The 45883-nt window shown below is 75.8% G+C and carries 37 protein-coding genes, 1 pseudogene and 1 riboswitch; of the genes and pseudogenes, 15 read left to right on the forward strand and 23 right to left on the reverse strand.

Features of this window, described 5'->3' with window-relative positions; genetic code table 11:
* Positions 1-85: 85 nt before the first annotated feature.
* Positions 86-2143 carry a prolyl oligopeptidase family serine peptidase gene (locus ABTZ17_RS17105; RefSeq protein ID WP_352196435.1) on the reverse strand — a complete coding sequence of 686 codons (2058 nt, stop codon included), beginning with the start codon at positions 2141-2143 and terminating at the stop codon, positions 86-88.
* Between the two features lie 223 nt (positions 2144-2366).
* On the opposite strand from ABTZ17_RS17105, the gene ABTZ17_RS17110 reads away from it, so the two are divergent.
* Both ABTZ17_RS17110 and ABTZ17_RS17115 read left to right on the forward strand, forming a co-directional pair.
* The gene (locus tag ABTZ17_RS17110) at positions 2367-3446 is read left to right on the forward strand and encodes a S66 family peptidase (RefSeq protein WP_352196436.1); all 1080 of its coding nucleotides are present in this window, start codon (positions 2367-2369) and stop codon (positions 3444-3446) included.
* Positions 3447-3609: 163 nt separating this feature from the next.
* Entirely contained in the window at positions 3610-4143 is a 534-nt protein-coding gene (locus ABTZ17_RS17115) for a pyridoxamine 5'-phosphate oxidase family protein (protein ID WP_352196437.1), read from the forward strand.
* A 150-nt stretch (positions 4144-4293) separates the two neighbouring features.
* Here ABTZ17_RS17115 and ABTZ17_RS17120 read toward each other — a convergent pair whose 3' ends face one another.
* A complete protein-coding gene (locus tag ABTZ17_RS17120; RefSeq protein WP_352196438.1) occupies positions 4294-5799 on the reverse strand; it encodes an SH3 domain-containing protein in 1506 nt (501 codons plus the stop codon).
* A 315-nt stretch (positions 5800-6114) separates the two neighbouring features.
* Between ABTZ17_RS17120 and ABTZ17_RS17125 the strand changes: the two genes are divergently transcribed.
* Positions 6115-6474, forward strand: coding sequence for a hypothetical protein (locus tag ABTZ17_RS17125; protein ID WP_352196439.1), 360 nt, complete (start codon positions 6115-6117; stop codon positions 6472-6474).
* Between the two features lie 73 nt (positions 6475-6547).
* On the opposite strand, the gene ABTZ17_RS17130 is transcribed toward ABTZ17_RS17125, so the two are convergent.
* From ABTZ17_RS17130 to ABTZ17_RS17140, 3 genes are all read right to left on the reverse strand, one after another.
* On the reverse strand, positions 6548-7102 hold the full coding sequence (locus ABTZ17_RS17130) for a flavoprotein (protein ID WP_352196440.1): 555 nt from the start codon (positions 7100-7102) through the stop codon (positions 6548-6550).
* A gap of 73 nt (positions 7103-7175) precedes the next feature.
* A complete protein-coding gene (locus ABTZ17_RS17135) occupies positions 7176-8360 on the reverse strand; it encodes an aromatic amino acid transaminase (protein WP_352196441.1) in 1185 nt (394 codons plus the stop codon).
* Complete coding sequence (locus ABTZ17_RS17140) at positions 8353-9504, reverse strand: DMT family transporter (RefSeq protein ID WP_352196442.1); 1152 nt, start codon at positions 9502-9504, stop codon at positions 8353-8355. Before ABTZ17_RS17140 ends, ABTZ17_RS17135 begins: the two co-directional genes overlap by 8 nt.
* Positions 9505-9938: 434 nt before the next feature.
* Here ABTZ17_RS17140 and ABTZ17_RS17145 point away from each other — a divergent pair, with 434 nt between their 5' ends.
* On the forward strand, positions 9939-10424 hold the full coding sequence (locus tag ABTZ17_RS17145; RefSeq protein ID WP_352196443.1) for an Lrp/AsnC family transcriptional regulator: 486 nt from the start codon (positions 9939-9941) through the stop codon (positions 10422-10424).
* Here the strand turns inward: ABTZ17_RS17145 and ABTZ17_RS17150 are convergent.
* Positions 10363-11925 carry an FAD-binding oxidoreductase gene (locus ABTZ17_RS17150; RefSeq protein ID WP_352196444.1) on the reverse strand — a complete coding sequence of 521 codons (1563 nt, stop codon included), beginning with the start codon at positions 11923-11925 and terminating at the stop codon, positions 10363-10365. The two genes, ABTZ17_RS17145 and ABTZ17_RS17150, sit on opposite strands and share 62 nt — an antisense overlap.
* Positions 11926-12043: 118 nt before the next feature.
* Between ABTZ17_RS17150 and ABTZ17_RS17155 the strand changes: the two genes are divergently transcribed.
* A complete protein-coding gene (locus ABTZ17_RS17155) occupies positions 12044-12415 on the forward strand; it encodes a VOC family protein (RefSeq protein WP_352196445.1) in 372 nt (123 codons plus the stop codon).
* Positions 12416-12509: 94 nt separating this feature from the next.
* Here ABTZ17_RS17155 and ABTZ17_RS17160 read toward each other — a convergent pair whose 3' ends face one another.
* The gene (locus ABTZ17_RS17160; RefSeq protein WP_352196446.1) at positions 12510-13364 is read right to left on the reverse strand and encodes a crotonase/enoyl-CoA hydratase family protein; all 855 of its coding nucleotides are present in this window, start codon (positions 13362-13364) and stop codon (positions 12510-12512) included.
* Positions 13365-13758: 394 nt separating this feature from the next.
* Positions 13759-13909, forward strand: a riboswitch (cyclic di-AMP (ydaO/yuaA leader).
* Between the two features lie 3 nt (positions 13910-13912).
* On the opposite strand from ABTZ17_RS17160, the gene ABTZ17_RS17165 reads away from it, so the two are divergent.
* Positions 13913-14698: a transglycosylase SLT domain-containing protein gene (locus ABTZ17_RS17165; RefSeq protein ID WP_352196447.1), complete on the forward strand. Its 786-nt coding sequence runs from the start codon at positions 13913-13915 to the stop codon at positions 14696-14698.
* Between the two features lie 109 nt (positions 14699-14807).
* Here the strand turns inward: ABTZ17_RS17165 and ABTZ17_RS17170 are convergent, their stop codons facing one another.
* The 3 genes from ABTZ17_RS17170 to ABTZ17_RS17180 all read right to left on the reverse strand — a co-directional run bounded on the left by ABTZ17_RS17170 (position 14808) and on the right by ABTZ17_RS17180 (position 17765).
* Positions 14808-15383 (reverse strand): cupin domain-containing protein, encoded by a 576-nt coding sequence (locus tag ABTZ17_RS17170; protein WP_352196448.1) that lies wholly within the window; start codon positions 15381-15383, stop codon positions 14808-14810.
* Complete coding sequence (locus tag ABTZ17_RS17175; protein WP_352196471.1) at positions 15380-16567, reverse strand: cytochrome P450; 1188 nt, start codon at positions 16565-16567, stop codon at positions 15380-15382. Before ABTZ17_RS17175 ends, ABTZ17_RS17170 begins: the two co-directional genes overlap by 4 nt.
* A 94-nt stretch (positions 16568-16661) precedes the next feature.
* Positions 16662-17765 carry a type III polyketide synthase gene (locus tag ABTZ17_RS17180; protein ID WP_352196449.1) on the reverse strand — a complete coding sequence of 368 codons (1104 nt, stop codon included), beginning with the start codon at positions 17763-17765 and terminating at the stop codon, positions 16662-16664.
* A 203-nt stretch (positions 17766-17968) separates the two neighbouring features.
* Between ABTZ17_RS17180 and ABTZ17_RS17185 the strand changes: the two genes are divergently transcribed.
* Positions 17969-19231 carry a cytochrome P450 gene (locus tag ABTZ17_RS17185; protein WP_352196450.1) on the forward strand — a complete coding sequence of 421 codons (1263 nt, stop codon included), beginning with the start codon at positions 17969-17971 and terminating at the stop codon, positions 19229-19231.
* Positions 19228-19458, forward strand: coding sequence for a hypothetical protein (locus ABTZ17_RS17190; RefSeq protein ID WP_352196451.1), 231 nt, complete (start codon positions 19228-19230; stop codon positions 19456-19458). Before ABTZ17_RS17185 ends, ABTZ17_RS17190 begins: the two co-directional genes overlap by 4 nt.
* 56 nt (positions 19459-19514) lie before the next feature.
* Here ABTZ17_RS17190 and ABTZ17_RS17195 read toward each other — a convergent pair whose 3' ends face one another.
* From ABTZ17_RS17195 to ABTZ17_RS17210, 4 genes are all read right to left on the reverse strand, one after another.
* Positions 19515-20309, reverse strand: coding sequence for a hypothetical protein (locus ABTZ17_RS17195; protein WP_352196452.1), 795 nt, complete (start codon positions 20307-20309; stop codon positions 19515-19517).
* An 88-nt stretch (positions 20310-20397) separates the two neighbouring features.
* Positions 20398-20634, reverse strand: coding sequence for a chaplin (locus ABTZ17_RS17200; RefSeq protein WP_352196453.1), 237 nt, complete (start codon positions 20632-20634; stop codon positions 20398-20400).
* A gap of 160 nt (positions 20635-20794) precedes the next feature.
* Positions 20795-22351 carry a L,D-transpeptidase gene (locus ABTZ17_RS17205; protein ID WP_352196454.1) on the reverse strand — a complete coding sequence of 519 codons (1557 nt, stop codon included), beginning with the start codon at positions 22349-22351 and terminating at the stop codon, positions 20795-20797.
* A 161-nt stretch (positions 22352-22512) separates the two neighbouring features.
* On the reverse strand, positions 22513-22932 hold the full coding sequence (locus ABTZ17_RS17210; RefSeq protein ID WP_352196455.1) for a YjbQ family protein: 420 nt from the start codon (positions 22930-22932) through the stop codon (positions 22513-22515).
* A 210-nt stretch (positions 22933-23142) separates the two neighbouring features.
* Between ABTZ17_RS17210 and ABTZ17_RS17215 the strand changes: the two genes are divergently transcribed.
* Positions 23143-24645: an NHL repeat-containing protein gene (locus tag ABTZ17_RS17215; RefSeq protein WP_352196456.1), complete on the forward strand. Its 1503-nt coding sequence runs from the start codon at positions 23143-23145 to the stop codon at positions 24643-24645.
* Between the two features lie 37 nt (positions 24646-24682).
* Here ABTZ17_RS17215 and ABTZ17_RS17220 read toward each other — a convergent pair whose 3' ends face one another.
* From ABTZ17_RS17220 to ABTZ17_RS17230, 3 genes are read right to left on the reverse strand one after another with little or no spacing between them, the layout of a single operon-like run.
* Complete coding sequence (locus tag ABTZ17_RS17220; protein WP_352196457.1) at positions 24683-25660, reverse strand: ABC transporter ATP-binding protein; 978 nt, start codon at positions 25658-25660, stop codon at positions 24683-24685.
* Complete coding sequence (locus ABTZ17_RS17225; RefSeq protein WP_352196458.1) at positions 25657-28422, reverse strand: FtsX-like permease family protein; 2766 nt, start codon at positions 28420-28422, stop codon at positions 25657-25659. Before ABTZ17_RS17225 ends, ABTZ17_RS17220 begins: the two co-directional genes overlap by 4 nt.
* Before the next feature lie 2 nt (positions 28423-28424).
* Positions 28425-31760 carry an FtsX-like permease family protein gene (locus ABTZ17_RS17230; protein ID WP_352196459.1) on the reverse strand — a complete coding sequence of 1112 codons (3336 nt, stop codon included), beginning with the start codon at positions 31758-31760 and terminating at the stop codon, positions 28425-28427.
* Between the two features lie 214 nt (positions 31761-31974).
* Here ABTZ17_RS17230 and ABTZ17_RS17235 point away from each other — a divergent pair, with 214 nt between their 5' ends.
* On the forward strand, positions 31975-32700 hold the full coding sequence (locus ABTZ17_RS17235; RefSeq protein WP_352196460.1) for an ABC transporter ATP-binding protein: 726 nt from the start codon (positions 31975-31977) through the stop codon (positions 32698-32700).
* Positions 32701-32862: 162 nt separating this feature from the next.
* On the opposite strand, the gene ABTZ17_RS17240 is transcribed toward ABTZ17_RS17235, so the two are convergent.
* Entirely contained in the window at positions 32863-34932 is a 2070-nt protein-coding gene (locus ABTZ17_RS17240) for a glycoside hydrolase family 15 protein (protein ID WP_352196461.1), read from the reverse strand.
* Between the two features lie 324 nt (positions 34933-35256).
* Positions 35257-36084 (reverse strand): DeoR/GlpR family DNA-binding transcription regulator, encoded by an 828-nt coding sequence (locus tag ABTZ17_RS17245; protein ID WP_352196462.1) that lies wholly within the window; start codon positions 36082-36084, stop codon positions 35257-35259.
* 125 nt (positions 36085-36209) lie between these two features.
* On the opposite strand from ABTZ17_RS17245, the gene galT reads away from it, so the two are divergent.
* The 4 genes from galT (at position 36210) to ABTZ17_RS17265 (ending at position 40028) form a co-directional block, all read left to right on the forward strand.
* On the forward strand, positions 36210-37259 hold the full coding sequence (galT, locus tag ABTZ17_RS17250; protein WP_352196463.1) for a galactose-1-phosphate uridylyltransferase: 1050 nt from the start codon (positions 36210-36212) through the stop codon (positions 37257-37259).
* Positions 37256-38515, forward strand: a complete 1260-nt coding sequence (gene galK / locus ABTZ17_RS17255; protein ID WP_352196464.1) for a galactokinase — start codon at positions 37256-37258, stop codon at positions 38513-38515. Before galT ends, galK begins: the two co-directional genes overlap by 4 nt.
* A 121-nt stretch (positions 38516-38636) precedes the next feature.
* Positions 38637-39611 (forward strand): universal stress protein, encoded by a 975-nt coding sequence (locus ABTZ17_RS17260; RefSeq protein WP_352196465.1) that lies wholly within the window; start codon positions 38637-38639, stop codon positions 39609-39611.
* Between the two features lie 93 nt (positions 39612-39704).
* Positions 39705-40028, forward strand: coding sequence for a hypothetical protein (locus ABTZ17_RS17265; RefSeq protein ID WP_352196466.1), 324 nt, complete (start codon positions 39705-39707; stop codon positions 40026-40028).
* Between the two features lie 158 nt (positions 40029-40186).
* On the opposite strand, the gene ABTZ17_RS17270 is transcribed toward ABTZ17_RS17265, so the two are convergent.
* Together ABTZ17_RS17270 and ABTZ17_RS17275 are read right to left on the reverse strand one after the other, a co-directional pair.
* On the reverse strand, positions 40187-40957 hold the full coding sequence (locus ABTZ17_RS17270; RefSeq protein WP_352196467.1) for a GntR family transcriptional regulator: 771 nt from the start codon (positions 40955-40957) through the stop codon (positions 40187-40189).
* 548 nt (positions 40958-41505) lie between these two features.
* Positions 41506-42669, reverse strand: coding sequence for an alpha/beta hydrolase family protein (locus tag ABTZ17_RS17275; RefSeq protein ID WP_352196468.1), 1164 nt, complete (start codon positions 42667-42669; stop codon positions 41506-41508).
* A gap of 303 nt (positions 42670-42972) precedes the next feature.
* Here ABTZ17_RS17275 and ABTZ17_RS17280 point away from each other — a divergent pair, with 303 nt between their 5' ends.
* Positions 42973-43773, forward strand: coding sequence for a glycerophosphodiester phosphodiesterase (locus ABTZ17_RS17280; protein ID WP_352196469.1), 801 nt, complete (start codon positions 42973-42975; stop codon positions 43771-43773).
* Between the two features lie 9 nt (positions 43774-43782).
* Here the strand turns inward: ABTZ17_RS17280 and ABTZ17_RS17285 are convergent.
* Together ABTZ17_RS17285 and ABTZ17_RS17290 are read right to left on the reverse strand one after the other, a co-directional pair.
* A pseudogene (locus tag ABTZ17_RS17285) lies at positions 43783-45081 on the reverse strand (MFS transporter); the annotation flags it as partial.
* The gene (locus tag ABTZ17_RS17290) at positions 45078-45698 is read right to left on the reverse strand and encodes a helix-turn-helix domain-containing protein (RefSeq protein WP_352196470.1); all 621 of its coding nucleotides are present in this window, start codon (positions 45696-45698) and stop codon (positions 45078-45080) included. The gene ABTZ17_RS17290 and the pseudogene ABTZ17_RS17285, both read right to left, overlap by 4 nt.
* Positions 45699-45883: the final 185 nt, after the last annotated feature.

Raw genomic sequence — 45883 nt, forward strand, 5'->3', positions numbered from 1 at the left:
GGGGGGGGGGGGGGGGGGGTGGGGGGGGGGGGGGGCGGGCGGGGCGGGGGCGCGCCGTGCCCGGCCCCGCCGGCCCCCCCGCGCCTCACACGCCGGCGGGACGTGACTCTGCTCCTGCCCCGCTGGTCTCGGCCCCGCCCAGGCTCCGCCACATGAAGGTGTGGACCAGGGCCTGGTTGAAGGCGATGTGGTCGTGGTCGGCCGCCCCGCTGTGGCCGCCGGACGTGTTCTCGTGGAAGAGGACGCGGTGGCCCAGCTCCCGCAGCCGGGCGGCCGTCTTGCGGGCGTGGCCGGGGTGGACGCGGTCGTCACGCGTGGAGGTCGTCAGCAGGACCGGCGGGTACGCGGCGTCCGCCCGCAGGCGGTGGTAGGGGGACAGGCCCTCCAGGTACGGGCGTTCCGTCGGGTCCTCCGGGTCGCCGTACTCCGCCACCCAGCTCGCCCCGGCCAGCAGACGGTGGAAGCGCAGCATGTCGAGGAGCGGGACCGCGGCCGCGATCGCGCCGAAGAGCTCCGGGCGGCGCGTCAGCATCGCCCCCATCAGCAGGCCGCCGTTGCTGCCGCCCGTGATCCCCAGCCGCGCGGGCGTGGTGATGCCGCGCGCCACCAGGTCCTCGGCCACCGCCGCGAAGTCCTCGTACGAGCGGTCCCGGCCCGACTTCAGGGCACTGCGGTGCCAGGCCGGTCCGTACTCGCCGCCGCCGCGGATGTTCGCCACCACGTACGTGCCGCCGCGCGCCAGCCACGCCCGGCCGCGGACCGCGCTGTACGCGGGCGTCAGCGACACCTCGAAGCCGCCGTAGCCGTTCAGGATCGTGGGGGACGGGCCGCGCCGTTCCCGGTCCGCCGGGCCGATCACGAAGTACGGCACCCGGGTGCCGTCGGCGGACACCGCGAAGTGCTGGGCCACCGCCAGCCCCTCCGCGTCGAAGCGGACCGTCGCCTGCCGCAGCACCTCGCTCGTGCCGCCGATCTCGCCGCGGTAGAGGGTGGACGGCTTCAGGTGCCCGGTGATGTCGAGGAAGTACTCCTCCCCGGTGTACGGGTCGGTGTCGGTCAGGGAGGCCGTGCTCAGCGGCGGTACGTCCGCCAGGGGCTGCCGCGCCCAGCCCTCCGGCCCGGGGGTCAGCACCTCGATCCGCGTGGACACGTCCGACAGGAGCTCCAGCACCAGGTGGCTGCGGGTCCAGGACCAGCCCGTCAGCGCGGTCCGCTCGTCGGGGGTGAACAGCACCTCCGGCTCCCGCTCGCCCGCCAGGAAGGCGTCCAGCCGGAAGGCCAGCAGGCTGCCGGCGGGCCGGTCCAGCCACGGGGTCTTCACGGACACCAGCAGCCGGTCCCGGTGCACGGAGGTGTCCGCGTCCTCGGGGACCTCGATCCGGCGCAGCACGTCGCCGGGCTCCAGCAGGTAGAGGTCGCTGCGCCAGAAGTCCCGGTGCACCGACAGCAGGTCCCGTTCGAAGCCCCCCGTCGGGTCGTGCCAGGCCGCCACCGACAGGTCCTCGTGGGCGCCCTCGTGCACCGGCTCCGCCGACTCCAGCGGCGTACCGCGCTTCCAGCGGCGCACCGTCCGGGGGTACCCGGACTCCGTCATGGAGCCCGGACCCCAGTCCGTCCCCACGAACACGTGGTCGCGGTCGATCCACGAGATCCGCGTCTTCGCCTCCGGCACCCGGAAGCCGTCGGGTACGAAGGAGCGCGTGGTCAGGTCGAACTCGCGCACCACCACCGCGTCCGCGCCCTCGCGGGACAGCAGCACCAGTGCGTGCCGGTACTCCGGGTACAGGACCCGGCTGCCGGCCCACACCCAGTCCTCGCCCTCGTCCGCGGCCAGGGCGTCCAGGTCGAGCAGCACTTCCCAGGCCGGGTCCTCGGTGCGGTACTCCTCCAGCGTGGTGCGCCGCCACAGCCCGCGCACGTGCCGGGCGTCCTGCCAGAAGTTGTACAGGTGGGCGCCGCGCCGGGTGGTGTACGGGATCCGGTCCGCCGCGTCCAGCACCTCGCGCAGGTCGGCGCGGAGCGGGTCGAAACCGGGATCGGAGGCCAGTTCCGCGACGGTCTCGGCGTTCCGCTCGCGCACCCAGTCCAGGGCGGCGTCGCCGGTCACGTCTTCCAGCCAGAGGTAGGGGTCTGCGTCGTTCATCAGGCGATTGTGCCCATTCCGCGGCCCGCCCGCAGCCCCCTTCCCGGGCGCGGCGCCGGGCGGGCCCCGCGCCCCCGGACAGCGCGGCGTGCCCGGCGTGCCCGGTGTCCTCCCCGCACCCTCCCGTGCCGCCCCCGCCCCCGCCCGCGCTCGCGCGGTCCTGGCCCCGGGCCCGCCCGATATCCGGATGAAGGGTTCGTGGCCCGGCGCCTACCCTGACCGCATGATCGAACCCGCGCCCGTCGCCGGCGGCACCGCCCCCGCCCCCGTCGCCCCGCCCAAGCCCGTACCGGGGGACCGCGTCGCCGTGGTCTCGCCCTCCTCCGGACTCCCCGGGATCCTCCCGCTCCCCTTCGAGCTGGGACTGGAGCGGCTGCGCACCGAGTTCGGGCTGGAACCGGTGGAGTACCCCGCCACCCGCCGCATGGGCGCCACCCCGCAGGAGCGCGCCGACGACCTGCACGCCGCTTTCGCCGACCCGGAGATCAAGGCCGTCATCGCGAGCATCGGCGGCGACGACCAGATCACCGTGCTGCCGCTGCTCGACCGCGACCTGATCCGCGCCCACCCCAAGCCCTTCTTCGGCTACAGCGACAACACGAACCTGCTCCTCTTCCTGAACAACCTCGGCATCGTCGGCTACCACGGCGGCGCGGTGATGACCGAGTTCGGGCGCCCGCACGCCCTCCACCCGCTGACCGCCGACTCGTTGCGGGCCGCCCTCTTCACCTCCGGCCCCCACGAACTGCGGCCCGCCGAGCGGTACCGCGACACTGACCGGGACTGGGGCGACCCCGCCACCTTCGCGCAGGAGCCGGCCTCCGAACCCGCCGCCGGCTGGACCTGGCACCGGCCGGACCGGGTGGTCGAAGGCCGCGCCTGGGGCGGCAACCTGGAGATCCTGGCCTGGCTGCTGATGGCCGACCGCGAGATCGAGCCCGATCCGGCCGCCTACGAGGGACGCGTCCTCTTCCTGGAGACCTCCGAGGAACTGCCCCGCGCCGAAGAGGTCTTCCGGATCCTCCGCAACATGGGGGAGCGCGGCCTGCTGGAACGATTCCCCGCCCTGCTCATGGCCCGACCCAAGTGCTGGTCCTTCGAACGACCGCTCACCGGCCCGGCCAAACGGCAGTACGCCGAAGAGCAGCGGGAGGCGGTCCTGCGGGCCCTGGGGACGTACGCGCCCGACGCGATGGCCGTCTTCGACGTGGACTTCGGGCACACCGACCCGCAACAGGTCATCCCCTACGGCGGCCCCGTCCGGGTGGACGGCCCGGCCCGCCGCATCACGGTCACCTACTGATGCTCACGGTGGGGGGAGGAGGGGCGGGGGCGGGAGCGGGCCTCGAAGGCCGGTCCGAGGCCCCGGCAGGGGCCTCCGCCCCGGGACGGACCCGCACCTCGGACCCGCGCCGTAGGGCCGCGGCCCGATGCGCCCCGGAGCCCCTCCGCCTAGGTTTCCGATCATGAACGACACCACGGAGACAGCGGCCGACGCCACGGCGGGGACAGGGGCGGGGACGGCGGCGGAGACGGGCCGGGCGCGGCGGGTGCGGACCCGGGCCGAGCGTCGGAGCGACACCTTGGAACGGCTCGGCACGGAACGGGACCTGTGGCTGGCCACCTCCCACCCCGAACACGGCCCGCACCTGCTGCCGCTGTGGTTCCGCTGGGACGGCACGGCCGTCTGGGCCTGCACCCGCGCGGACTCGCCGACCGTCCGCAACGCCCGTGCCGAGCCCCGGGTACGACTCTCCCTGCCGCACAGCTACGACGTCGTCCTCATGGAGGGCGAGGCCGCATGCTTCGGCCCCGAGGAGGCCGGCGCGGTACCCGAGGAGGGGGCCGACGCGTACGCGGCCCTGTTCGGTTGGGACCCGCGACGGGCCGCCGCCCCCTACACCTACCTGCGCATCGCGCCCCGGACGGTCCGCGCCTGGCACGGCGAGCCGGAACTCCGCGGTCGCCTCCTCATGCGTGACGGCCTCTGGCTGGACTGAGCCCTCGGCGACCACTCCGGTCGGCGTGGAGCTAGAGCCGGAGCCGGAGTCAGAGTCAGAGCTGTCGTCGTTGCCGCCGTGCGCGGAAACGGGTCCGTCCCGGCCGCCGGAGCGGCCGGGACGGACCCGGTCAGGAGCAGCCGCGCCCCATCAGGAACAGAACGGGACCTTGTTCAGGTTCTCCGCGTAGCGGGCCGCGATCCAGCCACGGCCGTCGGCGAGCTTGTACCAGAGGGCGTTGCCGTCGACCTTCTCGCCCGTGGCCTTGCACTGGACGCCGACCACGGCGCCGTCCGCCAGCTTGCCCTGCTTGGCGTGACCGGTGCTCGGGCCGGAGCGGATCTTCAGCTCCCCGTGCGAGGTCGTCACCCGCGCCTGCGGGTGCTTGTGCGCGGGCTTCTCCGGCTTGTTGGGCTCGTGCGGCTTACCGGGCTTCTGCGGCTTGCCCGGCTTCGCGTCGCACTTGCAGTGGCCCTTGTCGCCCTGGTGCCCCTTGTCACCCTTCTCGCCCTTCGGGCCGCGGTCGCCCTTCGGGCCCTGCGGACCGGCGGGGCCGCGGTCGCCCGGGTGACCCTTCGGGCCGCGCTCGCCCGGGTGTCCCTGGTGCCCCTTGTCGCCCTTCGGCCCGCGCTCGCCGGGGTGGCCCTTGTCACCCTTGGGGCCCGGGTGTCCCTTGTCGCCCTTCGGCCCCTGCGGACCGGCCGGACCGCGGTCACCCCGGTCGCCCTTGTCGCCCTTCGGCCCACCGGCCGGACCCCGGTCGCCCTTCTCGCCACGGGGACCCTCCGGGCCCTCGGGGCCCTGGTGACCCTGCGGACCACGGGTGCCGGGCTCGCCCTTGGGGCCACGGTCACCGCGGTCGCCCTTGTCACCCTTGTCGCCCTTGGGGCCGCCGGCCGGGCCGGTGTCGCCCTTCTCGCCGCGCGGGCCCTGCGGGCCCTCGGGACCGGTGTCGCCGCGGTCGCCCTTGGGGCCCTTGTGCCCCTGGTGACCCTTGTCGCCCTTGTCGCCCTTCTCGCCCTTCTCGCCGGGGGCGCCCTGGTCCCCGCGGTCGCCCTTGTCGCCGCGGTCGCCCTTCTCGCCCTTGGGGCCGGGCTTGCCGTGCTGACCGTGCTTGCCCGGCTTGCCGGGTTCACCGTGGTCGCCCTTCTCGCCCTTCTCGCCCTTCGGGCCCGTGAGCGGGGTGGCCACCGCGAACAGGACCGTGTCACCCGTGCCCGTGGACCACTCGCCCTCGCCGAGGGTGGTCCCCTTCGGCGCCGCCGGGTCCACCTTGACCGTGACCCCGAGCCGGGTCTGCGCCTGGGCCGCGAAGGCGAACCCGGCACGGGTCCCCGCCTCGCAGGTCAGGGAGCGCGCGTCCGCGGACCGCGTACATGGCTCGGCGGAACGGCGCCCGTCCCAGTAGAACCGGGCCTCGGGGAAGGTGGTCCACTCCGGAGCCGAGATCCGGAAGGTCGAACTGACCTCCGGTTCGGCGCCGTTGTCGGCCACGATCACCACGCGCCCGGACTGGCCGGGCGCGATCGAGGGGACGTACGGCTGCGAGAAGCGGATGCCCTGCGCGTCGGCCAGAGCCGGCACGGCGGGGACGAGACAGGAAGCGGTGACGGCCACGACGACGAGGGCCGAGGACGTGCTGCGCAAAGACGGCAAGAGGGTTCCTCCGCAGAGAAGCGCGAGTTGACCCCACCAGTTAGAACCGATCGCGGCACGCCGTGGTGGGCACCACACGTGGACCGTCACCCAACTGCCACCCGGGGCTCCGGCCTTCGGCCCACACACTGCGCCCACGGGGTGAAGGCCGTCCGGGTCTCGAACGGACAACTCGAACGGAACGCTCGAACGGAAGGTCTCGAACGGGGAGTGCGAGGCGGTGGACCCGGAGGGTGACGGTTCGGCCGTGCCACCGGCGCGGGCCGGTGGGCCCGTCCCCGCACCAGGAGGGCCGGGCTCTGGCAGGATGCCCCCATGAACGGACCGAACGCGTCAGCGAATCCGTGGTGCGGGGACGGCGCCTCCGCCTACTCCCTCTGGTCGAAGGACTCCGTGCTCTCCATCGGATCGGTGGGCTCGGTCCTGTCGGTGGGCTCCGTGGGTTCCGTGCTCTCCGTCGGGTCGGTGGGCTCGGTCCTGTCGGCCGGATCCATCGGATCGGCCCTGTCCGCGCTCTCCACCGCCTCCTGGATGAGCGTGGGCTCCCTGCTGTCCGCGCAGTCCCGCTGGTCGGTGCTGTCGTGGCGGTCCCGCGGGGCCTTCATGGCCGCGGGCGTCACCGTCGTCGCGGCCGGTGCCCTCACGCTGCGGGCCCGGGACGGCCGCCCGCGCTGACCGGGACGGCCGCCCGCGCCGGCCGGGACCGACCGGGACGGCGTCCCGAACGGCCCGGAGCGGGCCGCACGGCTCAGCCCGCCGGGACCTTCGCGTCCACGGCGTCCAGGGCCGCCTCCCACGGGAAGACCTGCGGGGAGCCCGCCGGCGGTTCCGCCGCGCCCTGAGCGGCGCGCGGCACCTCCTCCCCGTACAGCAACTGGGCCCCCGCCGTGCGCAGCAGGGCCACGCTGCGGTCGAACTGCGGATGCCGGGCCAGGGCCTCGTTCAGGCAGGGCACCGCCACCATCGGCAGGCCCGCGCCGAGCCCCTCGGCCACCACCCCGACCACGTACCGGTCGGTGAGGCCCTGCGCCCAGGCGTTCACCGTGTGGAAGGTCGCCGGGGCCAGCAGCACGGCGTCCGCGCGCGGCCAGGTGTCCGCCTCGGCCGGGTGCGGGTACTGCCAGCGCACCGGGTGCCCGGTGAGCACGGCGAGACCGTCCAGGCTCTGCGCCAGCCAGCCCGCGGCCGTGGGGGTGAGCCCGAGGCACACGTCCCAGCCGCGGGACTGGGCCGCCTCGATGACCCGGGCCACGTCGAACACGGGCGGGGCGGCGGAGCAGAACAGGTAGAGGGTCCTCGTCATGCCCCCATCCGATCACACGACCGGAAGCCCGCCGCCGGGGGGTCACCGCCCGCGCCCGGTGCGCCGTCGCTGGTCAGCCGCCCAGGACCGCTCCGACGGCGTGCGCCAGGTACGGGACCCGGTGCCCGGGCAGCCCCGCGATGTTGATCCGGCCCGCGTCCGTGCCGTAGACCGCGAACTCCGTGCGCAGGCGCGTCATCTGAGGGGCGGTCAACGGCAGCATCGAGAACATGCCCTTCTGGAGGGCCACTGTGCCCGCCTGCTCCCCGTGGCCCAGCGAGGCCAACAGGGCGGCGAGTTCGGCCCGGTTGTCCGTCACTCGAGCGCGCATCGCGTCGAGTTCGGCCCGCCAGGTGCGACGCAGCGCCGCGTCCTCCAGCACGGTCGTCACCACCGCCGCGCCGTGCTCGGGGGGCATCGAGTAGAGGGTGCGGGCCGCGTTCTGGAGGGCGGTCTCCGCGTGGCCGAGGGCCCGGGTGGAGGAGCCGAGCACGATCGCGCAGCCCGTGCGGTCGCTGTACAGGCCGAAGTTCTTGGAGCAGCTGACGGCGATCAGCATCTCCGGCAGCCGTCGGGCCAGCATCCGGGTGGGTGCCAGATCCGCTTCGAGGCCGTCGCCGAGCCCGTGGTAGGCGAGGTCCACCAGCGGCACCCAGCCGTCGCGCTCGGCGAGGGCGGCCAGCGCGTCCCAGGCGCGCGGGGTGGGGTCCACCCCGGTGGGGTTGTGGCAGCAGCCCTGCAGCAGCACCACGTCCCCGCGCCCCGCGTCCGCCAGGTCCCGCAGCAGGGCCTCCTCGTCGAAGCGCCCGGCGGGGTCCGCCCAGCCGTAGGTGCGCACGGTCAGCCCGGCGGCCTCCATGATCGGCCGGTGGTTGACGTACGCCGGATCGCTGATCCACACCGTGGTGCCCGGCCGGGTGCGGCAGATGAGGTCCGCGAGCAGCCGGAGGGCACCGGTGCCCGCGACGGTCTGCACGGCCGCGGCCCGGCCGGTCAGCCCCGGGGTGCCCAGCACGGTCGCGAGCATCGCCCGGTTGAAGGCGAGGTTCCCCGACAGTCCCCGGTACTCCTTGGAGGCGGATCGTTCCGCCAGCCGTGCCTCGGCCTCCCGGACGGCGGCCATCACCGGGGTGGTGCCCTCGGCGTCGCGGTACACCCCGAGGACCAGGTTCAGGCGTTCGGGCCGCGGGTCGGCGGCGTAGGCGGCGGCGAGGTCCCACAGCGGGTCGACGGGCGGGGGAGTGAGCAGCTCAAGCATCGGCGGACACCTCGGAACGCGGGACGGCGGCGGGGACGGGAACGGCGGCCGGAACGGACGCGGGGGACGCGGCAACGGACGCGGGAGACGCGGAGGACGCCGGGACGGGCGAGGGGATGGTGGGATCGGGGGCCGCGGCGGGTGGGGGCGTGGGCGCGGTGCCCGCGGCGGGTCGGCCTGCGGTGGGTCGGTCGGCGGAGGGGGCGGTCCGGGTCCCGGGGCGCCGGTTGGCCAGGAACACCCCGGCCGTGATCAGGAGCACCCCGACCAGTACCGCCGGGGTGGGGGTCTCGCCGAGCAGCGGCACCGCGAGGAGGACCACCAGGACCGGGCTGAGGCTGCCCACCACGGAGCTCCGCTCGGCACCGACCGTGCGGATCGCGAAGGCGTACAGCAGCCCGGCGCACAGACCGACGCCCAGCCCCTGCACGACCAGGAAGAGCAGGACGTCGGATCCGGCGGCCCGGTCCAGGGCCGTGGGCAGCACGCCGGTGAGGGCCAGCAGGCCGATCACCACGAAGGAGGGCAGGCACAGCAGCCCGATGGAGCCCACCGGATCCAGCCCGACCTCCCGCAGCCCGACCGTGTACAGGGCCCACAGGCCGCTCGCCACCAGCAGGAGCCCCGAGCCCGCCAGCATCCCGCCGTCCACCGGCAGCAGGTACCGCCACACCAGGGCGACCGCGCCGGTGGCGATCAGGGCCAGGCCGACGCCCTGCGCGCGGTGGGGCAGGCCCCGACCGCCGGCGACCGCGAGCGCGGCCACGAACAGCGGCACCAGCCCCGGGACCAGCGAGCCGACGAAGGCCGCCGAGGTGAGGGAGCCGCCCTGCATGGCGGCGAGGAAGAAGGGCACCCCGGCCCCGCAGGCCACCTTGAGGGCCGCGGCCGGGCGGACCGCGGCGATCAGGCGCCGCCGGCGCCACAGCGCGGGCGCCAGGACCAGCAGTGGGACGCCGTACCGCAGCAGGGCCGCGTCGGCGGGCAGCAGCGTGGAGGAGCCCAGGGCGCGGGCGCTGAGCGCGAAGCCGGCCCAGATCACGACGGTGAGGGCCAGGGCGACCAGGCCCGCCGCCCGCGCGGAGCGTCCGGCGGTGCCGTCCGGCCCGTGCGGGCCCGAGCGGGCGTCGGCGGTACGGGTCACGGTGGTTCCTCCCGGGTGGGGACGGGCCGCCCCGACGCCACCCGGGCCGGGTCCGAACCGGCGCGGCCCCGGGCGGGCCGGGGCAGCGCGGAGCGGACCGGACCGGTCGAAGGCAGGGCGGCGGTGCGGGTGTGGGTACGCGCGAGGGTGCGGCGGGGAGCGGAGGCGCGGCGCCGGGTACGGCGTGGATGCGATGCGATGCGATGCGATGGGGAGCGGGGACGGCGGGCGCGGGAGGGCTCCGGTCCGATGACACGGGCGGCGACCGCTCCTTCGGCAACGCTAGACCCTCGGCCAGGGCAGCCGATTGCCAGTTCTGCCCCTCAGCGGCCTCCGTGGGGCAGAATCTGCCAATAATCGGCCGTGACCGGAACCGGAGACGGACGGAACCGCCGGAAAAGGGCAGCAACGATCACGAACGGGCAGGTATCCCCATGGACGGGGTCGATTTCCGGATCATCCACGAACTCCAGGCCGACGGGCGGCTCTCCAACCAGGACCTGGCCGACCGGGTCCAACTCTCGCCCTCGCCCTGCCTGCGCCGCGTCCGCCGCCTGGAGGAGGCCGGTCTGATCCGCGGCTACACGGCGATGGTGGACCAGTCGGCCTTCGGCCTGCCGATCACCGTCTTCGTGCGGATCCGCCTGGAGCGCCACACCGGAGACGCCGTCCGCGTCTTCGAGGAGGAGGTGGGCCGCATCGAGCACATCCAGGACTGCTACCTGATGGCGGGCAGCAGCGACTACCTGCTCCGCATCGTGATCGAGAGCCTGGAGGCGTACGAGGTCCTGGTGCGCACCCGGATCCACGCCATCCCCGGCATCGCCTCCATCGAGTCGAGCTTCGCCTTCGGCAGCGTCAAGCAGACCCGGACCTACCCGCGCCCGGGGAAGCTGCTGCGATCGACTGGGGCGAGCTGAACAGGCCCTCAGGGTCGTACCGTCGGCGCACCGCCACGAGGCGGGGGAGGTTCGCCCCGTAGTAGGAGCGCGCCCAGTCGGACAGCTCGGGGTCCAGGTAGTTCTGGTAGGCCGTCCCGCTCGCCCACGGCCGCAGGTCCCGCCACAGTCCGTCCAGCCAGGCCCGGTGCGCGGCCCGCTCGGCGGGGCCGGCCTCCTGGGTCCAGTGGACGAGGTACTGGCCCAGGAACCCGCTGTCGCGGTGCGCGAAGGCGGTGTCCCCGGGCGCGGGCCGGTTCACGGCCCCGCCGCACACCCCGTCGAACTGCACCACGCCCGTCCCGCCCGCCGGGACCGTCCCGGCGTACCCGCTCACCGCCCGCAGCACCGCCTCCACGGCGTCCGGGCCCAGACCGCCGGGCCGCCAGAAGTCGGAGCGGGCCGCGTGGTCGGACCGCGTCAGCAGGCCCCCGGGGTCCCGGCCCGGCAGGTCGCCCGGCAGACGGCACTCCCGCGGGGCGCGGTCCGCGCAACCCGCCAACAGCCGCACGGTGTCCGCGTAGCCGCGGCTCGTCACCCACCGATCCCGGGGGTCCGTACCCACCAGGTCCGTCAGCCGGGACAGCGCCCCCTCCGCCTCCCGCCGGCCGTCCAGGCACACCACCCGGACCGCGGGGGCGCCCGGAGCTCCCGGACCCGACACCGTGAACTCCACCTGCGACCAGTACGGGTCGGGCAGCTCCGCAAGCCACCGCTGCCACCCCCGCAGCACCGCCGCCGTGTCCCGCCACGACCAGTGCAGCTCGGCGAAGGCGCAGTCCGCGGCCGGGGTCGGGGCCGTGCGGAACCGGAACTCCGTCACCACCCCGAAGTTCCCGCCGCCCCCGCCGCGCAGCGCCCAGAACAGCTCCGCGTCGTCCTCCGCACCGACCTCCCGCACGATCCCGTCCGCGGTCACCACCCGGGCGCCGGTGAGCCGGTCACTGGTCGTGCCGTGCGCCCGGGAGGCCATCCCCAGCCCACCGCCCAGCGCCAGCCCGGCGATGCCCACCGACGGGCACGACCCCGCGGGCAGCACCGCCCCGCTCGCCGCCAGCCGGGCGTGCAGCTCCCCGAGCCGGACCCCGGCCCCCACCCGCGCCGTGCCCGTGCCGGTGTCGATCGCGGCCAGCGCGCCGAGGTCCAGCACCAGGCCGGGGCCGGTGGACCTGCCCGCGTACGAGTGCCCGCCGCCCCGGGCCGTCACCGGGACCCCGTACCTGCGGGCGAAGCCCAGGCACTCGGCCACGTCGCGCTCGTGCGCGGGATAGACCACCGCGCCCGGGGCGGCCCCGTCGAACCGAGGCTGGAAGGACTGCCGGGCCTCGCCGTACTCCGCGTCCCCGGGCAGGACGGTCCGCCCGTCCAGCCCGGCGGCGAGGGCGGGGTACGGGGGCCCGGGGGCGGCGCGCCGGCGGGGCGCGGCCCCGGCGAGGACGGCGCCCGCGGCGCCCAGCAGCAGGCCGCGGCGGGGGAGGTGCATCCCGCCACCCCACCGCCCGGGTGCGACGGGGCGGGGGAGCGGGGCCGGGGGCGGAGGTTCCGCTCACGCGGACGGCCCAACGCGACCCGGCCGCGGGGCCGTCTGATTGACTCGCCCCATGGTGAGCATCGGATCCTTCGTCATGGGCGTCTCCGACCTGCCGCGCGCGGTGGCCTTCTGGGGGGCGGCCCTCGACTACGTGCCGCGGGACGAGGTGGAGGACGGCTGGGCGGTGCTGGTGCCCGCCCGCGGGCAGGGGCCCCAGCTCGCCCTCGGGGTGAGCGAGACCCCGGTCCGGGAGCACCCGCGGTCGCACCTGGACCTGTACGCGGCCGACGCCGCGGAGCAGGCCGCCGAGATCGAGCGCCTGATCGCCCTGGGGGCGGTGCGGGTGGACTGGGACCTGTACCCGGAGGACCCGGACTTCGTGGTCCTCGCCGACCCCGAGGGCAACCGCTTCTGCGTGATCGACACGGCGCACGGCGGCTGACGGGCGGCCTCCCCCGCGGTGAGCCCCGCCCCGCGCCTCAGCACCCCCGCCTCCCTCGGGCGCCGTTCCGCGGCCGGCCGTTCGCCGGCGGGCCTCAGTCCCCGAAGGTGCCGTGCCGGCCCGCGCCCTCGGCGAAGCGGCGGGCCCCCGCGCCGGTCTCGCCCGCCTCCAGCGGCACCAGGCCGTGCGCGTACTCCCGGCGCAGGGCCTCTGCCTCGGGGAGCCCGTGCTGCCCCCGGGCGGAGAGCCGGTCCTGGCGCAGGCAGGTCTGCGGGAAGGCGGCGATCTCTCGCGCCAGGGCCTCGGCGGCCTCCCGGGCCCGGCCCGGCGGGACGAGCCGGTTGACCAGGCCGATGGCGTGGGCCTCGGTCGCCGGCACGGGGCGGCCGGTCAGGATCAGGTCCATGGCGCGGCTCTCGCCGATCAGCCGGGGCAGCCGGACCGTGCCGCCGTCGATGAGCGGGACGCCCCAGCGACGGCAGTACACCCCGAACACGGAATCCTCCTCGGCCACTCGCAGGTCGCACCAGAGGGCCAGTTCCAGGCCCCCCGCGACGGCGTGCCCCGAGATCGCGGCGATCACGGGCTTGCCGAGCTCCATCCGGGTCGGCCCCATCGGACCGTCGCCGTCCGCCGTGACCCGGTTGCCGCGGGAGGTGCCCACCGCCTTGAGGTCGGCACCGGAGCAGAAGGTGCCGCCCGCGCCCCAGAGCACCGCGACCGCCGCGTCCTCGTCGGCCTCGAAGGCGCGGAAGGCCGCGGCCAGCAGCTCCGCGGTGGGCCCGTCCACGGCGTTGCGGCGGTCCGGCCGGTCGAGGACCACCGTGAACACCGGCCCCTCCTGTTCCACCCGGACGGCGGGTCGCCCGCCGTCCGTCCCGGGGCCGCCCGCTCCGTCCGCGCCCGGCTCCCGCCCCGCCGCCGTCCCGGCCCGTTCGCGCTCCGTCATCCCGCACCCCTCCGTCGATCCGCCGGTCCGTCGATCCGCCGGTCCGTGCGCGCGGCCGGACCCGGCGGCGCGCTCTCCGGGGCCAGCATCCCCGAAGCGCGCGCCGCGGGGGCACGATGGGTCGAATGGGCGTTTTGGCAGTTCATGTAAGGAATCGTTCCGGCTCGTGATGTCGGTCACGGGACATCCCCGCCCCGGTCGATCGCCGCGCCCCGATTCCGTTCCCGCGCGCCGCAGTTGGCCGACAGAAATGGCAAGCGGAATTGATCGAATTCATTCTCGAAGATCATTGTCGGAGAATTCGAGAATTCAAGTCTTGTTCCGTTCCCGAGCTTTCCCTTAGCGTCACCGTCACTCACTCCGGACGGAACGCCGAGTCCTGCCGCCGCCCGGAGTCCGACCACCACCCGACCACGGCAGGAGCGGGGGACCCAGGTACGCCGCCGTCCCGCATCCGGGGCGGCTCGGGGTGAAGCCGCGTCCGCGCGGCCGGGCAGCTCCTGCCCGAACCCGACAGCTCACCTCGTAGGCGCAGGAGAGGAACACCCATGCCCGCACGTGGCAAGCACCGTCGTGTCCAGCGCACCCTCCTCGCCCGGCGCGTGGCCGCCGTCGGCACCGGGGGCGCCGCCCTGGCCCTCCCGCTGTTCGGAGCGGCCCCCGCGGGCGCGGTGGTACCGCAGGCCGTCCCCGCCGCCGTCACGGCCCTGCCCGCCGCCGCGCCCGCCGCCGTGCAGGCCGTGAAGGGGGTCACCACCCATTCCGTGGCCGCCGGGGAATCCCTTTCCGGAATCGCCGGAAAGCATGATCTGGAAGGCGGCTGGAAGCGCCTCTACAAGGACAACCGGAACGTGATCGGCAATGACCCGGCGGCGATCCGCCCCGGTCTCAAGCTGACGATCGGAAGCACCAACCCGGCGAAGTCCGCGGCCGTGGCCGTCCAGGACCGGGCCGAAGCGGGCGCCCGCGCCGACCGCTCCGCCGTCCGCACCGCCCCCGCCGCCGCGTCCTACCCCGACACCCTCGACGGCTGGATCCGCGAATCCCTGTCGGTCATGGCCCGCCACGGCATCCCCGGCACCTACGAGGGCATCCACCGCAACGTCATGCGCGAGTCCTCCGGCAACCCCCTCGCCATCAACGGTTGGGACTCCAACGCCGTCGCGGGCACCCCCTCTAAGGGCCTGCTCCAGGTCATCGACCCGACCTTCCGGGCCTACCACGTGCCGGGCACGTCCACGGACTCCTTCGACCCGGTCGCCAACATCACGGCCGCCTGCAACTACGCGGCGGACCGCTACGGCTCCATCGACAACGTCTTCGGCGCCTACTGACCGGCGGCCCCACCCGCCGGCGGCGCATCCCACCCCCCACGCGCGCCCGTGGCCGGTCCTCGGGGGACCGGCCACAGGAACCGCGCATCGGCTTCCGCCACGGGCGGGGTCAGGGACCCGGCACCCCGCCCGTCCGCAGCTCCCGGTCCGACGGGCCGTGCCGCAGCGGCGTCAACTGCTCGATGTCGTAGCGGTCGCGGAGCGCCACCACGGCCGCCTCGTCCACCGGTCCGTCCGCGCCCAGGATCGCGAACAGCTCCTCGAAGTACCGCTCGTGGTCCGGCGGCGGCGAGGACTGGAAGAACATCCGCGCCGGTTCGCCCGACCGGTTCGCGAAGGCGTGCGGACAACCCGGCGGCACCACGATCACCGTGCCCGGACCGGCCCGCACCGGCCCCCGCCCCGTGGGCGACCGCCAGCCGTGCCAGTCGTCCCGGGTCCGGATCCGCGGCTCGAAGGCCAGCACCTCCAGCTCGCCCTCCAGCACGTAGAACAGCTCCTCGCTGTGCGCGTGCACGTGCGCGCCCACGTCGAACCCGGGCGGCACCACCACCTCGAAACTGGAGGCCACCCGCGAATGCTCGCCGGTGACCTTGAACGTCACCTCCTGCGCCGGGGTCGTCAGGGTCCGACCGTGCCCGGCGGGCACCAGCAGGCCGTCGGGGGAGCGCGCGAACACCGTCACCAGGTCACCGGCAATCCCTCGGGCCCCCGGATCAACGCCCCCGGCCGCCACCGCAGTTCCGCCTCCGGAACGGCGAGGGCCAGCCCGGGGAACCGGTCCAGCAGGGCGTCCACCATCAGCTCCGACTCCAGCCGGGCCAGCATCCCGCCCAGGCAGTAGTGCGGCCCGTACCCGAAGGACACGTGCGGATTGGGGTTCCGGTCCAGCCGGATCTCCTCCGGATCGGGGAAGACCTCCGGATCCCGGTTCGCCGCCAGGTAGGAGACGTACACCGCCTCGCCCGCCAGGATCGTGTGCCCGGCCACCGTCACGTCCTCCATCGCGATCCGCGACAGACCCACCGCCGAGCGGTGCGGGATGTACCGCAGCAACTCGTCCAGCGCGGACGGCCGCAGCCCCGGATCCGCCCGCAGCGCGTCCGCCAGCTCCGGCCGGCTCAACAGCAGGTACAGCATGTTCCCGGTGTTGTTGGTGACGGCCTCCCCGCCGATCTGGATCAGCAGGGCCAGACCCACCGCCTCCGAGGCGGTCACCTCCCCGGCCGCGATCGCCGTGCTCAGCAGACCGAGGACGTCCTCGCCGCCCTCGGCGCCGCGCTCCCGCAACTGCTCCGCGAAGTAGGCGCACATCTCGTCCTTCGCGGCCTCGCTGCGCCCCGCGCCCGCGCTGGAGGACAGGATCAGCGTGGTCCACTCGTGCAACCGGGGCCGGTCCGCGGCGGGCACGCCCATCAGCTCGCACACCACCGCCAGCGGGAACGGCGCCAGCAACCGCTCCGTCAGGTCCGCGGGAGGACCGTCCCGCAGGATGCCGTCCACCAGCTCGTCCAGCATCTCCCGGGCCCGGGACCGCAGTTGCTCCACCCCCTTGGTCGTGAAGGCGGGCGCCACCGCCCGCCGCAGCCGCGTGTGGTCGGGCGGGTCCTCGAAGCCCACCGCCCCGTCCACCGGGATGAAGTGCGGGGCCAACCGGGTGACGTTGTGGTCCACCACGGCCCTCCGACTGAACCGCCGGTCGTTCGTGACCGTCCGCACGTCCTCGTACGCCGACACCATCCACGCCCAGCCGTCACCGTTCGGCAGCTTGATGCGGGTCACCGGACCCTCCCGCATCAGACCGGCCAGCACCGGGTCGAACTCCGTCCCGAACAGGTCCAGCGCCGGCCAGGAACGCACCGGCGGCATCGGGCGCTCCCCGGCCGCCGTGGCGTGCCCGACCGGACAACCGCCCGTGCCGGCACCGGCACCGGCACCGGCACCGGTGCCGGGGTCCGCGGTCTCAGTCGACATGCAGGGACTCCCGTTCCCTCATCATGGCCGCCAGCTCCCGTTCCTCCGGGTCGGTCCAGCGTCCCAGGGTGATCTCCGCCGTGATGCCCGGCCCGAAGCCGGCCAGCAGGCCGCGCGCCGTGTCCGGAGCGCCGCCCTCCTCGAACATGCGCCGCAGCGCGTCCAGCACCACCGCACTCGCGATGTTCCCGTACTCGGTGAGCGTGGCCCGGCTGAACCGGAACGCCTCCGGCGGGACGCCGAGGAACCGGCTCAGGTCGTCCAGGATCCGCGGACCACCCGCGTGGACGATGTAGAAGTCCAGGTCGGCCGCGTTCCACCCGTGGTGTCCGGCCAGTTCCTGCAGGGCCGGAGCCAGTGGCTCCATCGTGCCCGGCACCCGCCGGTCCAGCCGGAAGTGGAATCCCGTCGAGCGGACGTCGTACGCGATCCAGTCCTCGGTGTCCGGCACCAGGTAGGAGCCGTTGCGCTGGAGCTCCACCCCCGTGCCCCCGCGACCGCGGACCACCGCCGCCGCCACCCCGTCCCCGAACAGGCCGTTCGAGAGCAGGTTGCCCACGTCCAGGTCCGTCGGCTGGTAGCACAGCGAGCAGAACTCGCAGGCGACGATGAGGGCGTTGGCCCCCGGGTAGGCGATGCAGAAGTCGTGCGCCCGGTTGATGGCCGCGCCACCCGCCGCGCAGCCCAACTGCGCTATGGGAACCTGCCGGCAGTCCGACCGGAACCCCATCTTGTTGATCATCCACGCGGTCAGCGAGGGCATCATGAAGCCCGTGCAGGACACGTAGACGATCACGTCGATGTCGGAGGGCTTCAGCTCCGCGGACTCCAGGGCCCCCCGCACCACGGCGGGCACCCGCGCCTTCGCTTCGGTCACGTACGTGGCGTTCCGGTGCTCGAAACCGGGATGGAGCAGCGTCTCCTCGATCGGACGCACGATGTGCCGCTTCTCGACCCCGGTGTTGCGGATCAACCGCAGTGCCAGGTCGAGCTGCGGGTGGTCGGCGTGGACGGAGCGGGCCAGGTCGAGCGTCTGCTCCATGGTGATCACGTGCTCGGGCACGGACACCGTGGGCTTGCACAGAGTAGGCATCGCGTGGTGCCTCCTTTCGCATCCGGTCACAGCCTGGGACAGGTCCGGCGAATGCGCGCGTCGAGAGGACCACACGTGACCTGGGCCGAACCGGTGATCCCTGGCCCTCGCGGGGCGAGTCGACTGGCGAACGGGAAGGAATCGCTCCACCGCGCCCTCCCGGGCGCATCACCCTGCGTGACACCGACGGTTGGGAGACCCCCGTGACCTCAGAACCCGAGACGGCCGTCAGGCCGGAGCCCGCGGCCGCCCCCACCGGCTGCCCCCAGGCGGACACCGGCGTGCACTTCTGGAGCCTGGAGGACCTCGCGGCCCTCGACTTCGACCCCTTCCTCCACGCACGCCTCAAGGACACCCGCGCGGCCCGCTTCAAAATGCCCTACGGGCAGGACTCCGGCTGGCTCATGACCCGCTACCAGGACGTCAAGCAGGTCACCTCCGACCCCCGGTTCAGCCGCGGCGAACTCGTCGGCAGGACCGTCACCAGCTCCTCCCCGCACGCCATCGCCTCGCTGAAGGCCTCCCTCAACTACGCCGACCCGCCCCGCCTCAACGTCATGCGCCGGGTGGTCGCCCGCGCCTTCACCGGCAAGAGCATGCTGCGGCTGCGCCCCGCCGCCCAGGCCACCGCCGACCGGCTGCTGGACGGCATGGAGGCCCACGGAGCCCCCGCCGACCTGGTCGAACACCTCCACGGCCCGTTCCCCCTGGCCGTGGTCAGCGACCTGCTCGGCGTCCCCGAGGAGATGCGCGCCCACATGACCGACTGGGCCAACGTGGTGATGGCCCCCGGCGCCGCCCCCGCGCGCAGCGCCGACACCAAGATGACCGTCCGCGACAGCGTGGTCAGCCTCCTGGAACTGCGCCGCGAGGACCCGCGGGACGACCTCGCCGGAGTCCTCGTCTCCGCCTGGGACTCGGGCGAGATCAGCGAGGCCGAGGCCGTGTCCATGGCCACCGCGATCCTCGTGAGCGGCGCCCACGCGGTCCGCAACAACAGCGCCAACATGGTCTACGCCCTGCTCACCCATCCGGAGCAACTCGAACGGCTCCGCGCCGAACCGGGAATGATCCCGCAGGCCGTGGACGAACTGCTCCGCTTCATCCCGCACCGCAGCGGCGTCGGGCTCCCCCGGATCGCCCTGGAGGACGTGGAACTGGCCGGGGTCACCATCCGGCGCGGCGAGGCGGTCTTCGCCTCCTACCTGGCGGCCAACCGGGACCCGGAGGTCTTCCCGGAGCCCGACCGGATCGACTTCGACCGCGGCCCCATCGCCCACATGTCCTTCGGCAACGGCCCCCACCACTGCGTGGGCTCCATGCTGGCCCGCATGGAATCCGAGATCATCCTGGAGACCCTGCTGACCAGGTACCCGGACCTGGCGCTCGCCGTCCCCGCCGAGGACATCGCGTGGCAGACCGGCGCCCTCATCCGCGGACCGCAGACCCTGCCGGTCACCTGGTGAGCGGCCACCGCGTGGTCCGGGTCACCGGCGGCGACCCCGACCACCTGGAACTGGCGGCGCTGACCGCCGCCCTGTTCGTCCTCGCGGGCCGCCTGCGCCTGCACGAGGTGCGCCGCGCACGCCCGGCGGCCCGGCCGGCCGGCCTCGGCTGGACCCGCAGCCGGCCGGGCCCCGCGCATCCCGCGCAGTCCTGGCAGGCCCACGCGACGCACCGGCCGTTCGGCTGACGGTCGTCCCCGGGCGGGCCGCCGTCGGCGGCCCGCCCGCGAGGGACACCCCGTCCTCAGGGGCAGTTGGAGACCGCGCTGCGGATCCGCTCGCCCGTGGAGGAGTGCACCACCTTGCACTCGTCGGTGCCGGGACCGCCGTCCACCTGCCCCCAGCCGGGGCCGATCACCAGCTGCGTGTCGAGCTTCCCGCGGATCCTGTCGTTGCCGGGGCCGCCCTGGATGATCCCGGAGGACTCCGCGCCCACGGACTTCGGCTCGATGGTGTCGTCCTCGCTGCCGCCGATCACCCGGCCGCCGAGGTCGACGTTGCCGGTGCGGATCAGGTCGTCCCCGTCGTTGCCGAAGACCTGCCCGCCACCGCGCTGATAGGTGCCCGGCGCGCCCAGCACGCTGCCCGTGGTGATGGTGTCGTTGCCGTGGTCGCCGTGCACCCCCGCGCCGTGCTCGGCGGTGCCCACCACCAGCGCCGCGATGATCGTGTCGTCGCCGTCCCCGCCGCGGACCGTGGAATCCCCGTTGCGGGGGAACAGGTTGTTCACCTGGATGGTGTCGTCGCCGTCCCCGCCGAGCACGGTCGCGTCCACCACCATGCCCTTGACGCGGATGTTGTCCTTGCCCGCGCCGCCCCAGATGATGACGTTCTCCACGTCGCCCTCGCAGAGGATGACGTCCGGACCGGAGGTCCCCAGGACCCGGTCTCCGGGCGGGGCCTCCTTGCCGTTGACGGTGCAGTAGTGGGCCGGAAGGTCGCCTGCGGCGTGCGCGGGCACCGCGCTGAGCAGGCCGGCCGTCACGAGGGTGGTGGCGGCCAGGACGTGGGTGGCGGCGCGGAGGCGCGCACGTGACATGGGGACTCCCTACGGTTCGGGGCGGGTGGGATCCGCCGCACGGAGGAACCGCGGTCCCGGGGCGGACCGCCCCGGGACCGCGGGGCGATCAGTGGTTGACGCAGACGTTGCCGGCGGCCGGGTTCAGCAGCCCGCCCAGGTTCACCGAGTTGCCGCAGATGTTGATCGGCACGTGCACCGGGATCTGGATGACGTTCCCGGACAGCACGCCGGGGGAGCCCACGGCCACGCCCTCCGCGTGCGCGTCGGCGGCGGCCGCGCCGGCGGCGCCGAGGACACCGGCGGAGGCCAGGGCGAGGGCGGCGATGGTGGTGCGGATACGCATGTGCGACTCCCGGAAGAAGGGGTGAGTGGGACAGCGACGATGAAAACCCGCGGACGCGCGAGGACCCGGGATTGATCCGCCTGAGGGTGGGTCGCCCTCCCTTCCCGCACCCGGACCGGCACGGGAACCGCAGGTCAGCCGGGTGCGGGGGAGGGTTCGGTCAGGCCAGCGGGCTCAGCCGTACGGCGGCGGGCTGGGCCGCGCCGGCGGGCGGTCCGGCGGGACCGCCCGGGCCGAGGGCGCTGCCCGCCAACCAGGCCGTCCAGTCCACGTTCCAGTCGCCGAACCCGTTCCCGAACGGGGCCATCGGCTCCCCGCCGCTGTTGACCACCTCGACCAGGTCGCCCTCGCGGACCGTGTCGAAGAACCAGGCCGCGTCGGCCGTGCTCATCCCGGTGCAGCCGTGGCTGACGTTCTCCTCGCCCTGGGCCTCCACCGACCACGGCGCGGCGTGCACGTACTCGCCGCTCCACGTCACCCGGGTGGCGTACTTCACCTTCAGGTCGTAGTACTCGCGGGTGCCCTTCCTGATGCCGATGGAGTCGCCCCGCATCCGGACCTGCTTCTCCTTCCGCAGGACCACCTTGACCCCGGTCCGGGTCAGGAACCCGGCCTTGCCCGTGGTCACCGGAATGGTCCGCAGCACCCGGCCGTTGCGCCGCACGGTCATCCGGTGGGCCGCCGCGTCGGTCACCGCCTCGATCCGGTCGGCGATGGCCAACCGCACCGGATCGGACGGCCCCCCGGACAGGCCGCCCCCGAGCTCCACCCCGTCCAGGCCGCTGGACACCTCGACCACCGCGTGCGCGGGCCAGTACCCGCGCGGCCGGTAGTGCAGGGTCTGCGCGTCCACCCAGTGCCAGGAACCCTCCACCCGGGGCCGGGAGGTCACCCGCAGGGCCCGCTCCACCAGCACCCGGGCGTGCCCGTCGGCCGCCGGCACGGGGCGGCTGAGAGCGGCCGTCACGATCTGCCCCGTCCCGTACCGGCCCGAGCGCGGCCCGAACTCCGCGGTGAGCCGGTCCCCCCGGTCCGCCGCGGCGGTGTCGAAGGACAGCGTGGCGGCCACGGCCGTACCGGCCGCGTTCTCGGCGCCGATCCGCACCGTGTACGTCTCGCCCGACCGCAGCGGTTCGGAGTTGGCCCAGCTCCGCCCGTCCGCGGCGGTCTCCCCGGCAAGGTGCCGGCCCAGGGCGTCCCGGACGGTGACCTCGCCCAGCCGGCCCGGCCGCGCGAGCACGATCTCCAACGGTCCCGACGCGTCCGTGGGCAGTCCCGCCGCCGGCCGCGGCCCGGACGCGGGATCCGGCAGCACCTCCGCCGCCCCGCGCACCGACGCGGTGACCCGCTGCCACCGCCACCCCGGGCACAGCCCCGACCGGAAGGCCCCGGCGGAACAGGAGCCCGCCGCCGCGTCCCTACCCTCGTCCAGGACCCGTCCGATCAACAGGGCCAGCGGGGCCCGGACCCCGTCCGCCGGCTCCGGCGGGACCTGCGCCGCGGGAGAGCGGCCCGGCGCCGCCGTCACCGCGAGCAGGGTCCCCGTCACCAGGGCGGCCACCCGCCAGGCGGAGGTGCGCCGCCACCCCGGTCGCCCACCCCCGCGAAGGGCCGGAGCGGTGCCGGGGCCCGGCCCCGCCGCCACGTCCCGCTCCCCGTCCCCTTCTTCCCCTGTCCGCCCGCCCGTTGCCGCCCCGTCTGCGGGGGTCTCCGTCATGCCTCAGTCCTCCCGGCCGATCCGCGCCCGTTCAGGAGCATCAGACCGCCACCGCACCGAACCGATGATCATGAACTCGGCTCTGCATCCGAACGGACCGGCCAAGAGGACTCGTACGGAGCAGCCGCGACGGGCGACCTTCGCACCGCGCCGGCCGCCGCTCAGCCCAGGAAGCTCAAGCGCACCTGCCGCCGCGGATTGTCACGGTTGGTGTCCACGAGGCAGACGGACTGCCAGGTCCCCAGCTCCAGAAGGCCGTTGACCACCGGCAGGGTGGCGTGCGGGGGCACGAACGCGGGCAGCACGTGGTCCCGGCCGTGACCGGGGGAGCCGTGCCGGTGCTGCCATCGGTCGTCCGCCGGCAGCAGGGTGTGCAGGGCGGACAGCAGGTCCGCGTCGCTGCCCGCACCGGTCTCGATCACCGCGATCCCGGCGGTCGCGTGCGGCACGAACACGTTCAGCAGACCGTCCCGACCCGCCGCCACCTCGTCGAGGAACTCCTCGCAGGCCCGGGTCAGATCGGTCACGGTCTCGCCGGCGCCGGTGGTCAGGTCCAGGACGCGCGTGGTGAAGGGGCTCATCCCCCCATCCTCCGGCACGCCCGCCGGTCAGCCCCGCCCCGCCCGGCTCACCCCTGCGGGTGGAACTCGCACCCCGCCCCGCCCCGCCCGGCCCCGGCGGTGCCGAATCCGACCCCACGGCACCGAAGCTGTGGGTCACCCGGACGGCCGGCCAGGCCGCCCGGCCCGGCAGCGGCGGGCGACCGTCGCCGAGGACGCGGAGGACCCCCCTTGCCCGCAGCCCGTTCCGCCCCGCGCACCCGGCGCCCCGCCACGCGGGCCGCCCGCCGCGCCGCCCTCGCCCTCGCGGTGGCCCTGGCCCTCGCCCCGGCCCTGCCGGGCTCCGCGCCGACCGCACCCGCAGGGCCGGCCCCCGCCTGGGACGTGACGGCGGCCACCGCACCCGGACCCTCCGGCTCGCCCGCCGGATTCGGGACGGACGGCCGCGTGGTCACCGACCTCGCGGGCGCCGAGGACGGCCAGGACCTGCTGCTCCTGCCCGACGGCGGCACCATCGGCGTGGGCACCGCCTGGGGCACGGACGCCGGGGACTTCCTCCTGCTGGCCCACCGCCCCGACGGCACCCTCGACCCCGCCTTCGGCCGCCGCGGAGCCGTCACCACCGACATCGGCGGAGGGGACGACGTGGCCGCCGCCGGAGCCCTCCAGGCCGACGGCCGGATCCTCGTCGCGGGCCGCAGCGAACCGCCCGGCGGACGTTGCTGCCGCTTCGCCCTGGCCCGGTTCCTGCCCGACGGCCGCCCCGACCCCTCCTTCGGCGCGGCCGGCAAGGTCTTCGCCGCGTTCGCCGGAGACGGCACCGACCCCGTGGCCGAAGCCCTGGCCGTCACCGTCGACCCGGACGGCCGCATCCTCGCCGCCGGCCGCAGCGGCGGTGCCTTCGCCCTGGCCCGGTTCCTCCCCGACGGCGCCCCCGACCCCGCCTTCGGCACCCGCGGACTGGTCACCACGCCGTTCCCCGCCGGTGGCGCCGCCGTCCACGACCTCGCCCTGCTCCCCGACGGCCGGATCCTCGCCGCCGGACACACCGGCCTGACCGCGCCGGGCTCCGCCTCCGACGCCGTCCTGGCCCGCTACCTCCCCGACGGCACCCCCGACCCCGCCTTCGGTACCGGCGGCCGGACCGTCACCGACTTCGGGGACGAGGACTCCCTCCGCGGCCTGGCCCTCCGCCCCGACGGGCGCATCGTCACCGCCGGCTACTCCGGGGTGGACTTCGCCCTCGCCGGCTTCCTCGCGGACGGCCGCCCCGACCCCGCCTTCGGCCGCACCGGACTCGTCCGCACCGACCTGGGCGTCGCCCGGGCCTACGACCTCGCCCTCGACCCGGACGGCCGGATCCTCGCCGCCGGACTCGCCGACGCCGACTTCGCCGTGGTCCGCTACCTCCCCGACGGCCGGGTGGACACCGACTTCGGCACCGGCGGCCTGGCCGGCGCGGACTTCGGCAACGGCAGCCACGACGAGGCCCACGCCGTCCTCGTCCTCCCGGACGGCCACGTCCTGGCCTCCGGCACCACCGGCGGCGACCACGCCCTGGCCCGGTTCCCCGGCTCCGGCCCCGTACCGGCCGCCGCGACCGCGCCGGCCGTCCGCCCGTACCGGCCCGCGCCGGCCGGCACCGTACCGCGACCCGGCCCGGACGCCGTGCCGGTCGCCGAACGCCTCGGCCACCCCGCGGGGCCCGCCCCGGGACCCGGGGCGGCCCGGTAGACGGACCCGCTCAGACGGACCCGTCAGGACGAGCCGTTCAGGCCGACCGGTCGTCCGGCCACACCCCGATGTGGTCCTCCTCCAGTTCCAGGGCCACCCGGTGCTCCATGCCCAGCGCCGCCGTGTACTCAGCGGGCAACTGGAGACGCCCGGCCCGGTCGAGCATCGCGTACTCGCGGGAGACCAACGACTCCTGCCCCGCCTCGTCCACCTCGGTGCGGCGCAGCACCTCCGAGGAGGTCCGGCCGTCGCGGATCGCGACGGTGCGCCGCACCTCCCGCGCCACCGCCTGGTCGTGGGTCACGATCACGATCGTCGTGCCCAACTCCTCGTTGGCCCGGCGGAACGCCGCGAACACCTGCTCACCGGTGGACGAGTCCAGCTCACCGGTGGGCTCGTCGGCCAGCAGCACCGCCGGATCGTTCGCCAGGGCCACCGCGATCGCCACCCGCTGCTGCTGGCCGCCCGACAACTGGCGGGGCTTGCGGTCCGCGCAGTCCGCCACGCCCAGCATCGCCAGCAGCTCCCGAGCCCGTTCGGCCGTGCGCCGCCGTCGTTCCCGGCCGCCGCCGCCCCAGCCGCCCGCCAGCTGCACGGGCAGCGCGACGTTCTGGGCGGCCGTCAGATAGGGGAGCAGGTTGCGGGCGGTCTGCTGCCAGACGAAGCCCACCACCTCCCGCCGGTACCGCAGCCGGGCCCGGGCGTCCATCGCGAGCAGGTCCCGGCCCGCGACCCGGGCGGCCCCGGCCGTCGGCACGTCCAACCCGGCCAGGATGTTCATGAGGGTGGACTTGCCGCTGCCGGAGGCACCCACCAGCGCCATCAACTCGCCCTCGCGGACCAGCAGGTCCAGCCCCTGGAGGGCCTGCACCTCCACTCCGTCCGTGGTGAAGATGCGCACCAGCCGGTCGCAGGCGATGAGGGCGTCGTGCCCGTACGCCGGACGGTCCCGGTGCGCGGCCGCCCGCTGCTCCAGTTCGCCCAGGCTCGGCTGCGCCGTGCTCGTCTCGGTCATCGGGAGTCCCCCGCTCTGAGTTCGGTGACGGATCCGCGGCGGCCCGTCCACCAGGACTGTCCGGCGGCCACCGCGCCCGCCAGGGCCAGTACGCCCACCGCGGGCAGCACCAGCGACCACGTGTCGGCCCGCAGCGTCACGCCGTCGAGCCGGGTGCTCCCCGGATCGGCGGCCAGGGCCAGCAGGCCCAGGTCGATGCCCGGGGCGAGCAGCAGGACCGTCGCCCACCCCACCAGCAGGCCGCCGCCGGCGCCCAACAGCGCCTGCGGCAGCGATTCCAGGCCGAGCAGTCGCCGGCCCTGCCGTGAGGTGAGGCCCATGGTCCGCAGGCGCGCCAGCAGGGCGGTCCGCTCGGGGGCCGATTGCAGCAGGGACAGCACCAGCGCGGCCACGGCGTAGCCGGCGCCCGCCGCGAGCGCGGCCCGGTAGACGCCGCCGGCGCCCTCCTGGAGCGGGGAGTCCGTGAGCGCGACCCGGGCCTCGGCCCGGCTCCGCACCGTCAGCAGCGGGTCCACCGCCCGGACCGCGGTCCGCAGCTCCGCCGGGTCCGCCGCAGCGCCCGACACGAGCAGGGCGGTCACCGGCTGCTTCGCCAGGGCGGCGGCGTCGATCAGCAGGAAGTCGGAATCCGGTACCGCCGGGGTCCGTTCCCGGACCGCCACGACCCGCACGGTCAGCTCCCGACCGGCCAGGGCGATCCGGCGGGGTCCGGTGCCCAGCCGCTCCGCGGTGCCGGGCGAGGCCACCGCGGGCAGCGCGGCCCCCGAGCCCTCCAACAGGCTCGCGGGGAAGGCGCCGAAGCCCAGTCCGGCGGCCAGTTCCGCGTAGGGGCCGGGGGCCACCCCGACCAGGGCGAGCGGCCGGTTCTCGGTGCCACCGCCCCGGTCCACGAGCCGGCCCGTGCGCTCGACGCGCAGTTCGGTGACCGTCCGCACCCCGGGTACGGAGCGCACCGCGGTCGCGGTGCCGGGGGCCAGGGGCAGGGCTTCGCCGGGGGCCGAGACGCGGGCGTCGGCGCCGGTGGCGACGAGGGCGGCCAGGTCCCGGGTGTCCTCGACGCCGGCGAGCACCGAGCCGCCGAACGCGGCGGTGGACAGGGCCGTGAGGAGGGCGAGGACGGGCAGTGCGCCGGTGGCGGCCGACCGCCCCGCCCGGGCCAGTGAGAGGAAGCCGACGGCCCCGCGCATCCGGGCGGCCGGGCGCAGGGCCCAGCGCAGCGGTGTCGGGTAGAGGCGGACCAGGACGGTGGCGGCGATCAGGCCGGTGAGGACGGGGGCGGCGCTGACCAGGACGTCGGCTCCGCCGTCGGCGCTCCGGCCGCGGAGGGCGGCCACGGAGGCGGCGGCCAGGGCCAGCAGGGTGAGTTCGGCGACGGTGCGGCGGGCGCCGGGCCGGGTCCGGATGAGGTCGGCGCGTTCGCCGCCCGGTCGCAGGACGCGGTGGCGGAGCACGGCCCGTACCGGGAGGACGGCGCAGGCCAGGACGGCGACGGCGGTCGCGGCGAGCACGGCGGGGCCGGTGGCGGTGCCGGGGGCGAACATCAGGGCGGCCAGGAGTCCGAGGGCGGCGGCGGGCAGGGCCACCACCGCGGTCTCGCCGCCGAGTCGGACGGCGAGGCCGGTGAGGGAGGCGCCGCGGGCCCGCAGGAGGGTGAGTTCGGCGGTGCGTCGGGCGGTGGCGAGGCCGCCGGCCATGGCGAGGACCACGGCCGCGACGGCCGCGATGCCGAAGACGGCGACCGCGACGAGCCGTCCGATGGCGTCGCGGAGTTCGAGGTGGGAGGCGAGGACCCGGTCCAGGCCGGTGGTGAGCACGGCGGTGTCGCCCGCGGCGCGACGCAGGTCCAGCATGGCCGGTCCGCCCTCCAGGGCGGCGGTGCGTGCGGCGAGGGCGGGGGCGTCGCGGGCGGTGAGGTGGGCGGTGGCGGGGGCGAAGTGCCAGTACCGCTCGGGTTCGGCCCGGAGTTCGGTGGCCAGGAGGGCGGGGGCGGCTCCGGGGGCGATCAGCAGGCCGCCCTGCCAGAACATCTGGGGCGGCAGGGCGTTGGTGCCGGCCATGCCGGGGGTGCCCAGGACGGGGACGGCCGCCCAGTAGGCGCCGCCGGGGTCGCGGGGGGCGAGGAGGCCGGTGATCCGGACGGCGAGTCCGGCGCCTCCGGACCGGCCGGCGAGGTGCACGACGGAGCCGGTCCTGAGTCGGAGGGCGCGCGCCGTGGCCTCGGTGACGGCCGCTTCGACCTCGCGGGTGGCGGCCGTGGCCCGGTCGCGTACGGCGGGCAGCCGGCCGGCGGTGACGGTGGCGTGCCGGTCGAGTCCGGCGGGCGCGGCGAGGGTGAACTGCGGGGGGACGGCCTCGGGGCGGGGCAGCCACGGGTCGGTGCCGATGAGGGTGCCGGTGCTGCGGACCCCGTACGAGGACTGGGCGGGGTCGGCGCGGACCGGGGCGGGCAGCACGGCGGTCGCGGCGGCGTGGGTGCGGGCCAGCGCGGTCGGGCGCAGCTCCTCCTCGCGGGCGGCCTGGGGGTGTTCGAGGCCGGGCTGGGGCATCGTCAGCCGCAGCACGGTCCGGTCGGCGGGGGCGCCGGCGATGTCGCGGCGGAGTCCGTCGGTCTCGTACGCCTCGACGGCCCGTGGCAGGACGGCCGCGAGGAAGGCGGTGACGCAGACGAGCAGGGCGAAGGCGAGGGCGGCGGCCGGTGCGGACCGCAGCCGGGTGCGGACCCAGGGTGCGGGCAGCGGCTGCCGTGTGGTGCGGAGCGTCATGCCTACGAGTCCCCCTGGTGGCGCAGTGAGACCGCGGGGTCGGTGCGCCGGAGCGCGACCGCGGCCGTGATGAGCAGGGGCACCGCCCCGATCCCGGCGAGCAGGGCGAGGACCTGTCCGACGGGGAGTTCGACCAGGACCGTCGGGACCGGCTGGGCGGCCTCGGCGGTCAGTGTCACCAGGGGCACCACGGCGCGGGCGAGGAGGGCGCCGAGGAGGGTTCCGGTGAGGAGTCCGATGCCGACGAGCAGGCCCTGTTCGGCGGCGATCATCCGGGCCAGGGAGCGGCGGGGCGCGCCGATGGCCCGGAGGACGGCGGTCTCCGCGGAGCGTTCGCGCAGGGAACCGGCGGCGCTGACGGCGAAGCCGACGGCGGCGAGGGCCGCGGCGGCGGCCGCGACGGCGAGGAGCGCGGCGCGGGGTCCGGCGCCCAGCGGGTCCTTGAGGAGGGCGGCGGCCGTCTCGTCGCGGACGAGGACGCGTCCGGTTTCGGCGCCGGGCTCGGCCCGCAGGGCGGTGGCCACGGCGGCGGTGCGTCCGGGTGCGGTGTCGAGCCACCATTCGCTCGCGTCGAAGGGGGATTGGCCCTGGGCGGTGAGGGCGGCGTTGACGGCGCGGAGGTCCAGGAGGAGGGCGCCGCCGTCGGTGTCGGTGCCGCCGCGGACGGCGGTGCCGGTTCCGGTGGTGGGCAGGGCGCGGGTGGTGCGGACCACGGTGACGCGGAGGGTGCGGCCCTCCGTGCTGAGGTCGAGGCTTTGTCCGGGTCGGGTGCCGGAGGCCCGGAGGAAGGCGTCGGTGGCCAGGGCCGGGATCCGCTCGGGGGCGGGGCCGGGGGCCAGGTCCAGGCGGACGGCGTAGCGGGGGTCGCCGCCGGGGGCGAGGGCCACCGGGTAGGCGGCGGTGAGCGGGGCGGCGGGGGAGGAGGCGGGGGTCAGCCCGAGGGGGGTGCTCTCCTCGCCGAAGGAGGTCAGCACGGAGGCGCCGCGCCAGGTCAGGGGCCCGCCGGCGGTGAGGGGGCGAGGGTCGCTGGTGGCGCCGGTGGTGAGGAGGCGTTCGACGGCCAGGCGGTGTTCGCCGCCGGGGCCGGGGCCCGCGGCTCCGGTGAGGCGGAGGCCGGTCAGGGTGAGGGGTTCGGCGGGGGCGGTGCGGCCGTCGGGGCCGCCGAGGGTGACGGTGGCCCGGTGGGTGCGGCCGTCCGCGGGGACGTCCCCGGCCTCGGCGCGGTAGGACAGCCCGTGCCGGTCGGTGAGGACCAGCACGAGGGCGGGCGCGGGGGCGGTGGGGGGCCGGGTGCGGCCGGCGACTCCGCGTGCGTCGGTGATCCGCAGGTCCACGTGGAGGGAGCGGGTGCCGGGGGGCAGGGTGAGCGGGGCCGCCGGCGCGGTGGTCGGGGCGAGGGGGCGCAGGGCCGCCCCGGCGGAGCCGCCCGCCACGTCGTCGCGCAGCAGCAGGTGCCCGGGCGTCCGCGCGGTGTCGAGGACGAGCAGGTCGGCCTTGCGGCCGCCGGAGAGTTCGGCGGTCGCGCGGTGGGCGGGGGCGGCCGAGGTCACCCCGGGGACGGCGGCGTAGTGGCCGCCGCCGGCCGGCCCGTCCACGGGGGCGGGGCCGAGGACCCGGACCGGGGCGCCGGTGCGGAAGTCGGCCTGGTCGCGTTGGGAGCGGTCCCAGGAGGCGCCCTGGCCCACGGCGAGCATGCCCATGGCGCAGGCGAGGATCAGGAGCAGGACGGGCGCGGTGCCGCGCAGCGGGCGGCGGCTGAACTGCCAGCCCGCCAGGGCGGTGGTGAGGCCGCGTCCGGAGGCGGCGCGCCGCTCGGCCAGTCGGGCCGCGGGCGGCAGCAGCCGCAGGGTGAGGACGGTGCCCGCGAGGAGGGCCAGGGCGGGGGCCGCGACGAGCAGCGGATCGATGCCGAGGGTGCCGCCGGGGCCGGTGCCGAGGGCGCCGCCGCCGTCGGCGGTCTGCCGGTCCAGCTGCCAGTACGCCACTCCGGCGATGACGAGCAGGCCGAGGTCGGCGCCGGTGCGGACGGGGGCGGGCAGCGCCGAGATCCGGGCGCGTCGCAGCCGGACGGTGTCGCCGGCCGCGGCGAGGGCCGGGGCCACCACGGCCGCGGCGCAGCAGGCCGCCGTCGCGGCCGCGACGAGCCAGACGGCGGCGCCGGGAGCCGTCGGGAAGCGGACGCCGGCGGAGCCGTCCAGGGCGTCGGGGACGAACAGCGAGGCGAGCGGCCCGGCGAGGAGGGGGGCGAGGGCCACGGCGGGCAGGGCCAGCAGGGCGGCCTCGACGGCGGCGAGCGAGGCGATGCGGCCGCGGGCGGCGCCGCGGGCCCGCAGCAGGGCGGTCTCGCCGGCGCGCTCGGTGCTGAGCAGGCGGGCCACCAGCAGCAGGGCGTACCCGGCGAGGAGGACCAGCTGCACGGCGACCATCAGCAGGGTGGAGCGGGCCACCAGCAGGGCGCGCTCGGTGCGTTCGAGGACCTCGGGGAGTCCGGTGGTCGCCGACAGGGTGCCGCGGAACACCGGGTCCTCGCGGAGCGCGTCGGGCGCCGCGGCCGCGGCCTCCCGCAGCGGGGCGATGCCCTCGGTGGTCAGCCGGTCGAAGTCGGCGGTGGCCACCCAGCCGGTGGTGCCCTCGGCGACCCGGCCGGAGGCGAGCACGGAAGGGTCGGCGAGCAGCGGGCCGTAGGTGGTGAACACCATCTCGCGGACCCCGCGGCCGGCGAGCGGGTCGAGCTGCCAGTACGGGTCGGAGGTGTCGCGGGGCCGGTACAGGCCGGTGATCCGGACCGTGAGGGGGGTGCCCGCCAGCCGGTCGGTGAGCTTCAGTTCGGTGCCGGGCCGCAGCCCGAGGAGGCGCGCGGTGTGTTCGGGGAGGGCGACCGGCACGGGGGCTCCGGCGGGCGCGGGGCCCGGCCAGGTTCCGGAGGCCAGGGCGATCCGACCGCGGTCGAGGGCCGCGAGGTGGGTGAGGTCCGGTTCGTCCGCGGTGCCGGCGCCGCTCGCCGCGTCACCGCGTCGGGCGCCGGCGGGCAGGGCGTACGGTCCGGAGCGCTCCAGCGCGCCGAGGGTGACGGGGAGTCCGGGGAAGGTGGCGCGGGCGCCGCGTTCCACGGCGGCCCGGGCGGCCTCCCGCCGGTCCGGCGGTACGTCGGCGGAGAGCACGAGGGCGGCGGTGGTCGCGGCGGGGCCGCGCAGACTCTCCCGGAGCGCGGCGTCGCCCACCTGGCCGGAGAAGGCCGTGAGCGCGGACAGCACGCACGTGGTCAGGAGCACCGCGAGCAGCGCGGCGGCCAGCAACAGCCGGTGCGCACCCGCACGCAGCAAAACGAACCCTGTCACCCGTCCCCCGCCCGGCCTCCCGTGATCACAGCGTGTCAGGATCACAGCCCGTCAAGAACGGCTGTTCTATCAGCTATCCGCGGATCGGGAAATAGAATCCGATAACCGGAATGGGCGCCTCGTCGGATTGCGGGATTTTGTCGCGGTTGACCGTTGCCTTGGGGCAGAACGTTACCTAGGGTGGCCGGACCGACCAGGCACGGGGGATGCCCAGATGACCCGACAGAGCACCGCACCGTCCCCGTCCGGGACCGGATCCGGCTCGGACGCCATGGTGCGCGTCACCGACCTGCACCGGACCTACGGCACCGGACCGGCGGCCGTCCACGCCCTGCGCGGGGCCTCCTTCGAGATCCCCCGCGGCAGCCTGGTGGCCCTCAAGGGCCGCTCCGGCTCCGGCAAGACCACCCTGCTCAACCTCGTCGGCGGCCTGGACTCCCCGGACCGCGGCAGCGTGCTCCTCGACGGCACCGAACTGGCCGGACTCGGCGAGGAGGAGCGGCTCGCCCTGCGCCGGGACCGGATCGGCTTCATCTTCCAGTCCTTCGGCCTCATCCCCATCCTCACCGCCGCCGAGAACGTCGGCGTCCCGCTCCGACTCCGCGGCGCCGACCCCCGCGAACGCGAGGAACGCGTCGCGCTGCTGCTGGCCCTGGTCGGTCTCTCCGACCACGCCGCCCAGCGCCCCGACGAGCTCTCCGGCGGCCAGCAGCAGCGGGTGGCCATCGCCCGCGCCCTCGCCAACCGCCCCGCCCTGCTCGTCGCCGACGAGCCCACGGGCCAGCTGGACGCCCGGACCGGCCTGGCCGTCATGGAACTGCTCCGCTCGGTGGTGCGCGGCGAGGGCACCACCGCCCTCGTCGCCACCCACGATCCGCAGCTCCTCGGCCTCGCCGACACCGTGCTGGAACTGCGCGACGGCGAGATCATCCGGCACTGACCGGGACCCGGCACGGGGACCATCGGAGGGGCCGTCGGGCCGGACCGGAGGGGTGCCGATCGCCGACTGCCGGTGCGGCGGACGGGGCGCACGCGGTGGGTGCGGTGGGTGCGGCGGAGCCGGTGCGGCCGAGCGATCGGCACCCGACCGGCATGCCGGGCCTCAGCCGCGCGACGCGTTCGCCGACGCGTTCGCCGACCCGTCCGCCGACGCGGGCACCGACTCCGCCTCCGCCTCCGACGCCGACCCCGACTCCGCAACCGGGCCGGACACCTGGAAGGTCGAGGGCGCCGACACGGGCGGCTCCGTGCGCGGGGCGACCACCGGCGGTGACGGAGGCGTCGGCAACGGCGACCCGTCCAGCGCCCGCGCGCTCAACAACACCAGCGCCGCCGTCCACCCCAGCGGGGCCACCGAGGAGCCGTACCCCGCCGCGTTCACCTTCTCCGGCAGCTCTCCCAGCCCGTTCCGCTTCGACAGCACCCAGTCCAGCACCGGCCCCGCCTTCCCCGGCCGCCCCGAACCGGCCCACGCCAACGCGAAGAAGGCCGTGCTCGGCGCCCAGGCGTGACTGCCCCACACGTGCCCCGGATCGTTGCCCGGCAGCAGACCGCCGTTGGGCAGCCGCAGCGCCCGGTAGGTGTCGTCCAGGGCCGCCGCCAGACCGGCCGGCGCCGTGTTGAACGGCGGAGCCATGAAGGCCGCCGCGCTGTCCCGGCCGTGCTTCCCGTCCGCGGTGCGCGCGTACCCGACCGGCGCGAACCGGGCCGCGATCCCCGCCGAGAGCTTCCGGGCCGCCCGCTCCCACCGCTCTGCGTCCGCCGTCCGGCCCGTGGACCGCGCCAGGTCCGCCGAGGCGTTCAACCCCGCCAGCAACGGAGCGGCCGTACCGATGTTGGGGGTGTCCGTGCCCAACTCCCAGTAGTCGGGCGCGGCCGGGGGCAGTCCGTCGGCGCGCAGCGAACGGGCCGCGTGGTCGGCGGCCTTGCGGACCATCGGGTAGAGCGCCGCGAGGCGTTCGGCGCGCCCGGCGGGCGGCGCCGCCCGGTACCACTGCCAGGTGGCCCACGGCACCCAGCCGTTCCCGTCGAGCTGCCAGGCCCGCCGGTCCGGCGGGCCGGAGCCGTCCAGCAGGGTCCGGGCGTGCCAGGTGCCGTCGGCCCGCTGGGTCGTGGCGTTGTAGGACAGGATCAGGTGGGCCTCGCGGTCGTGGCCGGTCGCGGCGAACGCGGCCGCCGCGAAACTGCCGTCCCGGGGCCATGAGTACTGCCAGGGCGGGGACTGGGCCGCGGCGAAGGCCCCGTTGGGCCGCAGCAGGGCCCGCATCGCCAACAGGGCGCGTTCACCGGCCGCCCGCCGCCGCGGGGTGTCGCCCGGCACGGTACCGGCCGCCAACCAGGCCCGACTCGCCGCGATCTGCGCCAACGCCCCGGGGTCCTCGGCGGGCACCACCACGGAGGCCGTCTTCCCGGCGGGCAGGTAGCGCCAGTTCCCCGAGGGCAGGCGGAGCACGTTGCTGCCGCGGACGTAGCTCGCGCCGACCGCGAACGCCGGGGTCACCGCCTCCACGGCCGTGCCGTTGGACAACAGACCGGCGGTCCGCGCCGCCTGCGCCGAGACCGGGGTGTAGCAGGGCTCGGCCTCCCCGCAGCGCGCGCTGCCGGTCGGCTCCACCAGGAAGGCCGCCCGGGCCTCCTCGGCGCGCCAACCGCCCGGTCGCGCGGAGTCGTAGTGCCAGCTGCCCGGCAGCCCGGGCGCCGGGGTGCGGGTGCCGTGCCAGGAGATCGTCGCGCCCTCGTCGGTACGGGCCTGCGCGAACAGGTAGTACGTGCCGCCGGCCCGCAGTTTCGCGGCGAGCGGGAACTCCACCCAACCGGCCCCGCGCCCGCCGAGCCGTGCCAGGTCCACGCTGCGGGTGGCCACCGCCGAGGAGTTCGCGGTCCGCTCCGTCCGGACCTGCACCGTCACGGTGCCGGTGCCCGCCCCGCTGCTGAGGTACAGGCTGACCCGGTTCAGGAGGGCGCCGGGGGCCCGGAACTCCTGGGCGGCGGCGTGGGCGGCGCCCTTGATGCCGAACAGCGCCGCCTCGTGCAGGGGCTGCCCGACCAGGGCGGCCGGGGGTCCCGCGCCGGGCCCGTGTCGCGGGTCCCGCTGCGCGCCGTGCGCCACGGCGGACGGACCGAGCAGGGCGGTGGCGAGGACCAGGGCGAGCGCGGCGGAAGCGGCAGGCATCCGGTGGGTCTCCCTTCCGTCGGCGATGGCGGAGGGTGCCGCGGCCGGAAGACCCGGCGCGGCCCCCCGACCGGAGGGCCGCGCCGCCACCGCGCACCTGGGTCCAGGCTCCGGTGCCGCCCTCCCGCGCGCACGCCGAAGATCACGTCCGGGTGGTCCGGGGCCCGTACGACCCGGCACGGGAGCGGGCCGCACACCCGCCACGGTCCGTCATCCGGCGCGGGGCCGAACGGGTGAGGCTGTGGTGCGGCTGGGGGGCGTGGTGCGGATGTGAGGGGAGGCGAGGACGGTCCCGTTCGGTCCGAGCGAGGGGGGCGGGGCCGACTATTCCGTCGGGTCCGCGTCCCGTTCCGGGCCCGCGATGAGGAGCTCGCCCACGGAGGCGCCCAGGACCTCGCGGGCCTCCGGCGGCAGGCCGGAGTCGGTGACGAACCAGTCCAACCGTTCCAGCGGGGCGAAGCCGCTCAGCCCCACCACCCCCCACTTGGTGTGGTCGGCCACGGCCACGACCCGCCGTGCCGAGGCCACCAGGGCGCGGTTGGTCTGGGCCTCGGCGAGGTTGGGGGTGGTCAGTCCGGCCCGCTCGGTGACACCGTGCGCCCCGAGCACCAGCAGGTCCACGTGCAGGGAACCGATGGCCTGGTCGGCCAGGGGCCCCACCAGTGCCGCCGAGGGAGTGGGGGTGCCGCCGGTCAGCAGCAGGGTCGGGCCGGTGCCGTCGCCCTCCCGGGCGGCGTTCCGCACCAGTTCGGCCACCGGCAGGGAGTTCGTCAGGATGGTCAACCGTGGCACGGCCAGCAGCCGGGCCGCGACCGCGTGCGCCGTCGTCCCCCCGGACACGGCCACCACGCCGCCCGGCTCCACCAGGGTGGCCGCGGCGGCCGCGATGGCCGCCTTCGCGGCGCCGGCGAGGACGGATTTGGCGTCGAACCCCGGCTCGTGCCCGCTGGCCCCGCCCGTGGCGACCGCCCCGCCGTACACCTTCTCCAGGGCGCCGCGGCGGGCCAACACGTCGAGGTCGCGGCGCACCGTCATGTCGGAGACCCCGAGGCCGGTGACGAGTTCGGCCACCCGTACGGCCCCGTCCCGGCGGAGCGCCTCCAGGATCAGGGCGCGCCGCTGATGGGCCAGGTGCGCCGCCTGCTCGGCCATGGGTCCCTCCCGCTCGGGAAATCCACTCAGAAACCGACAAGCTAACACGTGTGATTCTGTTGGACCGTCGGATCTTCCGTGATCGAGTCTGTTGGTTCTGATCGGATCCTGTTTATTCTTGGCGAGTGAAGAAGACCGTCACGAAACTCGCGGACGGCCGCGAACTCCTCTACTTCGACACCGACGAAGCCGTCGCGCGCGACACCCCGGACCTCCGCTCCCTCGACCCCGTCGACAGCCGTCCCGAGCTCCGCCGGGACCCCGCCACCGGCGACTGGGTCACCATCGCCTCGCACCGGCAGGCCCGCACCCACCGACCCCCCGCCGATGCCTGCCCCCTGTGCCCCTCCCGGGACGGCCGGCTCGGGGAAGTGCCCGCCGCCGACTACGAGACGGTCGTCTTCGAGAACCGCTTCCCGTCCCTCGCCGGGGAACTCGGCCGCTGCGAGGTGGTCTGCTTCACCCCCGACCACGAGACGTCCTTCGCCGACCTGAGCCCCGCACGGGCCCGCCTCGTCCTCGACGCCTGGACCGACCGCACCGCCGCCCTGTCGGCCCGCCCCGACACCGCGCAGGTCTACTGCTTCGAGAACCGCGGCGCCGAAATCGGCGTCACCCTCTCCCACCCGCACGGCCAGATCTACGCCTTCCCCCGGATCACCCCCCGCACCACGAAGATGATCACGGCCGCCGCCGCGCACCGGGCCGCCACCGGACGCAACCTCTTCGAGGACCTGCTCGCCGAGGCCCGCGCCACCCCCGAACGCCTGGTCAGCACCGGCACCCACTGGACCGCGTTCGTCCCCTACGCCGCCCGCTGGCCCTACGAGGTCCACCTCCACCCGCACCGCCGCGTCCCCGACCTGACGGCCCTGAACGAAGCCGAACGGGCCGAGTTCCCCACCCTCTACCTCGACCTGCTCCGCCGCTTCGACCGCCTCTTCCCCGACCCGGCGGCCCCCGGCGGCCTACTGCCCGCCCCCTACGTCTCCGCCTGGCACCAGGCACCCCGCGAAGGCGGTCGCGAACTGGCCCTCCACCTGGAGCTGTTCACCGTTCGACGCGGCCCCGCCAAGCTCAAGCACCTCGCGGGCACCGAATCGGGGATGGAGGCGTTCATCAACGACATCGCCCCCGAGGAGGCCGCCCGCCGGCTCCGGGAGGCCCACGGATGACCGCACCCGGGACGAGCCGACGGGAGGCCGGGGACGAGCGGCCCGACGGCGGTACGGGCGCACGTCCGGCTGCCGCGCGGGCCACCGGGGCGGCGGAGGAGGCGCGACGGCTCGACCGCGCGGTCGCCGCGTTCACCGCCCTGTACGGCACCGTGCCCGACGGGGTGTGGGCGGCACCGGGCCGGATCAACCTCATCGGCGAACACACCGACTACAACGACGGCTTCGCCCTCCCCGTGGCCCTCCCGCAGACCACCCTCGCCGTGGCCCGCCGCCGCACGGACGGCCGGATCCGCCTGCACAGCGCCCAAGGCGACGGCCGCGTCACCGAGCTCGGACCGGAGGGACCGGCCCCGGGGGCCGTACCGGGCTGGGCCGCCTACCCCGCGGGCGTCCACGGGGCCCTCACCCGGGCCGGACACCGGCTCGAAGGGTTCGACCTGCACATCGACTCCACCGTGCCCACCGGCGCCGGACTGTCCTCCTCCGCCGCCCTGGCCTGCGCGGTCGCCCTCGCCCTCGACGGGCTCCACGGACTCGACCTCACCGGACCGGAACTGGCCCGCACCGCCCAGCTCGCCGAGAACGCCTTCGTCGGGGTCCCCTGCGGGATCATGGACCAGATGGCCTCCGTCTGCTGCGAGGAGGGATCCGCCCTCCACCTCGACTCCCGCACCCCTGACCGGTACCGGCAGGTCCCCTTCGACCCGGCCGCCGCGGACCTCGCCCTCCTCGCCCTCGACACCCGGGTGGCCCACGACCTCGGCGACGGCGCCTACGCCGCGCTCCGCGCCGGCTGCGAACGGGCCGCCGCCCTCCTCGACCTGCCGGCCCTGCGCGACCTGCCGGCGGCGGAGTTGCCCACGGCCCTCGACCGGCTCCCCGCCGACCTCGCCCCCCTGGTCCGCCACGTGGTCACCGAGAACGGCCGGGTCGCCGAGGCCGTCACCCTGCTCCACGCGGGGCGGACCGCCGCCCTCGGCCCCGTGCTCACCGCCGGCCACGCCTCCCTCCGCGACGACTACCGCGTGTCCTGCCCGGAGACGGACCTCGCGGTGAGCGCGGCCCTGGCCGCCGGTGCCCTCGGGGCCCGCATGACCGGAGGCGGCTTCGGGGGCTCCGTGATCGCGCTGGTCCCGGCGGGCCGGGAAGCGGCCGTGGCCGAGGCCGTCACCACCGCGTTCACGACCGCCGGATACCGCCCGCCCCGCACCCTCCGGGCCGCCGCCGCCCCGGGAGCCCGCAGGCTGCTGTGAAGCCGAAGCGGAGGCCGAAGTGGAGGCCGAACCGGAGGGCGCCTTCGCGGGTCGTCGCGGTCCGTGCCGTCCGGGACCTTCGGCCCCTGCGGCGCACACCGACCGGTGCCATGCTGGAGCCATGATCACCGAAGGTGCGCAGGAAGGCCCGGTCGTCGTCGCCGTGGACGGCTCCGAACACAGCCTCAAGGCCCTCGACTGGGCCCTGACCGCAGCCACGGCCGCCGGAGCGGAGCTGGTCATCGCCCACGTGATGCCCGACCACGCCCAGTACTGGCAGGCCCGCCGGACGGCCGTCATCGGCGAACCGGAATCGGAACCGGAGGACCCGGTGGCCGGCTGGGCCACCGGACACCTGAAGGACCGGGAGGCCGGGGACGAGGGGCGGGGCGGGCCCCCGTCGGTCCGGTTCGTCTCCCTCACCGGGGCCGTCCCCGCCGCCCTGGACCGGCAGGCCGAAGGGGCCCGGATGCTCGTCCTCGGCTCGCGCGGTCGCGGCGGGTTCGCCAGCCTCCTGCTGGGATCCACCAGCCGCGCCTGCGCCACCAAGGCCCCCTGCCCGGTGGTCGTCGTCCCGCACTCGGCGCGTTCCGCGACCGGTCCGGTCGACGGTGCCGGCAGTGGGTCGGAAGGCGATGCGGGAGGCGACACCGGCCGGGTCGTCCTCGGACTGAACCCCTCCGAGACCGCCGACGAGGTCATCGGCTTCGCCTTCCGGCGGGCCGCCGAACGGGGCCTGACCCTGACGGCCGTCACCGCCTTCCTCGATCCGGTCTCCCCCCTGCCCCTGATCGGCACCCCGATGCAGGGGCTCCCCGCCCAGGACGTGGCCCCGCTGCTGCGCGAGATCGAACGCGCCCAACAGGAGCGTCTCGCCCCCTTCCGGGACGGCCCCTACGCGGCGGTCCCCGTGGAGAGCGTCGTGGGACCCGGGGACGCCGCCGGACAGCTGGTCGCGCTGTCCGGGACGGCGGAACTGCTCGTGGTGGGCCGGCACAGGCCGCGGCTCCAGGCGGATTCGCTGCTGATGGGCTCGGTGGCCAACGCCGCCCTGCAGCACGCCGGGTGCGCGGTCGCGGTGGTCCCCGGCTCCTGACCGGGCCCCGGGCGGGCGTCCGGCGGGGCGGGTTAGGCTGGCTGCGGGGCCTCTGCCGAGGGCCCCGCACGGCGGCGGGAACGGAGGGAAGCCATGGTGAGCGAACCGCAAGGCCCTCCGGGAGCCGCCGATGCGCGCGGGCTGCTGCACCTGATCGCGGCCGAGCCCTCGCTGCTGGCACCCGCCCCCGAGGAACCGAGTACCGCCGAGCTCCACCTGCGGGTGGGCTACGAGGAACACCTCTGCCTGTCCTGCGGGGATCGGGCCACCGTCGCCGCGATCGTCAACAGCGAGGAGGCGGGGTCCCGGTGGCTGGACCTGTGTTCCGCCTGCTGGACCGAGGTGCAGGTGGCCAACGAGGTCCCCGAGGAGGACGCCTGGCCGGTGAACCCCGACGGTCCGCCGCCCTCCCTCTGACCCTGGCCCGCGCCTCCCTGCCGGTGGGACGGCGGAGGGCGGTGGGACGGCGGAGGGCGGTGGGCTGATGGCCGACACGCCGTTCCCCTTGGCGGAAGGGGCTCCGGACGCGCCGTTCGCGACCCCCGTGCGACGGCCGGACGGGTCGTACGGCCGCTCTACGTGAGGTGGATGGACGGGGCCGTGGTCGTCGTGGCCCGCGTGTGGTGCCAGATCAGCTGGCGCCGGGTCGGATAGGTGAGGTCGGTGATGGCCAGCGGCCGACCGTCCTGGTCGTGGATGGTGCGGCGGATCGCGGGGGAGGGCTGCCGGCCGCTGCGGTCCGGCGCGGGGATCGTGATGGTCTCCGTGACGCGCGCCGCCAGGCCCTCCCGGGCCAGCCAGACGTGCAGCTGCCGGAGGTCGGCGTGGTCGCTGGGGGCCCCGTCCAGCTGCCGTCGCAGCTCGGGCACGGCCTCGACGGCGGCGGGCGAGAACCAGGTCCGGGCCTGCTGGAGCGGAACCCCGTCGGAGTCCGTCAGCTGGTGGTGGTGGACGAGCACCTGCTCCCCGGCCACCAGACCCATCAGGGCCGCGGGCGCGTGCGGGAGCCCGGCGATCCGCAGGACGGAGCGGACCGCGGCCCCCGGGCGGGCGGTCAACCCGCCCGGGAACTCGGGCACCGAGGGTCGTCGCACCGGCGGCGGCTCCGCTCCGGCCGTGTTGTAGGTGCCGCGCCGGTCGGTGGTGACCAGTCCCTCGTCGCGCAGGACCTGCAGCGCGGCCCGGACCGTCTGCCGGTTCGCCTGGAACCGCGCGGACAGGGTGCGTTCCGCGGGCAGCCGGGCGCCGGGCGCGATCGACTCGGAGAGGTCGGTGCGCAACGCGGCGGCGATGCGCTGGTAGGCGGGTGTGGTGGCGGCCCGTGGGCCGGGTGGGTGCGTGGACACGGCGGACCTTCCGGTAACCGGTAGTGATCGGACGTGTGGGGAGTGCCACGACTCTAGCAGTGGTCTATACCTGTCAGCGGATCGGGTCGGGCCCCCTGACCGGAAACCGGCTGCTCATCCGAGGCTCTGGAGTGCGCGCTTCTGTGCCCGCGCACTGAGGCGCCGTACCCGCTCGACACCGGAGGATGTCCGGAAACCGCCGCCCCCCGACGCAAGAACCCGCCCGGAAAGGGCGGGCTGTGCCGAGTCGTACCGCGACGGTCGAACGGCCGGTCGGGCGATCCGCCGAGTGCCGGCCGCGTGGTCGGCCGAGCGGCGGCGGGGACGGCCCGGGATCCACGTCGGCCGTCGGGGCCGGTCCCGCCGGCGGGGCGGGGAAGCGGCGGGCGGGCGGCGGGCGGGCGGGCGGGCGCGTCAGCGGATCGAAGCGAGTGCCGACGCGTGCGACGGGGCGGTCGACGCGACGTCGTCAGGGTGATCATCGGGACGGCCCGGGCCGGCCGGCAGTCGGCGTTCGCCCGGCTCGGGGGCGGTGCGGTGCCGCGCGGTCAGCGGTGGGACCAGCGGAACTCGACTTCCGGATGACGCACCGAAGGGCCGTCGAGCAGGGGCGCCGGACGCCCCGTGAGGAAACGGTCGAAGCAGGCCCGCGCGTAGGACCGGACCAGCGCCGTGGAGCGCTCGGGGCGCAGGGTGCCCAGCAGTTCGGCGTACAGATCCGCCGGCCAGACCTCCCGGAGCCCGCCGGGCCCCGCCAGGTGCGGCAGGTCCGTGAAGGTGAGGTGCCCCGTCCCGGTGATGCGCAACTGCCGCGCCCAGCCCCGCTGGTGCTCCCGCCACCGCTGCCAGGTCTCGTGGTCCTCCAGCGCGGTGAGCAACAGGAACGGCCGGTCCAGCCCGAGGTCGGGCACCGGAGAGCCGAACAGTCCGGCGTCCAGGGCCACTCCGGCCCGGAACCGCCCGTCCACCCGCAGCGCCTCGGCCGCCGCCGCGCCGCCCATGGAGTGACCCAGCACCCCGATCCGCCCCCGGTCCGCGACGGGGGCGCCCGGCCCGTGCCCGATGCCGGAGCCCCGGGTCAACGCACCGGCCAGGAAGCGCAGGTCCCCGACGCGCGCCCCGATCTCCAGCCGCTCCTGGGCCTCCCAGTCCGCCGGCTCGTCGGGCAGCACGCTGCGCACGACCCGTCCGCCGGGGAACTCCACGACCGCCGCGTCGAAGGTGTGGTCCACCCCCGCCACCAGGTGGCCGTGCGAAGCCAGGTCCTCGGCCAGGGCGGTGCCGTGCGCCCGGCTTCCCTTCCGTCCGTGGCCGAGGAGCACCAGGGGCAGCGGTCCCGGGGCGGCCGGGGCGTTCACGCGGGCGTGGGGACGGGCGGCTGCCAGGGTGCCCGGGATCAGGGGGAGGCTCGCCTCCAGCTCCGCGGCGGCCACGGCCCCGCTGTAGGTCGCCCGCCGGTGTCCGCCGGTCCACGCCGCCGGGTACCAGAGCTGCACCATCAGCTCGCGCGGACGGCGGTCGGGAGCGAGGGGGTCGATCCGGTCCCGGTCCACGAGGTGCAGCACCCGCGTTCCCACCGCGTGCCGACCGGTCGGCGCGGGCAGCGGGAACGCCGCGGGGCCGCCGGTGGCCCGCGCGACCGAAGCGGCCGGCAGCACGCCCGCCCCGGCCGACAGCCCGGCCAGCACCAGCATCGAACGGCGCGTGAGCATCTTCCACCCCGGTTCCCCGACCTGCACGACCCCGTCACCCTAATTGGTCTGTACCAACTTGCCTAGACCGCCTCGGAGTTGACTTCCCCGCCCCGCCCCGCCCCGTCCCTGCCCCCTGTCCCTCCGCCCGTACCCCCGTGAGCCCTCCCCGCCCGCCGGCTGTCCCGCCCGCGCTCTCACCTGGCAGGGTGTGTCGAGGGCAAGCCGGGCTCGGTCGGGCTCGGTCGGGCTCGGGCCCCGGGCGACACGAGGTGGACCGGTCTCGTGTGCGTCCCGTTCACGCTGGTTTGCGAGGATGGCCGCATGCACCTCACGGCCGTCTCCGACACCACCCCCGCTCCCCGGGTCATCGCCCACCGCGGCGCCTCTCACGAGCACCCCGAGCACACCCTCGCCGCCTACCGGCAGGCCATCGAGGACGGTGCGGACTCCCTCGAATGCGATGTGAGGCTCTCCGCGGACGGCACCCTGGTCTGCCTCCACGACCGCAGCGTGGCCCGGACCTCGGACGGGCAGGGCATCGTCTCCACCCTGACCTACGACCAGTTGTCCGCCTTCGACTTCGGGGCGTGGAAGGGGGAGCGGCACCGCGAAGCCCGCGTCCTGCGCTTCGAGGACCTGCTGCGGCTCTCCCTGGACGCCCCCCGCCCCGTCGGCCTGGCCGTGGAGACCAAGCACCCCACCCGTGCGGGCGGCCGCGTGGAGACCGAACTGGTCCGCATCCTGCGGAAGTACGGTCTTGCGGACGGTTCCGGCGGCGTCGAGGTGATGTCCTTCTCCCGCGTCTCCCTGACCCGTCTGCACCGGCTCGCCCCGGGACTCCCCTCCGTCTTCCTCATCGAGCGTCCGCGGCTACGCCCGGCCCGCCCTCCCTTCGCCACGCACGCCGGTCCCGGCATCGACCTGGTCCGCCAGGACCCGGCTCTGGTGCGACGGCTCCAGGCGAAGGGACTCCGCGTCCGGGTGTGGACCGTGGACGCCCCCGAGGACGTGGACCTCTGTCTTGACCTCGGTGTGGACACCCTCATCACCAATCGCCCGCGTGAGGTCCGCGCCCACATCGACGCCCGTCTCGCCCGCCTCGCCGGCACCGCTGCCCGCTGAGGCCGGTATCCGGAGCCTGGCCCGGCCGGGGCGCAGCCACAGTGCGGCCCCGGCCCCCAGTGCCGCCGCGGCGATCAGCCAGGCCGTCGGCCCGCCCGGGAGCCTGCCCAGGACCAGCCCCGTCGCCGCCCCTGTGAGCTGGAGGGCCAGCGACTGCACGGACAGGGCGGTGGCCCGCCCGGAGTCGTCGACCCGCCGGTGCAGCAGGTCGTTCTCGCTGGGCCCGGCAGCGCCCAGGCCCAGGTAGACCAGTCCGTAGCCGAGTGCCGCGAGCGCGACCGGCAGGGCGCCCGCGGCGGCGGCCGTCGTGCCGAGCAGCAGGAGCCCGGAGGCGGAGACCGTCAGGGACAGCAGCACGGCCCGTTCCCCGCCACCCGCGAGCCGCGCGGTCGTGGGGGCGAGTTGGCTGCCGAGTGCGGAGCAGGCGAATCCCGCGCAGGCCAGCCCCGCGAAGAGCACGGCGCCCGATTCGGCCGCCCCGGTCAGGTCCGCCGCGCGGCCGGGAACCAGGAGTTCGAGGGCGGCCAGGGCGCTGCCGGTCGCCGAGGCCGTGAGGAGCACCCGGCGGGCGAGTGCGTCCCGCCCGCCCAGCCGCAGCCCGGCCGCGACGCTCGCGGGCACTTCGCGCCACACGGATGCCGGGGTCACCCGGGGCCGGACGGACTCCCGGACCACCCTCCACGCGTACAGCAGGAAGGCGACCTCGGTGACGGCTCCCAGCAGCAGCGGGACCGCCAGCGGCACGACGAGGCCGGAGGTGGCCTGCGTCAGCCTGCCGCCCCAGTCGGGGCCGAGCCCCAGCAGCCAGGGCAGGCCGCCGCCCAGCAGGGTGCCCGCGGCGAGGGCCGCCGAGACCGCCGTGTTGCCCCGGGCCAGGCCGGTGCGCAGGTCGGCGTCGGGGCCGGAGAGGGCCTTGGCCCGGTCCACGTACCAGGCCTCCGCCGGCCCGCTGGACAGGGCTCGGCCCGCGCCCTTCAGGAACAGTCCCAGGGCGAGGACCCACCAGCTCGTGCCCAGCCCCACGAGCGCCAGCGCGCACAGGTCGAGCGCGCCGGCGGCGAGGAGCACCGCACGCCGCCCGATGACATCGCTGAGGCCGCCGGTGGGCAACTCCAGCGCGGCGGTCGTCAGCGAGTGCACCGCTATGAGCCCCGCCACCGCCGCCAGTCCGAGCCCCCGCTCGGTCAGCAGGAGCACCAGTGGCGCGAAGGCCAGCCCGGTGGGGAGCCAGTACAGCCCGCACAGCACGGCGTACCGGCGGCGCAGGGCGCCTTCGGTGACCGCGTTCGCCACGGTCGACGCGCTCATGACCGCTCCGCCGGGGTCTCGGTCTCGGCCGCCCCGGTGGGGAGTTGGGGGAGTCCGGCCAGGAAGAGCGTGACGTGGGCGGCCCGTGGATCCTCCGCGTCCCGCGCCGTCAGCTCCGCGAGGGTCCGCTCCACCACCCCCCACAGCTCTTCCAGGGACTCCGGGGTCAACTTCGGGCCGAGGTCGCTGATGCCCGCCGGCTCCCACCAGGCTTCGTCCATCCGACCGGCCTCGACCTGCGCCTCGTACCGGTCGAGGCTCTCCTGGAGGTGTTCGATCTGGCGTCTGCGCATGAATCCGCTGAAGGCCCTGGTCTCCAGGTTCATCTCCATGGCCGTGTTGCTCCACGAGGTGACCGCGTGCACCGCCTGCCAGCGCCGTTCGCGGGCGTCGCGGTGGGCCGCCTCTCCGACGAACCCGTGCTTGGCCAGGACCCGCAGGTGGTAGCTGGTGGACGCCGAGGACTCGTCCGTGAGCACCGCGAGCTCGCTCGCGGTGGACGGGCCGTGTTGGCGCAGCAGCCCGAGCAGGCGGATCCGCAGCGGGTGCGTCAGGGCCTTGATGGCCGCGGAGTCCCGGGCCGGGTCGAGCGTGCGTGAGTCCTCGTCAGCAGCCATGCACAGCAGATTAGGAGGGGTGAAGGCAGTTTGCCAAGAGAGTTTTGCAAAAAAGTTTTGGGAAAATGGGGGGAGTGCGGAGTGCGGAGTGGCGAGAGCGGTCGGGGGGGGGGGGGGGGCGGCGCCCCCCCCCCCCCCCCCCCCACCCCCCCCCCCCGCACCCACACCCACCTCCGCCGACAAAA

Origin of the sequence: Streptomyces sp. NPDC097619, assembly GCF_040302735.1 — a bacterium.
Lineage (GTDB): Bacteria > Actinomycetota > Actinomycetes > Streptomycetales > Streptomycetaceae > Streptomyces.

Coding starts and splice junctions, on each gene's coding strand:
- ABTZ17_RS17105 (WP_352196435.1), bottom strand. CDS start 2,143: ATGAACGACGCAGACCCCTACCTCTGGCTGGAAGACGTGACCGGCGAC.
- ABTZ17_RS17110 (WP_352196436.1), top strand. CDS start 2,367: ATGATCGAACCCGCGCCCGTCGCCGGCGGCACCGCCCCCGCCCCCGTC.
- ABTZ17_RS17115 (WP_352196437.1), top strand. CDS start 3,610: ATGAACGACACCACGGAGACAGCGGCCGACGCCACGGCGGGGACAGGG.
- ABTZ17_RS17125 (WP_352196439.1), top strand. CDS start 6,115: ATGAACGGACCGAACGCGTCAGCGAATCCGTGGTGCGGGGACGGCGCC.
- ABTZ17_RS17130 (WP_352196440.1), bottom strand. CDS start 7,102: ATGACGAGGACCCTCTACCTGTTCTGCTCCGCCGCCCCGCCCGTGTTC.
- ABTZ17_RS17135 (WP_352196441.1), bottom strand. CDS start 8,360: ATGCTTGAGCTGCTCACTCCCCCGCCCGTCGACCCGCTGTGGGACCTC.
- ABTZ17_RS17145 (WP_352196443.1), top strand. CDS start 9,939: ATGGACGGGGTCGATTTCCGGATCATCCACGAACTCCAGGCCGACGGG.
- ABTZ17_RS17150 (WP_352196444.1), bottom strand. CDS start 11,925: ATGCACCTCCCCCGCCGCGGCCTGCTGCTGGGCGCCGCGGGCGCCGTC.
- ABTZ17_RS17155 (WP_352196445.1), top strand. CDS start 12,044: ATGGTGAGCATCGGATCCTTCGTCATGGGCGTCTCCGACCTGCCGCGC.
- ABTZ17_RS17160 (WP_352196446.1), bottom strand. CDS start 13,364: ATGACGGAGCGCGAACGGGCCGGGACGGCGGCGGGGCGGGAGCCGGGC.
- ABTZ17_RS17165 (WP_352196447.1), top strand. CDS start 13,913: ATGCCCGCACGTGGCAAGCACCGTCGTGTCCAGCGCACCCTCCTCGCC.
- ABTZ17_RS17175 (WP_352196471.1), bottom strand. CDS start 16,567: ATGCCGCCGGTGCGTTCCTGGCCGGCGCTGGACCTGTTCGGGACGGAG.
- ABTZ17_RS17180 (WP_352196449.1), bottom strand. CDS start 17,765: ATGCCTACTCTGTGCAAGCCCACGGTGTCCGTGCCCGAGCACGTGATC.
- ABTZ17_RS17195 (WP_352196452.1), bottom strand. CDS start 20,309: ATGTCACGTGCGCGCCTCCGCGCCGCCACCCACGTCCTGGCCGCCACC.
- ABTZ17_RS17200 (WP_352196453.1), bottom strand. CDS start 20,634: ATGCGTATCCGCACCACCATCGCCGCCCTCGCCCTGGCCTCCGCCGGT.
- ABTZ17_RS17205 (WP_352196454.1), bottom strand. CDS start 22,351: ATGACGGAGACCCCCGCAGACGGGGCGGCAACGGGCGGGCGGACAGGG.
- ABTZ17_RS17210 (WP_352196455.1), bottom strand. CDS start 22,932: ATGAGCCCCTTCACCACGCGCGTCCTGGACCTGACCACCGGCGCCGGC.
- ABTZ17_RS17220 (WP_352196457.1), bottom strand. CDS start 25,660: ATGACCGAGACGAGCACGGCGCAGCCGAGCCTGGGCGAACTGGAGCAG.
- ABTZ17_RS17225 (WP_352196458.1), bottom strand. CDS start 28,422: ATGACGCTCCGCACCACACGGCAGCCGCTGCCCGCACCCTGGGTCCGC.
- ABTZ17_RS17235 (WP_352196460.1), top strand. CDS start 31,975: ATGACCCGACAGAGCACCGCACCGTCCCCGTCCGGGACCGGATCCGGC.
- ABTZ17_RS17240 (WP_352196461.1), bottom strand. CDS start 34,932: ATGCCTGCCGCTTCCGCCGCGCTCGCCCTGGTCCTCGCCACCGCCCTG.
- ABTZ17_RS17245 (WP_352196462.1), bottom strand. CDS start 36,084: ATGGCCGAGCAGGCGGCGCACCTGGCCCATCAGCGGCGCGCCCTGATC.
- galK (WP_352196464.1), top strand. CDS start 37,256: ATGACCGCACCCGGGACGAGCCGACGGGAGGCCGGGGACGAGCGGCCC.
- ABTZ17_RS17260 (WP_352196465.1), top strand. CDS start 38,637: ATGATCACCGAAGGTGCGCAGGAAGGCCCGGTCGTCGTCGCCGTGGAC.
- ABTZ17_RS17265 (WP_352196466.1), top strand. CDS start 39,705: ATGGTGAGCGAACCGCAAGGCCCTCCGGGAGCCGCCGATGCGCGCGGG.
- ABTZ17_RS17275 (WP_352196468.1), bottom strand. CDS start 42,669: ATGCTCACGCGCCGTTCGATGCTGGTGCTGGCCGGGCTGTCGGCCGGG.
- ABTZ17_RS17280 (WP_352196469.1), top strand. CDS start 42,973: ATGCACCTCACGGCCGTCTCCGACACCACCCCCGCTCCCCGGGTCATC.
- ABTZ17_RS17290 (WP_352196470.1), bottom strand. CDS start 45,698: ATGGCTGCTGACGAGGACTCACGCACGCTCGACCCGGCCCGGGACTCC.